This is a genomic window from Inquilinus sp. CA228, from assembly GCF_052078665.1.
In the GTDB taxonomy this organism is placed as follows: Bacteria; Pseudomonadota; Alphaproteobacteria; order DSM-16000; family Inquilinaceae; genus Inquilinus.
Window position 1 is genome coordinate 1 of record NZ_JBQJIK010000043.1, and the last position, 55,283, is coordinate 55,283.

A 55,283-nucleotide genomic window follows, 5' to 3' on the forward strand; every position below is an offset into this window, starting at 1 on the left:
GCATTGGCACCGGCATTGCCGGTCAGGCTGTCGCCGAACTGGCTGCCATTGACGTTCTCGACGCCGGCCAGGGTGTCGCCCTGGGCATCGCCGCCGGTCCCGGCCCCGGTGGCCAGGTTGACCGTCACGCCCACGCCGCTGTCGAAATAGGAGGCGGTGTCAATGCCGGTGCCGCCATCGAGCGCGTCCGCCCCGGCGCCGGCGCGGAGGAGGTCGTTGCCGCCCTTGCCGCTGAGCACGTCGTTGCCGGCTCCCCCCGCCAGGGTGTTGGCCAGGGCGTCGCCGTCGAGGATGTCGTTGCCGGCGCTGCCTTCGAGATTCTCGATGCCCTGCAGGATGTCGCCCTGCGCGTCGCCCCCGGCGGCCGCGACCACGGAGAGGTCGACCCGGACCGCGGCGGCACTGGCGGCATAGCTCGCCGTGTCGGTACCGGCGCCGCCATACAGCAGATCCATGCCGGCTCCGCCGATCAGCGTGTCCTGGCCATCCCCGCCATCGAGCACATCCGTCCCGCCGGCTCCGCCCAGGGTATCGTTGCCGCCATAGCCGAACAGCCAGTTGGCGGAGCCGTCCCCGGACAGGGTATCGCCGCCGACGGCCGACCCATAGACATTCTCGAAGCTGGCATCGACCGTGTCGCCGGCGACCGTGCCGGTGCCGGCCAGCGCGATCGCGGCCAGGTCGACCATCACGCCAGCGGCGAGGTCGATGAGGTTCAGTGTATCGATGCCGGCGCCGCCGCTCAGCGTGTCGGCCCCGGCACCACCCTGGATGACATCGTCGCCGCCGCTGCCACTCAGTGTGTCGGCCCCGGCACCGCCCTGGAGGACATCGTCGCCGCTGCCGCCGTTCAGGCTGTCGGCGCCGGCGAGCCCGACCAGGAGGTCGTTGCCGGCGAACCCGAACAGCCCGTTGTCGCCAGCCGAGCCGGTGAGGATGTCGTTGAAGCCGTTGCTGCCCTCGATGCTCTCGACATCCGTGCCGACCACGTCGCCCTGGGCCTCGCCGCCGAGCCCGACCCCGCCGATCGTCACGATCACGGCGGCCGAGCTGAAAGCATAGGTGACGGTGTCGAGGCCTTCACCGCCGTTCAGAATGTCATCCCCGGCGTCACCGAAGAGGTAGTCGTTGCCGTCGCCGCCGTTCAGAATGTCATCCCCGGCGTCACCGAAGAGACGGTCGATGCCGGCGCCGCCGTTCAGCGCGTCGTCCCCGTCGCCGCCACCCAGTTCATCGTTTCCGGCGTCGCCGTTCAGCGTGTCGGCCCCGCCATAGCCTTCCAGGCTGTTGTTGTCAGCCGAGCCGGTGAGGACGTCGTTGTGGCTGGAGCCGTAGAGGTTCTCGATGCTGGTCAGCGTGTCGCCCTGGGCGTCGCCGCCCGAGGCCGAGCCGGCCAGCAGGTTGACCGTCACCGCCTGCGTCGAGCCCTGGTAGTTGGCGAAGTCGGAGCCGCCACCGCCATCCAGCTCGTCGTCGCCCGCGCCGCCCTGAAGCGTGTCGTCGCCCTCGAGGCCGACGAGGGCATTGCTGCCGGCGTCGCCCGTCAGCCTGTCGGCGAAGCCCGACCCGACGACGTTCTCGAAGCTGGTGTAGGTGTCGCCCTGGGCGTCGCCGCCGCTTGCCGTGCCCGCCGCCAGGTCGACCGTCACACCGTCCGGCGACAGGTCGAAGCGCAGGAAATCGATGCCACCGCCGCCGTCCAGCTGGTCGGCCCCGGCGCCGCCGAGGAGGCTATTGCTGCCGGCGTCGCCCGTCAGCCTGTCGGCGAAGCCCGACCCGATGACGTTCTCGATGCTGGTGTAGGTATCGCCCTGGGCATCGCCGCCGCTGCCCGTGCCCGCCGCCAGGTCGACCGTCACGCCGCCCGGCGAGTAGTCGAAGCGCAGGAGATCGTCGCCGCCGCCGCCGTTGAGCTGGTCGGCGCCGGCCCCCTCCCCCACCAGGGTGTCGTCGCCCTGCCCGCCGGTGAGCACGTCGTTCCCGGCCGACACGGATCGCAGGTAGACCGCGCTGGCGGCGCCGAGCGCGCTGGCGTCCAGGGTGACGGTGGCGTCCGAGAGGGACTCACCTTGGACGTAGAGGTATCCGCCGGAGGCGTTGCTGTCGTAGAAATCCTGGCCGATCGCCAGGGTGATCAGCCCGTCGATCTCGGCCAAGATCCTCGAGAAGCCGCTGATGCCGTTATAGCCGGCGAGGTTCAGGACCATGTCCCCGGCGAAGACGAATTGGAGCTGCTGCCCCCCCGGCACGCCCGCCACGATGTCCTCCGTGTCGAAGAAGTCGAGGTTGTCGACAAAGGCTGCAACGCCGTCGCCGAAGACCGTGCCCGTCTCCTGGCCGTCGACACTAAACAGATAGCTGGTCATGACGTGACTCCCGGCATGTGAATTGACCCGCCGCCCGAGGAGGACGGGCAGGCCCGAAAGGCCGCTACAGCACGAAGTCGGCTGCGGTCAGCGGGTGGTCGGAGACGACGTTGATGGCGAAATCCGGCGCCTTGTCGCCGTTGACGTCGGCCATGAGGCACGACCGTTCCGCGCTAATATTTCCAAAGTCGACCGTCGGATGACAGCCGGTTCCCAGCCGTTACTACGTCGATGATCAACTATCCAACCATTGTCGCCAGCGCGGCCTTCTGACGAGTGGCCTGCCTGCGCCTGAACCCGCAAGCCTTGGATTTCGAAAATTTCGAGGATATTGGTCCCAGAAAACCGGATCTGAGTGTATAGAATTCTTTGTCTTTTCCTGGAAAACTTGTCCTGGAAAATCGCTGCCGCCGTGGAGGCAGGGCAACGAAGGAGGGGGTGTGGCGCGGGATATCGATCGGAAGCTGCGAGTGACGGCTGCTCTCGTCGGCGCCGTGACGCTCAAGGATCTCGCGGCAGCGTTCCGTCGCGTCAACCCGGCGACGTCGTTCGATATCGATCGCGCTCACAAATGGATCCAGGGGCGTGCCCGCCCCCGCGAATCCCGGCTTTACGAGGACTGGGCGAAAGTCGTGGATCTCGATCGCCCCGGAGCCTGGATCGCCGATTGCGAGCTCGACGACTTCATCGAGGTCATCTGCGCCCGGCACAGTTGCGACCGCGACATGCTGGAACGGCGGCTCGAATCGTCGCGGCCTTCGACGTCAAAGCAGCGGCAGGAGCGGAACCTGTCATTCGCAGGGACCTACGCCTGCTACTCGCATGCCTGGTCGCCCTATTTTCGCGGCCAGCTCATCCGGGGAGAATTTTCAATCGCGCAACAGCAGGGCTCGCAGGGGCTTCTCGCGCGCTATTCGGAGCGCCTGCCGACCAACCGATTGCATCTTGAAGGCCCGCTGGAGGTGACAGGACGGGCCATGCACCTCAACCTGCGCGAAATTGACGGCAATGCGCACATGCTGTTCTGCCTGTTCTCACCGACGCCGCCGGCGAGCGTGCTGGCCGGCTTCATGTGCGGCGCGACGATCATCGATCCCGACGCACAGCCATCGGTGACCCGAATGGTGATGGTCCGGCTTCCAGCACCGAGCATGCGGCTGCGCTCCGCCGATGCATATCTGCCACCTCGGACTTCGGTTGCCGGTGACCTGGCGTCACTGGGACTGCGGATTCCAGATCTGGCCGCGGTCGACCACGGCGTCGGCCGGTTTCTGGCGGGCAACCAGGGAGGCGGGCTCGACCAGGTCGACCCACCGTCCTACAGAGCGTTGGTCGACCTGTTCAATCCGATCTGGCTCGCCGGCGCGACGGCGATGCCGGAGCGTGTCAGAGAGGCTTAGGCTTCGCCCGAGAATTAATGCTCCAGAGAAGAAGATGTTATTTTTTTATTGTCATTGCCGGGCTTGACCCGGCAATCCAGAAGATGTCGACATTCTCTGGATGCCCGGGTCAAGCCCGGGCATGACAGTTGGGTGGGAGTCCGATCATCAATCGGCTCACTTATTCTCGGACGGGCTCTTAGTTGCCCTGCTTGACCCTGCCGAACGCCAACACTGGTGGAGGACGTTCGGGCGACGGGCCGCCTCAGCGCGTCAGCGGCTTGTACTTGATGCGGTGCGGCTGGTCCGCCTCGGTGCCCAGGCGGCGGTGGCGGTCCTTCTCGTAATCCTCGTAATTGCCCTCGAACCACACCACTTCGCTGTCGCCCTCGAAGGCCAGCATGTGGGTGGCCAGGCGGTCGAGGAAGAAGCGGTCGTGGCTGATCACGATGGCGCAGCCGGGGAAGGTCAGCAGCGATTCCTCCAGCGCCCGCAGCGTCTCGACGTCGAGGTCGTTGGTCGGCTCGTCGAGCAGCAGGACGTTGGCGCCGGATTTCAGCATCTTTGCCAGGTGGACGCGGTTGCGCTCGCCGCCCGACAGCTGGCCGACCTTCTTCTGCTGGTCGCCGCCCTTGAAGTTGAAGGCGCCGACATAGGCCCGGCTGGGCATCTTGCGCTTGCCGAGGTCGATCTCGTCGAGCCCGCCGGAGATCTCCTCCCACACCGTCTTGTTCGGGGAGAGATCGTCGCGGCTCTGGTCGACATAGCCGAGCTTGACCGTCTCGCCGACCTTCAGCGCGCCGCCATCCGGCGAATCCTGGCCGGTGATCATCCGGAACAGGGTCGACTTGCCGGCGCCGTTCGGCCCGATCACGCCGACGATGCCGCCGCGCGGCAGGCGGAAGCTGAGATTGTCGATCAGCAGCCGGTCGCCGAAGCCCTTGGACAGGCCCTGGGCGTCGATCACGTTGTCGCCGAGGCGCTCCGGAGTCGGGATCAGGATCTGGGCCTGGCCCGGAGCCTGGTCGCGGCTCTGCGCCATCAACTCCTCATAGGCGTGGATGCGCGCCTTCTGCTTGGCCTGGCGGCCGCGGGCGCCCTGCCGGATCCACTCCAGCTCGCTGGCGAGCGTCTTCTGCCGGCCCGACTCCTCCTTGGACTCCAGGGCCAGGCGCTTTTCCTTGGCCTCGAGATAGGCCGAGTAGTTGCCCTCGTAGGGGATGCCGCGGCCGCGGTCGAGCTCGAGGATCCAGCCGGTGACGTTGTCGAGGAAGTAGCGGTCATGGGTGACCATGACCACGGTGCCCTTGTAGTCCTCGAGATGATGCTCCAGCCAGGCCACGGATTCGGCGTCGAGATGGTTGGTGGGCTCATCGAGAAGCAAGAGGTCCGGCTTGGCCAGCAGCAGCTTGGCCAGCGCCACGCGGCGGCGCTCGCCGCCGGACAGGTTGGTCACCTCGCTGTCGCCGGGCGGGCAGCGCAGCGCGTCCATGGCGATCTCGACGGTGCGGTCGAGGTCCCAGGCATCGGCGGCGTCGATCTTCTCCTGCAGCTCGGACTGCTCGGCGATCAGCGCGTCGAAATCGGCATCGGGCTCGCCCATCGCCTCGCTGACGGCGTTGAAGCGGTCGACCAGCGCCTTGATCGGGGCCAGGCCCTCCATGACGTTCTCGGCGACGGTCTTGGTCGGATCGAGCTGCGGCTCCTGCGACAGGTGGCCGACGGTGGCGCCCTGGGCGACCCAGGCCTCGCCGGTGAACTCCTTGTCCATGCCGGCCATGATCCGCATCAGGGTCGACTTGCCGGAGCCGTTCGGGCCGAGCACGCCGATCTTCACCCCCGGCAGGAAGGACAGCCAGATCTTCTCCAGCACGACCTTGCCGCCCGGATAGGCCTTGGTCATGTCCTTCATCACGAAGACGTACTGGTAGGAGGCCATCGGAAGCCGCTCCGCGTATACCGGTCTGGGGAGGCCCGCGTTTTAGCCCATGGGAGCGCCGAAGGCCAGGGCTGCTTCGGCCGCAGGCCGAACGCCGCGATCGCCTGCTATGGTGCGCGCATGACTCGCACCCGCAAGACACCCGAGGCCGATGCGATCGTGGTCGGCGGCGGCCCGGCCGGGCTGCTGGCCGCGCTGCTGCTGGCCCAGGGCGGCGTCGCCACCGTGCTGGTCGCCCCGCCGGCGCCGGACGACCACCGCACCACCGGCCTTCTGGCCGGGTCGGTCGCGATCCTGGAGCGGGCCGGGATCTGGCCGGCCTTGCTGTCGGTGGCGGCGCCGATGCGGGCGATCCGGCTGATCGACGACGGCGGCCGCCGGATCAGCGGGCCGGAGGTGGTGTTCCGCGCCGCCGAGATCGGCCGGGAGACCTTCGGCCACAACATCGCCAACCGCGACCTGGTCGCCGCCCTGGCCAAGGCCGTCGCCACCATGCCGGGTCTGCGCCGGGTCACCGACACGGCGGCGGAGATCCGCATCGGGGTCGGCGGCGTGACGGTGCGGACCAGCGGCGGCGAGACGCTGCGCGCCCGGCTGGTTGTCGGCGCCGATGGCCGCAACTCCGCGGTGCGCGCGGCGGCCGGCATCGGGGTGCGGCGCTGGGGCTACGACCAGGCGGCGCTGGTGACCACGCTGCGCCATGCCCGCGGCCATGACGACATCTCGACCGAGATCCACACCGAAGCCGGCCCGTTCACTTTGGTGCCGCTGGGCGACCGGCGGTCGAGCTTGGTCTGGGTGACGCGGCCGGCCGAGGCCGCGGCGCTGGCGGCGCTCGACGACGACGCTCTGGCCCGGGCGATCGGGCGGCGGGCCGAGCCGATCCTGGGCGCGGTGACGCTGGACGGGCCGCGCCAGGACTTCGCGCTGTCCGGCCTGGCCGCCCGGCGCCTGGCGGTGCCGCGGGTCGCGCTGGTCGGCGAGGCGGCCCATGCCCTGCCGCCGATCGGGGCCCAGGGCCTCAATCTCGGCTTCCGCGACGCCGCGGCCATCGCCGAGGTCGCGGCTGGGGCCATTCGCGCCGGCATCGATCCGGGCGCCGTGATGGCGCGCTACGAGGCCAGGCGGCGCGGCGACGTCGCCAGCCGCAGTGCTGGGGTCGACCTGCTGAACCGGTCGCTGCTGACCGATGCGGCCCCTGCCCTCGCTTTGCGCGCTTTGGCGCTGCAGGCGGTGAAGCGGGTGGCGCCGCTGCGCCGGCTCTTGATGCGGGAGGGCATCGCCCCGGGCGGTCTCTAACGTCCTGTGGCGGCCGGCGGCGGGCACTGCTACCGTTCGGTGACGGGCCTGGCCCGTCCTGTCTCACAACCGACGACGCCCGATGCCCGCCAAGACGAACCCCCTCGGCCTCAACCCGCTGCAGCTGAAGACCCTGACCGTGCTGCAGCAGATGGCCCAGACGCCCCGCTTCGCCACGCAGCAGGAGGACGGCACCGTGCTGGTCTCCAGCTTCCCGCCGCCGCATGGCGACCACTATCATGTCGGCGACGCGGTGGTGATGGGCCGGGACATGACCGGGCTGCACAACATCGCGGTGTTCGCGGCGCTGGAGCGCAAGGGACTGATCCGCTCCGGCTTCCCCGGCGCCGCCATCGTCACCGCCGACGGCCTGGCCTACGACACCGGCCTGGCGGATTCGATCCTGCACCGCGCCGACCACTGACCGGCCGGTCCCTGATGGCGCCCCGCTTCACCATCCTGACGCCCGACGCGCAATATGCCGACGACGCCGTGATCGAACGGCAGGTCGGCGGCGCCGATGTCGAGTTCGTGATCCGGCGCGAGCGCGACCGGAAGAAGATCCCGGACGAGGTCTACGCGACCTGCGACGCGCTCCTGACCTGGCACGAGCTCAGGGTCGACCAGTCGGTGATCGACAAGATGCCGCGCTGCCGCATCATCGTGCGGGCCGGGGTCGGCTTCGACCATATCGACCTGGCGGCCGCCGGCGCCGCCGGCATTCCGGTGGCCAACACGCCGGATTACGGCACCAGCGAGGTGGCCGACCACGCCATCGGGCTGATGCTGGCGCTGCTGCGCGGCATCCCGGCCTATGACCGGGCGCTGCAGGCCGACCCGGCCGGCAACTACACGCTGGAGGCCGGGCGCCTGGCCCGGCGGATCCGCGGCACCCGCATCGGCATCGTCGGGCTGGGCCGGATCGGCACCGCCACGGCGATGCGGGCCAAGGCCTTCGGGCTGGAGGTCCTGGCCTACGACCCCTACATCCCGCGCGGGATGGAGATCGCGCTGGGCGTCACCCGGGTCGAGACCCTGTCGGACCTGCTCTCGGCCAGCGACATCGTCTCGATCCACGCGCCGCTGACGCCGGAGACCCACCGGCTGTTCGGCGACGCCGCCTTCTCGGTGATGCAGCCGCATGCGGTGCTGATCAACACCGCCCGCGGCGCCATCGTCGACCTCGAGGCGCTGCACGGCGCACTGCAGGCGGGGCGGATCGCCGGCGCCGCGCTGGACGTGCTGCCGGAGGAGCCGCCGCCCGAGCCGCTGCCGCCGCTGCTGGCCGCCTATCGCGAGCAGCCGGAGTGGCTGCACGGCCGGCTGATCCTGACCCCGCACGCGGCGTGGTCGAGCCCGGAGAGCCAAGCCGATGCCCGCCGCCTGTCGGCCGAGACCACGGTCGCCTATCTGCGCAGCGGCGCCCTGCGCAACTGCGTCAACGAGGCGGTCCTGGACCGCAAGAAGCTGCGCCGGTGAGTCCGATGGCCCAGGACCGACTCTACGACGACCCGGAGCTGGCCAGCGTCAACGACATCGAGAACGCCTGGTCCTCCGACCAGGACACTTGCCGGTCGCTGGCGGAAGGCTGCGCCTCGGTGCTCGACCTCGGCTGCGGCACCGGCTGGCTGGCGGCGGATCTGGCGGGCGGGCGCACGGTGTTCGGAGTCGACCCGGCGGACGCAATGCTCGACATCGCCCGCGCCCGGCCGGGCGGCGACCGGGTGAGCTGGGTCCGGGGCGACGGCCGCAGCGTCCGGCTGGGCCGGCGCTTCGACCTCATCGTCATGACAGGCCATGCCTTCCAGGTGTTCCTGACGGCGGAGGACCAACTGGCGGCGCTGCAAACCATCGCGGCGCATCTGGCGCCGGACGGTCGGTTCATCTTCGACAGCCGCAATCCGGCGCAGGAGGAATGGCGGGAGTGGACGCCGGCGGAGTCGGCCCGGCGGCTCGAGCATCCCCGCTTCGGCCCGGTCGACGCCTGGAACGATGGCGAGCACGACCCGGCCACCGGCATCGTCACCTACGGCACCTGCTACCGGATCGCCGCCGATGGCCGGGTCCTGTCCTCGCGCTCCCGCATCGCCTTCCCGCCGCGCGAGCAACTCGAGCGGCTGATCGGCGAGGCCGGCCTGGCGGTCGAGTCCTGGCTGGGCGACTGGACCGGCGCCCCCTGGACGCCGTCGTCACGCGATTTCATCCCGCTGGGCCGGCTGGCCTGAGAGCGGACATGCGAAAAGCCGGCCTCCCTTGCGGGGGCCGGCTCGCACACCAGCATCGGCAGGCGCCCCGCAGGGCGCCGCGCGATCAGGACTTCTTCAGGCCGAAAGCCTCGAAGCGCCGGTTGAACTTGGCGACCTGGCCGCCACGGTCCACGAGCTTCTGCACGCCGGTCCAGGCCGGGTGCGACTTCGGATCAATGTCGAGACGGAGGGTGTCGCCCTCCTTGCCGTAGGTGCTGCGAGTCTTGAACTCGGTCCCGTCGGTCATCACGACGTTGATTTCATGGTACTGGGGATGGATATCGGTCTTCATGGCCGCCGGCTCCGCACAAACGAGGGGGCCGTATACGCGACCCCGCCGCGGATTGCAAGGTCGCGCATGGCTCAGGTCGACTCCTCGAGCACCGTCCCCAGCCTGGCCAGCAGCGCCTCGGCCTCGCCGGGGCCGTAGGGCTCGGCGGTGCCGGCGCCCCAGACCGGTCCCGGCCAGGCGGCGTCGCCCGCCTGCCGCGCCAGGACATGGACATGCAGCTGCGGCACGACGTTGCCGAGCGCGCCGATGTTGATCTTCAGCGCCGGGAACACCGCGGCCAGGGCGCAGGCGGCCAGCATGGTCTCCTGGTGCAGCACCGCCTGGTCCTCCGGCGCCAGGGTATGCCACTCCACCGCCTGGGCCCGGCGCGGCACCAGCAGCAGCCAGGGGAAGCGGCGGTCGTTCATCAGCCGCACCTGCGACAGCGACCAGTCGCGCCACGGCAGGGTCGAGGCCGCGATCCGCGGGTCGAGGACGAAGCCCGAGTCCTTCGCGCTCATGACGGCAGCCCCCCCGTCGGCAAACCGGCCCGGCGCCGCAGCTCCGGGTCGCGGATGCTCAGCTCCTCGCCGAGCAGGTCCTGCGCCTCGGGCCCGCACAGCCAGGCGATGACGCGGGCCGGATGCTCCGGCGGGGCATGCGCCTCGCGCGGCATCTGGCTGACCGGGTTGATGCCGGAGGCGCGGATCTCGCCCTGCATCTCGGTGTCGACCGTGCCCGGGCGGAAGCCGAAGGCACGGATGCCCTGCCCGCCATATTCCAGGTGCAGCGACCGGGTCAGCATCGCCAGCCCGGCCTTGCCGGCGCAATACGCGCTCCAGCCCTCATAGACGTTCTCGGCGGCGCCGGAGCTGACATTGACCACCGTGCCGCCGCCGGCCTCGACCATGCCGGGCAGCACCGCCCGCAGCACGGCATAGGCGCCCAGCAGGTTGACCGTGACGTTGCGGGCCCAGTCGGCGGGATCGCAGTCGAGCAGGCGGCCGATCGGCCCGACCATTCCGGCGTTGTTGACCAGGATGGTCGGCGCGCCCAGCGCCTCGGTCGCCCCCTGCACCAGCAGATCGGCCCAGCCGACATCGCCGATGTCGCCGGGGATGGCGACGGCCTGGCCGCCGGCGTCGGTCAGCTCCCGCGCGATCTCCTCGATCGCCTCGGCCGAGCGCGCGGTCAGCGCCACCGCCGCGCCCCTGGCCGCCAGCACCCGCGCCGCCGCGGCGCCGATGCCGCGGCTGGCCCCGGTGACCAGGGCCACCTCGCCGTCCAGGCGGGGCCCATCGAGGCGGGCGTCAGGTTCGGTCATGGTCATGCCCCTTTTTCGTCTCGCACAGTCTATCCCAGGCGCTCAGCCGCGCCACGCCTGGCCCTCGCGCACCCTGACGGCCAGCACCCGCCGGACCCGGTCCGCCACCGTGGTGTCGCCCTCGATGCGCAGCACCGGGCAGGGCAGCCGGGACAGCCAGGCCTCGTGCGCCTGGCGATTGCGGCTGACCTGGGTGCCGGTGTCGTAGGCCTCGGCCCAGTCGAGAAAGGCCTGGTAGGCCACGTGCATCGGCCCGCCCGGGGCCAGCGCCGCGGCGCCGTAGCGCTCGACCTCGCGGGCCCGCAGCCGTTCCAGCCGCAGCCCCGGCGGGACAATGAGGAAGACCACCAGGTCGAATCGCGGGATCAGCGGGTCGCCCCAGCCGATCAGCGAGCCGGTCAGCAGCCAGCGATCCGCCCGGCTGAACGCGTCGTCGAGCAGCGTGAGGCGGTCGGGAACCGGCCGCTTCTCCTGGAACGGCGGGTCGGTCGGCAGCCAATAGACATCGTCGGTGTCCAGGTGCGGCGCGCCGGTCTCGGCCGCCAGCGCCCGGCCGAGCGTCGTGGTGCCGGAGCCGGATGCGCCGGTGATGTGGATGCGCCTGGGCCTCATGGTCATCCTGTAGCCGCGTCTGCGACTTGCACATAGCGCAGCGGCATGATGTTGTCGCCCCGCCATTCCCTGCGCCTCCCTGCCCCGGACCTGCGATGCTGGTGATCTTCGACTGCGACGGCGTGCTGATCGATTCGGAAGTGATCTTCTGCGCCATCGATTCCGAGGCGCTGGCCCGGCTGGGCCACACCGTGGCGCCGAGCGAGATCGCCCGGCGCTTCTGCGGCACGCCGCATCACGTGGCCTGGAGCACGCTGGCGGCGGAGCTGGGCTTCGCGGTCGAGGACAGCATCATCGAGGAGATCAGGGCGGAGAGCGCCCGGCGCTTCGTCACCGATCTGCGCGCCATCGCCGGCGCCGCCGAGGCGATCGCGGCCGCCGCGGCACTCGGCCACCCGCCCTGCGTCGCCTCCTCCACCGGCCTGCCCAATCTGCGCCGCAACCTGGAGACGGCCGGGCTGCTGCCGCTGGTCGACCCTTATGTGTTCTCGGCCAGCCAGGTGAAGCGCGGCAAGCCGGCCCCGGACGTCTTCCTCTACGCCGCCTCGCAGATGGGCGCCGACCCGGCGGACTGCCTGGTGATCGAGGATTCGGTCCATGGCGTCACCGCCGCCCGCCGGGCCGGGATGAAGGTGGTCGGCTTCACCGGCGGCGGCCATGCCGATGCCGAGTTGGCGCAGCGGCTGAAGGCCGCCGGCGCCGGCCGCAGCTTCGCGACCATGGCGGAGATCGCGGCCTGGCTGGCGGCGGGGACGCCGCCGCCGACCTACAGCCTGGGCGACGTGCTCAGACCAGCGCCCGGAGCTGGCGCGCCAGGTCCGCGACGCCCGGCGCCGCGGCGGTGACCGGGCCGCTCTGCGCCCCGCTCGCGATGAAATCGTCGGTCACGCCGCCCGCCTCCTGCACCAGCACCAGCCCGGCCATCACGTCCCAGGCATTGGTGTGGGCGGCGGCGTAGCCGTCGAAGCGGCCGTCGGCGACATAGGCCAGCGACATGGCGGAGGAGCCGAGCCGCCGGTACTCCCCGCCATGGGTCAGGATGTGGCCGATCTGCTCGACATGCTCCGGCACCTTGCGGCCCGGCGAGTAGCCGACGCCGATCACCGCCGACTCCGGCCGCGCCGCGGCGTTGACCGCGATCGGCGTGCCGTTGCGGGTGGCGCCCTGCCCCGCCGCGGCGCTGTACAGTTCGTCCCGCACCGGCTCGTAGATCACGCCGAGCGCCGGCTTGCCGTCGATGGTGGCGCCGATCGAGACGCACCAGACCGGCCGGTCGCGCAGGAAGTTCGCGGTGCCGTCGATCGGGTCCAGCCCCCAGACGATGCGGGCGCCCTGCCGGTCCAGCCCGAACTCCTCGCCCAGCACGGCGTGGTCGGGGAAGATCTCCTTGAGCCGGCCGCGGATCAGGGTCTCGACCGCCTTGTCGACCACGGTGACGAAGTCCTGCGGCCCCTTGGCCTCGATCTCCAGCGCCTTGTGCTCAGCCAGATGGGCCAGGGCCAGCCGGCCGCCGGCCCGGGCCAGCGCCTCGGCCACGATCCGCATCAGGGCGAGGGTCTGCTGATCGCTCACCGGAAACTCCTGTCCGCTCGGGAAAGCCGGGATCATCCGGGACCCGGCCCCCTCCGGCAACCGCGGAATGCAGGACCCTGCCAGGAACGGCCGGTCAGGCATCCTGCTCGAACAGCTCCGGCCGGCGCTCGGCGATCGGGCCGAGCGACGACAGGATCTCGCGCAAATGCCGGCGCATCGCCGCCTCGGCCGCATCCGGATCGTGCGCCCGCAGCCCGGCGACGATCTCCTCATGCTGGGCGATCAGCATCTCGAGCGGCGAGACGTCGGGCAGGCTGAGATAGCGCACCCGGTCCATCTGCGCCTTCATGTTCTCGATCGTGCTCCAGGCCGGCAGGCAGTCGATCGCCTCGATGATCAGGCGGTGGAAGCCCTCGTCAAGCGCCAGGAAGCCGGCATGGTCGTGCCGCCGGGCCGCGTCGTGCTGCGCCTCCAGGTTGCGGTCCAGCCGCTGCAGGCCCGCCGCGTCGATGCTCTCGGCCGCAAGCCGCACCACCGCCGCCTCCACCGCCTCGCGGATGAAGCGGCCCTGCTCGACCTGGCGGCGCGAGATCTTGCGCACCCGGGTGCCGCGCTGCGGCAGCACCTGCAGCAGCCCGGCCTCGACCAGCTTGATGAAGGCCTCGCGCACCGGCTGGCGCGACACGCCGAACATCTCCGACCCGTCCTTCTCGGACAGCGCGATGCCGGGCGGCAGCAGGCCGGTGATGATCGCCTGGCGCAGCCCCTCATAGACCTGCCGGCCGATCGGCCCGTCGCCGCCCAGGGGGATGCCGTCCGGCAATGTCCTGGGCTGGTCGGCCCTCCGTCGTCCGGCCATGCGTCCTCCCGTTCCGCCCCGTTGCGGCCCCCAGCATACAGGGGATCGCCCGGCTGGGTAGCTCACCGCCCTCTGTTCTCGCCATACTTGTATGGTGATTAAAGATAGGCTATGGATCAGCCGCTGCCCGCCGCCCCGAAGCGGCGCTGGAGAAGCCGGAACCGGGAGAGAACGCGCCATGAAGATCGTCCGCGCCGATGTCATCGTCACCTGCCCCGGGCGCAACTTCGTCACGCTGAAGCTGGTCACCGACGAGGGCGTGCACGGCGTCGGCGACGCCACGCTGAACGGGCGCGAGCTGGCGGTGGCCAGCTATCTCCGCGACCATGTCTGCCCGCTGCTGGTGGGGCGCGACCCGCACCGCATCGAGGACATCTGGCAGTACCTGTACAAGGGCGCCTATTGGCGCCGCGGCCCGGTGACGATGAGCGCGATCGCCGCCGTCGACATGGCGCTGTGGGACATCAAGGCCAAGGTCGCCGGGCTGCCGCTGTACCAGCTGCTGGGCGGCGCCTCGCGCGACGGCGTGATGGTCTACAGCCACGCCACCGGCCGCGACATCCCGGAGACGCTGGACCGCTACGCCGCCTATCAGGAGAAGGGCTACAAGGCGATCCGCGTGCAGTGCGGCGTGCCCGGCATGGACTCGGTCTACGGCGTCAGCAAGGGCGGCGATTCCTATGAGCCAGCGACCAAGGGCTGGCCCGAGGAGCAGGGCTGGTCGACCGAGAAGTACCTGAACTACGTACCCAAGCTGTTCGAGGCGGTGCGCGCGAAGTACGGCTTCGACGGCCATCTGCTGCACGACGTGCACCACCGGCTGACGCCGATCGAGGCGGCGCGGCTGGGCAAGGCGGTCGAGCCCTATGCCCTGTTCTGGCTGGAGGACCCGGTCGCGGCCGAGAACCAGGAGGCCTATCGCCTGATCCGGCAGCACACCACCACCCCGATCGCGGTCGGCGAGGTGTTCAACAGCATCTGGGACTGCAAGCTGCTGATCGAGGAGCAGCTGATCGACTACATCCGGGCGACGCTGACCCATGCCGGCGGCATCACCCATCTGCGCCGGATCGCAGATTTCGCCGCCCTGCACCATGTCCGCACCGGCTGCCACGGCCCGTCCGACCTGTCGCCGGTGTGCATGGGCGCGGCCCTGCATTTCGACCTGTGGGTGCCGAATTTCGGCGTCCAGGAATACATGGGCTATCCCGAGCCGGCGCTGGAGGTGTTCCCCCACGCCTGGTCCTTCGCCGACGGGTACATGCATCCCGGCGAGGCGCCCGGCCATGGCGTCGACATCGACGAGAAGCTGGCCGCCCGCTTCCCCTACGACCCCGCCTACCTGCCGGTGGCGCGGCTCGAGGACGGCACCCTGACCAGCTGGTAGCCCACAACCGATCGAAGAGGCCGCGGGACGGCCCGACGGGAGGACGACATGGAAGAGCAGAAGGCCACGGCGGCGACATCGCCTGCGATGATGCGGCGGATCGCGATCGCGTCCTGCATCGGCACCACGGTCGAGTGGTACGATTTCTTCATCTACGCCACCGCCTCGGCGCTGGTGTTCAACAAGCTGTTCTTCCCCGACCTCGACCCGTTGATCGGGTCGCTGACGGCGCTCGGCACCTACGCCGCCGGCTTCTTCGCCCGGCCGGTCGGCGGCCTGCTGTTCGGCTATATCGGCGATCGTTACGGCCGCAAGCAGGCGCTGGTCATCACCCTGCTGATCGTCGGCATCGCCACCTTCGTCATCGGCCTGATGCCGACCTACAACGAGATCGGCATCTGGGCGCCGCTGACCCTGCTGTTCATCCGCCTGCTGCACGGCTTCGGCATCGGCGGCGAGCAGGGCAACGCCATCCTGATCATGTGCGAGCACGCGCCGTCACGGCGCCGCGGCTTCTTTGGCTCCTGGGTGCAGATCGGCGCCCCGGCCGGCTTCGTGCTGCCGCTCGGCATCTTCGCGGTGCTGACCTCCACCCTGTCGGAGGAGGCGTTCCTGAGCTGGGGCTGGCGCATCCCGTTCCTGCTCAGCATCCTGCTGGTCGGCATCGGCCTCTACATCCGCCTGCAGCTGACCGAATCGCCGCTGTTCCTGGAGATGCGGAAACGCCGGGCGGAGGATGCGCATCCGCTGGTCGAGGTGGTGCGCAGCCACCGCCGGTCGTTGGTGCTGGGCTGCGGCAGCAAGCTGGCCGAGAGCATCGCCTTCACCAGCTTCGCCGTGCTGATCGCCGCCTACGCCACCAGCCGCGGCATCGACCGGCCGACCATGACCACGGCGATGCTGGTCGCCATCCTGCTGGAGCTGGTCACGTTGCCGCTGTTCGGCGCGCTGTCGGACCGGATCGGCCGCAAGCCGGTGTACCTGTTCGGCGCCGCCTGCGTGCTGATCGCGACGGTCCCGGTCTTCGGCTTGGTCTATGCCCGGATGGACGGGGTGATCTGGATCGGCCTGGCCGCGGCGCTCGCCCTGGGCCACAGCGCCATGTACGGGCCGCAGGCGGCGTTCTATTCCGAGCTGTTCCCGACCAAGGTGCGGGCCAGCGGCGTGTCCTTCGTGCAGCAGATCGGCGCCCTGATCGGGTCGGCCGGCACGCTGGCCGCCGGCTGGCTGCTGGAGGTCGGCGACGGCACGCCGTGGTATCTGTGCGCCTATATCGCGCTGGGCTGCGTCATCACCCTGCTCTGCGCCCGGGCGCTGCCGGAGACGGCGCCGCGCCTGTCGCGCCGCGCCGACCTGATCGGCGCGCCCGCCGCCGCCCATTCCTGACCCAGGAGATCGCCATGTTCGCCGCCGTGCTGCACCAAGCGAAGGATCTGCGGATCGAGGACCGCGAGCCGCCGACACTCGCCCCCGGCGAGGTCAAGGTGCGGTTCCGCGCCGGCGGCATCTGCGGCTCCGACCTGGCCTACTACTCCAAGGGCAAGACCGGCGACTTCCACCTGCGCGAGCCGCTGATCCTGGGCCATGAGATGGCCGGCGAGGTGGCGGAGGTCGCGCCCGACGTCGAGGGCCTCGCCATCGGCCAGCCGGTCGCGGTCAATCCCAGCCGGGCCTGCGGCCGCTGCGAGTACTGCATGGCGGGGCTGGAGAACCAGTGCCTGAACATGCGCTTCCTGGGCAGCGCCTCGATCTTCCCGCATATGCAGGGCGCCTTCCGCGAATACATCGCCGTGCCGGCGCGGCAATGCGTGCCGGTGCCGGAGCATGTCAGCTTCGCCGAGGCCTCGATGGCAGAGCCGCTGGCCGTGTCGCTGCACGCCGTCCGCCGCGCCGGGCCGCTGCTGGGCGAGGAGGTGCTGATCGTCGGCTGCGGCCCGATCGGCGCCCTGGTGCTGCTGGTGGCGCGCCAGGCCGGCGCCCGCCGCATCACCGTGGTCGACCTGGCCGAGAAGGCGCGCGAGATGGCGCTCGGCCTCGGCGCCGACGAGGCGGTCGACGGCCGGGACGAGGACCGGATCGCGGCGTGGAGCCGGAATCGCGGCCGCTTCGGCGTGGTGATCGAGGCGTCCGGCGCCCCGGCCGGGCTGGACACCGCCCTGCGCGCCGCCCGCGCCCGCGGCCGGGTGGTCCAGCTCGGCAACCTGCCCGCCGGCCAGCCGCCGGTCTCGGCGAACCTCGTCATGTCGAAGGAGCTGGAATACCGCGGCTCGTTCCGCTTCGCCGAGGAATACGCGCTGGCGGTCGAGATGATCGCCGGCCGGCGGATCGACCTGACCCCGCTGATGACCCACCGCTTCCCGGTGCGCGACGCCGACCAGGCCTTCCAGGTCGCGCTCGACCGCAACCAGTCCATGAAGGTCCATCTCTTCGACCTGTAGTGAGTAGGTTGGGTTCGCTTTGGCGAACCCAACATCCCGCCGCCGGCCTCCGATCCTGTTGGGTTCGCTGTCGCGAACCCAACCTACGAAGTCGACGAGGCCACCGCCCCGCAAGCGGAAGGAAAACCATGTTCAAAAGCGTTCGCTGGCTGATCGTCGGCCTGCTGTTCATCGCCGGCATGATCAACTATCTCGACCGCTCGGCGCTGTCGATCGCCGCCCCGCTGATCCAGCAGGATCTCGGCCTGGACCACGCCCAGATGGGTGTGATCTTCAGCAGCTTCTTCGCCGGCTACGCCATCTTCAACTTCATCGGCGGCTGGCTGTCGGACCGGATCGGGCCGAAGACGGTGTTCACCGGCGCCATGGGGATGTGGTCGCTGTTCTGCGGCCTCACGGCGGCGGCCACCGGGTTTGTCTCGATGATCGTGCTGCGCGTGCTGTTCGGCGTCGGCGAAGGGCCGCTGAGCTCGACCATGAGCAAGACGGTCAGCAACTGGTTCCCGCGGCGCGAGGCGGCCACGGCGATCGGCATCGTCAATTCCGGCACGCCCCTGGGCGGCGCCGTAGCGGGCCCGATCGTCGGCTACCTGGCCATCGCCTTCGGCTGGCGCCTGGCCTTCGTCATCATCATGCTGCTGGGCTTCGTCTGGCTGGTGTTCTGGGTGCGGCTGTCGACCGACCGCCCGGCCCAGCACCCGCGGATCAGCGACGCCGAGCGCCGGCTGATCGAGGAGGGCCAGGCCGACATCGACGACGCGGCCCGGCTGCCGGCGCAGGGCCTGGGCTTCTATCTGCGCCAGCCGATCGTGCTGGCCACCGCCTTCGCCTTCTTCACCTACAACTACGTGCTGTTCTTCTTCCTGACCTGGTTCCCGAGCTACCTGACCGAGGTGCACAAGCTCAGCATCAAGGATATGAGCCTGGCCACGGTGATCCCCTGGATGCTCGGCTTCCTCGGCCTGGCGCTGGGCGGCTTCGTCTCCGACCGCATCTTCCGGCTGACCGGCCGGGCGCTGCTGTCGCGCAAGCTGGTGCTGATCGGCGGGCTCGGGCTCGCCGCGGTCGGCGTCGCCCTGGCCGGCGACGTGGCCGATGTGAGCAGCGCGGTGGCGCTGATGTCGGTGTCGATCTTCGGCCTGTACCTCACCGGCTCGATCTACTGGGCGGTGATCCAGGACGCGGTGCGCGGCGAGAATGTCGGCGGCGTCGGCGGCTTCATCCATTTCCTGGCCAATCTCGCCGGCATCATCGGGCCGGCGGTGACCGGCTTCATCATCCAGGCCACCGGCGGCGTCTACACCAGCGCCTTCGTGCTGGCCGGCGGCCTGGCCGTGCTCGGCGCCGTGGCCTCGCTGGTCTTCATCCGCGAGCCGCGCGGCCGGGCCGGCGGGGTCGCGGTGCAGGGGGCGAAGTAGGTCCTTACCGCCATCCTTCGACGGAGGCCGAAGCGTCTCAGCAACGTCGGCTGGAGCCGGGCCGCTACAATGGCGGCCACTCCAGCCGAGGGGCCGATCATGCAGCCGCCGAACGATCCCGTCGCCGCCGTCACCCGTCCCGATCCCTATCCTTACTACGCGACGCTGCGGCAGCGGCCTTTCCACCGTGACGAGGCGCTCGGCCTCTGGGTCGCGGCCGGTGCCGAGGCGGCCATGGCAGTGCTGGCCAGCCCCGCCTGCCGGGTCCGGCCGCCGGCCGAGCCGGTGCCGCGACCGCTGCTCGGCGGCGCCGCCGGCGAGCTGTGCGGCCGGCAGGTGCGGATGACCGACGGTGACGCCCAGGCCCGCGCCAAGCGGGCGGTCGCGGCCGCGCTGGACGTCCCGGCCGAGCAGGTGGCGGCGGAGGCGCGGCGCTGGTCGGCCAGCCTGGCGGCCGATCGCACCGGGCTCGACGCCTTCCTCTTCGCCCTGCCGATGCATGTCGTCGGCGCGCTGCTGGGCTTCGACCGGCTGTCCGAGGTCGCCGGCCGGATGCGCGATGTCGTCGCCGCCATCACCCCCGGCGCCACGGCCGAGGCGATCGGGCGCGGCCACGAGGCGGCGGCCGTAATGGTCGGCCTGACCGAGGTGCTGATCGGTTCTCCCGGAAGCGGCCTGGCCCGGCGCCTGCGCGATGCGGCGGAGCGCGAGGACGGTGTCGATGCCGCCGTGGTCACCGCCAACGCCGTCGGCTTCCTGTTCCAGGCCCATGACGCCGGCGCCGGGCTGCTCGGCAACGCCGTCGCCACCCTCGGCGCCCGGCCGGAGCTGCGCCGCGCGGCAGCAGCCGACCGCGCATCCTTGCCCGGGCTGATGCAGGAGGTGCTGCGCTACGACCCGCCGGCCCAGAACACCCGCCGCTTCGTCGCCGAGGACACCATGATCGCCGGCCAGTCGCTGCGTGCGGGCGACGCGATCCTGGTCGTCATCGCCGCGGCCAACCGCGACCCGGCGCTGAACCCCGATCCGGAGCGCTTCGATCCCGCCCGGCCCGACCGGCGCCTGCTGACCTTCGGCCATGGCCGCCACGCCTGCCCGGGTGACACCATCGCCGCCGTGATCGCCGTGGCCGGGCTCGACGCCCTGCTCGACCGGCTCCCCGACTGGCCCGAGCGGCCGGCAGGCTACCGGCCGTCGCCAAACGTCCGGATTCCACGGTTTTCCTAGCCCTGGTCGCCGGATCCTTCCGGAATGTGCCGATCGATGTCTCGGTGCCCCTCGAGAATGTTCACCACCTCGAAGGCACTATCGAGGTAACGGAAGAAGATGACGTAATTTCCGAAGGGAAAGCTGCGGATGTCCGGGCGCAACTCCGGCCTGGCACGTCCAAGGGTTCCTGGCAGCTGCGCGAGATGCCGGCATTGCCGTCGCAGCCGCGCCACGAAATCCTGGGCGAGCACGAGGCTGCCGCTCTGCCGTGCAATGTAGGTCAGGATGTCGAGCAGATCGCGCCGCGCGGCCGGCAGGTATCGCAGGCGCCGCAATCAGTATCCCGCCTTGGCCAGCTCCGCCGCCTTCCCGGCCAGGGCCTCGTCCAACTCAGCCTCGCTGACCTCGCCCCCCTCGGCGATCGAGCGGTCGAGCGTCTCCTGCAGTGCCCGGAGCTTCGCCTCCCGCTCCTCGACCAGGCGCAGCCCTTCGCGCACCACTTCGCTTGCTGAGCCGTAGCGGCCGCCCTTGACCACGGATTCGACGAAGCGTTCCCAGCGGTCGCCGATGGATACGTTCATGAGCCATCTCCCGTAACACAGGAGAGAATAGCAGAAAACGCGCATAAATTGTCATCGCCTACCCGAACGCCTCGACCACCGCGTCGATGAAGCTGCGCAGCTTCGGGGTCGGGCGGCGGTCGGGGGCGAAGAGGATGTGCATCGGCCGCGACGGTGGGTCGTAGCCCGGCAGCACCCGCACCAGCCGGCCGGCGGCGATGTCGTCGCGCAGCAACCCTTCCGGCTGCAGGATGATGCCCAGCCCCTCCAGCGCCGCGCTGCGCAGCGCCTGGCCGTTGTTGACGGAGAACCGGCCGCGGACATGGACCGAATGCATGGCGCCGTCCGGGCCGGTGAACTGCAGCAGGTCGCGCGGCTCCCAATGGGCGAAGCCGAGGCATTCATGGCTCCCCAGATCCTCCGGCCGCGCCGGCGTGCCGCGTTCGGCGAGATAGGCGGGCGCGGCGCAGGCGACCAGGCGATACGGCCGCAGCCGGCGGGCGATCAGGCCGGAATCAGGCAGCGGCGCGACCCGGATCACCGCCTCGTACCCCTCCTCCACCAGGTCGACGATGCGGTCGCTCAGGGTCACCTCGATGCTGACCTCCGGATGGGCCCGCAGGTAGCGCGCCACCATCGGCATCAGCTGATGCGCGCCGAAGGTGACCGGCGCGTTGACCCGCAGCCGGCCGCGCGGCACGGCGCGCAGGTCCTGGGCCAGCGCCTCCGCCGCCTCGGCCTCGGCCAGCACGTTGCGGCAGCTGTCGTAGAAGGCGCGGCCGACTTCGGTCAGGCTCTGCCGCCGCGTGGTGCGGGCCAGCAGCCGGGCGCCGAGCCGGTCCTCCAGGAAACGGATGTGCTTGCCGACCATCGGCGCGGACAGGCCGAGCGCCTCGGCCGCCGCGGCGAAGGAGCCGGCGTCGACGGCCCGGACGAACACCGCCATGCTGGTGAGCCGATCCATGATTGAAAACCATTGGTTCCGACTGTCGCGATAGATCCGCTATTTATCGCATTTCAAGGAACAATCATATCGGAGGGCATCCCGTCCACAGGAGCCCGACATGGCCCGCATCGTCCGCATCCACGAACTCGGCGGCCCCGAGGTCCTTCGCATCGAGGAGGTCGAGGTGCCGCCGCCCGGCCCCGGCGAGATCCGCCTGCGTGTGAAGGCGTTGGGCCTGAACCGCGCCGAATCGATGTTCCGCACCGGCTACTACCCGGAGGCGCCGAACTTCCCGGCCCGGCTGGGCTATGAGGCCGCCGGCGTGGTCGAGGCCCTGGGCCCGGGCGTCGCCGACTTTGCCGTGGGCGATGCGGTCAGCATCGTGCCGCCGCTGTCGATCACCCGCTGGGGCACCTATGGCGAGGTCGCCAATGTCCCCGCCGAGGTGACGGTGAAGCATCCGGCCACCCTGTCCTGGACCGAGGCCGCCGCGGTCTGGATGCAGTACGTCACCGCCTATGGCGCGCTGGTCGAGGTCGCCGGGCTCGGCCGCGGCGATTCGGTGCTGATCAACGCCGCCTCCAGCAGCGTCGGGCTGGCCGCGATCCAGATCGCCAACCGGGTCGGCGCGACGTCGATCGCCGCCACCCGCACCGCCGCCAAGGCCGCGGCGCTGCGCGATGCCGGCGCCGCCCATGTCATCGTCACCGAGGAGGAGGACCTGGCCGCCCGGGCCAAGGCCATCACCGGCGGTGCCGGAATCCGCGCGGTGTTCGATCCGGTCGCCGGACCGGGCGTGAATGCGCTGGCCGAGGCGCTGGGCCAAGGCGGCATCCTGGTCGAATACGGCGCGCTGAGCCCCGAGCCGACGCCCTTTCCGCTGTTCCCGGCCCTGGTCAAGGGGCTGACCGTCCGCGGCTATCAGTACAAGGAGATCGTCGCCGACCCGGCCCGGCTGGACCGTGCCAAGCGCTTCATCGTGGAGGGGCTGGCCGACGGGTCGCTGAAGCCGGTGATCGACCGGGTGTTCCCTTTCGACCAGATCGTCGAGGCGACCCGTTACCTCGAATCCAACCAGCAGATCGGCAAGATCGTGGTCATAACCTGATAGGACCGTGATCGGCTCAATCACGATCCATTAACGCGCAAGGATCTACCGTCCCCGGGATATCGACCGAAACCTTCGATCAATTCGGGGATTGATCATGCGCACTATCGAACAACCTCCGCCTGCCCGGATGACCGCCGAATGGGCCCGTCGCTACCTGCAGCGTCTGGACCAGCCGCTCGATCCCTGGGAGACGGACTACTTCCGCAGCGGCTGCAACTTCCTGGCCCGCGATTCGGCCACCGGAGCGATCGCCTGCTGGAAGTCGATGAACCTGCCGATCGACCGGCGGCGCGAGACCTATACCGGGCCGATGGGCACCACGCCCCTGACCCGGCAGGAGATGGACCGCCTGTACGGCCTGCTGGAGAAGCTGGCCGACGGCGAGGACGCCTCGCACCAGGTGGCGGCGCTGCGGCGCTTCCGCTGACGCCGATAAATCCGGGGGGAGTGATCGCCGGGCGTGGAGCGTCTCCACGCCCGCTTTCATGTCCGCCCGGCGTTGCCTCGGCAGGCTTTGCTTCCTCATACTTCCATCGCCGGCGCAGGTCCGGCGGGCCGTCGAATCCATCGGCGGCCGCAGCGGGAGGAAAAGCCGAATGATCCGACGCAACGCAATCGGCCGGTCCTGGCTGGCCGCCGCCGTGCTGCTGGCAGGCTTGGCAGGGCCCGCCTCGGCGCAGGACTCCTGGATCGGCAGCTGGGGCGCCAGCCCGGCCTTCCCGGTCGGACGGGAGCTGAACAACAGCACCGTCCGCCAGCTGGTGCGGCTCAGCGCCGGCGGCAGCCATGTCCGGGTGCGCTTCACCAACGAGACCGGCACCGAGCCGCTGGTGATCGGCGCCGCCACCATCGCCCGGCCCGGCAACGCCCCCGGCTCGATCGACCCGGCCAGCAGCAAGGCGCTGACCTTCAGCGGCGCGACCTCGATCACCGTGCCGCCCGGCGCGCCGGCGATCTCTGACCCGATCGACCTCGCGGTCTCGCCGCTCGACAGCCTCTCGATCAGCCTGTTCGTGTCGCGCTGGACCGGCCCGTCGGTGGTGCATCCGCTCGGTGTCGAGACCACCTGGATCTCGACCGCCGGCGACAGCACTACGGCCCCGACCCTGCCCGACCCCACCGCAACATCCATGCGCTACCTGCTGTCGCGGGTCGAGGTGGCGGCGGAGGGCGACACGGTGGTGACCCTCGGCGATTCGATCACCGACGGCTACGGCTCCGGCACCGGCGCCAACCGGCGCTGGCCGGACATCCTGGCGGAGCGGCTGGTCAAGGCCGGGGGGTCTGCGGCCAGCGGGCCTGTGGTCGGCGTGGTCAATTCCGGCATCAGCGGCAACCGTATCCTGCATGATCTGCCGGAGCAGATGTTCGGCCCCAGCGCCCTGTCGCGCTTCGACCGCGACGTGCTGTCGGTGCCCGGCGTGCGCTGGGTGGTGATCATGGAGGGCATCAACGACATCGGCCATTCCGGCTCCGCCGGCCTGCCCGAGCAGGCGGTGTCGGCGGACGAGATCATCGGCGGCCTGCGCCAACTCGTCGCCCGTGCCCATGGCGTCGGGCTGAAGGCCTATTGCGCCACGCTGACGCCCTATGAGGGCACCGTCTTCGCCAACTACTACAGCGCCGAGGGCGAGACCAAGCGCCAGGCGGTGAACCAGTGGATCCGCACCGGCAAAGGCTGCGACGCGGTGATCGATTTCGATTCCGTGTTGCGCGACCCGGCCAAGCCATCGACGCTGAAGGCTGAGTTCGACGAAGGCGACCACCTGCACCCGAACGCCGCCGGTTACGAGGCGATGGCGAATTCGGTGGATCTGGGGCTGTTCAAGTAGAGAACGGACATCGGCGCGGAGGCATCCTCCTCCGCGCCAGCCACCGGCGCGCGAGGCTGGTCGTCAAGGCTCAGCGAGCCGGATCGCGGACCGTATGCTGTATCACCACGCCATCCCGGACGACGTTCATCTGATGGGCTGTCCGGCGTTGCCAATACCAGATCGCACCGGTGCAGACCCATCGGTCCGTCGCCAGTGCCGCGATCTCGTACTTGGCTCTGCTACCATCCGACTCGGCTCTGACGGTGGTCATTTCATAGCTGATCTCGACGATGGCGACGCCATCGTCGAGCTTGATGGCATCGAGAGTCGTCTTACGCGTGCTGTCGATATCGACAGGAGCGGTGAATATCTGTCGAAGCATCGCGGCAGCATCGAATACGTGCCCAAAAGTATCCTCGCTCTGATAGTCCGGCGCCATGAGAGCCTGCATTCCGCCGGGATCTCGGGCCACCGAGGCGGCCTTCACCGCCTCGTACCGGGCTTCCAGATCGTGGCGCAGCGCCGTTTCATCCGTCGCGCAGCCGCCCGCTTCCGCCCTGGCGGCACCGTTCACGACCAGCCCGATCAGAACGCCCGCAGCAAGCTGCATGGGACTTCTCATAAAATTGTTTTTCATCGAAGGATGCAACCTATATAAGAATTTGCGTCGTTGCGTAACGATCGTATCAACAAACACATCATGGGGAGAGACCGGAAGCCGCGCCGCCAAGGCCCCGCGCTTTACATCCGCCGGCCATCCTTCCGCGAACCTGCTATACCCTGCCCCATGTCGACCGACCGTCTTCCGACCGAGCTGTGGGTGCAGGCCCATCTGCGGCAGCTGGGGCAGCAGGCCATCCCCACCTATGTCGTCCGCAAGGGCGACCCGCGTGCCGGCCTGCTGATCCTCAAGCTCAACCTGGGCCCGCCGGGCTGTCGGGTGCTGAGCCAGTCGCGCGATCTCGACGGCGCCCTCGCATGGCTGCCGGCAAAGGGCGGCGAGGTCCTGGCAGAGGCCGAGGCCGATGCCTATATTGCCCGTGCAGTCCAGCGCGATCCCGACCTGTGGGTGGTCGAGATCGAGGACCGCGAGGGCCGGCACCCTTTCGAGGGCAAGGTCCTCTGACAGACCGGGCCCCCGCCGCCCTGCCCCGCCCGCTAGCCAATGGATCCCCCGGCCGCATGGACTCGCAATCTTCCGACAACCCGCTGATCGTGCCCTCGCCGCTGCAGGACCAGGCGGTGCCGTTCGACCGCATCGAGGTCGAGCACTACCTGCCGGCGCTGGACCATGCGATCGCCGAGGCCAAGGGGCGGATCGAGGCGATCCTGGCCAGCCCGGCGGCGGCGGATTTCGAGAACACCGTCGTGGCGCTGGAGCAGGCGGGCCAGGAGGTCGATCGCGTCTCTTCGGTGTTCTACAACCAGCTCTCGGCCCGGACCTCGGATGAGCTGCAGGCGCTGGCGGCCGATTTCGGCGCCAAGAGCGCCAACTTTTCCTCCGACGTCTCGCTCGACCCGCGCGTCTTCGCCCGGGTCAAGGCGGTGTGGGACGCGCGGGAGACGCTCGACCTCAAGGGCGAGAAGGCGCGGCTGCTGGACGACACCTATACCGGCTTCGTCCGCAACGGCGCCCTGCTGTCGGACAATGAGAAGGGCGAGCTGCGGTCGATCGACGAGCGGCTGGCCAAGCTGACCCCCGACTTCCAGCACAATGTGCTGAAGGCCACCAACGCCTTCACGCTCTGGATCGAGGACGAGGCCGACCTGGCCGGCCTGCCGGAGGGCGCGGTCAAGGCGGCCAAGCTGGCGGCGGAGGAGCGCGGCCGGGCCGAGGCCTGGGTGTTCACGCTCGACGCGCCCAGCTATGTCCCGTTCATGACCTATGCCGACCGCCGCGAGCTGCGTGAGCAGCTGTGGCGCGCCTTCAACGCCCGCGCCTTCGGCGGCGAGTTCGACAACCAGCCGCTGGTCAAGGAGATCGCGGCTTTGCGCTTCCAGCGGGCGAAGCTGCTGGGCTATCCGACCCATGCCGCCTTCGTGCTGGAGAAGCGGATGGCGGAGACGCCGGCCTCCGTGCACGCCTTCCTCGACCGGCTGCTGGCCGCCTCGAAGCCGGCGGCGGAGCGCGACCTGGCCGACATCCAGGCCCATGCCAAGAGCCTCGGCGGACCGGAGCCGCTGCAGCCCTGGGATGTCGGCTATTATTCCGAGAAGCTGAAGCAGCACCGCTTCGACTTCGACGAGGAAGCGCTGCGCCCCTATTTCCCGCTGAGCCGGGTGATCGACGGCGTGTTCGAGCACTGCCGGCGGCTGTACGGCCTGGTGTTCCGCCCGTCCGACGCCTATCCGGTCTGGCATCCGGACGTGAAGGCCTACGAGGTCTATGATGAGGCCGAGGACCGCTATGTCGGCCTGTTCTATGCCGATTTCTTCCCGCGCTCGTCCAAGCGCAACGGCGCCTGGATGACCACCTATCGCGACCAGGGCCTGTACCGCGACGGCATCAAGCGGCCGCATGTCGCCATCGTCTGCAACTTCACCAAGCCGACGGCGGACCGGCCCTCGCTGCTGTCCTACGACGAGGTGCGGACCTTCTTCCACGAGATGGGCCACGCCCTGCACGGCCTGCTGTCGCGCTGCACCTACCGGTCGCTCGGTGGCACCAACGTGTATTGGGACTTCGTCGAGCTGCCGTCGCAGATCTTCGAGAACTGGGTGCAGGAGAAGGACGGGCTCGACCTGTTCGCCCGGCACTACCGCACCGGCGAGGCGATGCCGGCCGATTTGGTGCAGAAGATCCGCGACAGCGCCCGCTTCATGGCCGGCTGGCAGTCGCTGCGCCAGACCGCCTTCGCCCTGCTCGACATGGCCTGGCACGACGGCGACCCGACCGTGATCGCCTCGGTGCCGGAGTTCGAGCGCAGCGCCATGGCCCGCACCCAGGTGCTGCCGCCGATCCCGGAGGCCAACACCTCCTCCGGCGTCAGCCACATCTTCGGCGGCGGCTATTCCGCCGGCTATTACAGCTACAAATGGGCCGAGGTGCTGGACGCCGACGCCTTCGAGCTGTTCCGCGAGAAGGGCCTGTTCGACCCGGAGACCGCCCGCAGCTTCAAGGAGAACGTGCTGGAGCGCGGCGGCACCGAGCACCCGATGGAGCTGTACAAGCGCTTCCGCGGCCGCGAGCCGGACCCGGATGCGCTGCTGCGGCGGGACGGGCTGATGTAGCGGCCGGGCCCTTCCGTCCGCCCGTTTTTGGCAGGCCGCTCCCCGCGGCCTGCTTTTGCATATATGACTGACTGCATCATGCCTTCGAACATCGACCCGATCGAGCGCCGCCGCACCTTCGCGATCATCGCCCACCCCGACGCCGGCAAGACCACCTTGACCGAGAAGCTGCTGCTGTTCGGCGGGGCCATCCAGATGGCGGGCGCGGTCAAGGCCCGCGGCGACCAGCGCCGGGCCCGGTCGGACTGGATGAAGGTGGAGCGCGAGCGCGGCATCTCGGTCACCGCCTCGGTGATGACCTATGACTACGACAACCACACCTTCAACCTGCTGGACACGCCGGGCCACGAGGATTTCTCGGAGGACACCTACCGCACCCTCACGGCGGTCGACAGCGCGGTGATGGTGATCGACGCGGCCAAGGGCATCGAGGAGCAGACCCGCAAGCTGTTCGAGGTCTGCCGCATGCGCAACGTGCCGATCACGACCTTCATCAACAAGATGGACCGTGAGAGCCGCGACCCGTTCGACCTGCTCGACCAGATCGAGCAGGAATTGCAGCTGCATGTCACCCCGGCGACCTGGCCGATCGGCAGCGGCCGCGGCTTCCTGGGCTGCTACGACCTGTTCCACGACCGGCTGGTGCTGATGGCCAAGGGCTCGAAGGGCGCCCTGCCGGAGCTGGGCGAGACCTGCAGCGGCCTGGACGATCCGAAGCTCGACGCGCTGCTGCCGGCCGATGCCGTGGCGACGCTGCGCGAGCAGGTCGAGATGGCCCGGGCACTGTGCCCGGAATTCGACCTGGAGATGTACCGCGAGGGCCATCTGACCCCGGTGTTCTTCGGTTCGGCGGTGAACAATTTCGGCGTGCGCGAGCTGCTGGACGGCATCGGCGCCCTCGCCCCCTCGCCCCGGCCGCAGCCGACCGCGGGCCGCACGGTGGACCCGACCGAGACCGACGTCTCGGCCTTCGTGTTCAAGATCCAGGCCAACATGGATCCGAAGCACCGCGACCGCATCGCCTTCGTCCGCCTCGCCTCCGGCCATTTCAAGCGCGGCATGAAGCTGAAGCATGTCCGCTCCGGCAAGCTGATGAACATGCACAACCCGGTGCTGTTCCTGGCCCAGGACCGCGAGCTGGCCGAGGAGGCCTGGGCCGGCGACATCGTCGGCATCCCGAACCACGGCAATCTGCGCATCGGCGACGCGCTGACCGAGGGCGAGGATCTGCGCTTCACCGGCATCCCCAGCTTCGCGCCGGAGCTGCTGCAGCGGGTGCGGCCGGACGACCCGATGAAGGCCAAGCATCTCGGCCGGGCGCTGGAGCAGCTGGCCGAGGAGGGCGCGGCCCGGGTGTTCAAGCCGCTGCTCGACGCCAACTGGATCGTCGGCGTGGTCGGCGCGCTGCAGTTCGAGGTGCTGGCCGACCGCATCCGCACCGAATACGGCATCCCGGTGCATTTCGAACCGGCGCCCTACTACACCGCGCGCTGGGTCGAGTCGGACGATGCGATCGCGCTGAAATCGTTCCAGGACGGGCTGCGCAGCGCCATGGCCGAAGACCATGACGGCGCCCCGGTCTTTCTGGCGCGCAATGCCTGGCACCTGGACACGGTGACCAAGGAGAACCCGGCGCTGCGCTTCCTGAAGACCAAGGAGCAGACGGCCTAGGCCTGCCACGGATGGCCGGGTTCGCTTTCACGAACCCGGCTGACGGGTCACCTCTCCAGCGGTATCCGGGTACGCAAAAAGTACAGACCGATCGATAAAATCGATCGATTCCAAAAATTGAATGCGTTGGATTGGTTGAAAGCCGCGGATCATCTTGGTGACAGTTCTGCAACGAGACTGTCATGACGATCGTCGACCCGCTCCGGCCTTCCCTTCCTGCCACGCAGCGTCTGACGGCCCTCGGGTCATTCCCCGGCGCCCGGCTGGTTCCCGGCCTGGTGCTGTGCATCGCGGTGACCCTGGCCGCGCTGGGGCTGGAGCGGATCGAGGCCGGGCTGTTCGGCCATGCTTGGCTGGAGGCGCTGGTGCTGGCGATCCTGGTCGGCGCCCTGGTGCGCACGCTGTGGAGCCCGAGCCAGCGTTGGACGCCGGGCATCGCCTTCGGCGCCAAGACCCTCCTGGAGATCGCCGTCGTCCTGCTCGGCGCCTCGGTCAGCGTCGGCGCGATCGTGGCCGCCGGCCCGCTGCTGCTGGTCGGCATCGCCGCCGTGGTCGTGATCGCCATCGCCGCCAGCTACGGCATGGGCCGCCTGCTCGGCCTGCCCCACCGCATGGCGGTGCTGGTCGCCTGCGGCAACTCGATCTGCGGCAACTCCGCCATCGCCGCCGTGGCCCCAGTGATCGGCGCCGACGGCAAGGAGGTGGCGGCCTCGATCGCCTTCACCGCCGTGCTCGGCGTGCTGGTGGTGCTGGGCCTGCCCTTCCTGCCGGCGCTGATGCATATCAGCGAGGTGCAGTACGGCGTGCTGGCGGGGCTGACCGTCTACGCCGTGCCGCAGGTGCTGGCGGCCACCGCGCCGATCGGGGCGATCGCGCTGCAGCTGGGCACCCTGGTCAAGCTGGTGCGCGTGCTGATGCTCGGGCCGATGATCCTGGTCCTGACCCTGGTCACGCGCCGCCGGACCGACGGTGCCGCCGCCACCGCGAACCGGATGCCGTGGCACAAGCTGGTGCCCTGGTTCATCGACGGCTTCCTGCTGCTGGCCGTGCTGCGCTCCTTCGGGCTGCTGCCGGAGGCGGTGCTGGCCCCGGCGGCCGCGACGGCGACCGGGCTGACCGTGCTGTCCATGGCCGCGCTGGGCCTCAGCACCGACCTCGGCAGCGTCGCCCGGGCCGGCGGCCGGGTCACGGCGGCCGTGACCCTGTCGCTGCTGGTGCTCGGCGCGATCAGCTTCGGATTGATCCGGCTGCTCGGGATCGTTTGACGTTCAGGTCCCGGCCGCTGGATCCGGCGAGATCAGAGTCACTGTCGGAAAGTAAGTTCGGTAGCGCTCTGTATCACGCGTGAGGATCGGCAGCCGGCCGACCTCCGCTAGGCCGCCGATGAAGAAATCGGGCAAAAGTCGATCCCGCTTTCCGCCGGCCCTGCGGTATTTCGCGAATGCCTTCCCGGCGCAAAACAGCGCCGGGCGCGTCATCGGAGACAACTCCAAGCCGGCCCCGTTTACAAAAGCGTCGAGTTCTTCGATCCGATGATAGCGGACGCTGAGCTCGGCATAGATGACATCGTTGATCAGAACCGGCCCGCGCAAGGCCGCCGCTTCAAGTCGCTTGAGCGACCAGTCGGCCCAATGCGGATCGTCGGTGACAAGGTCCAGCAGCACATTGGTATCGACCAGCGTCATTCGTCGCCGCGCGTGAGGGCCATGACCTCATCGGTCGTCAGGCCCGGCCCCGCATGCCCACGAAACTCGGCAAACCGACGTGTCGGTTGCCTCTCGTCGATCAACCGGATCACCTGACCATCGGCGTCTGTCAGCCGCACCGTCCAGCGTCCGTCGCGGGCTCGGAGGAACTCGATCTTCGTTCCCGGCCGGATATGGAGTTGATCCCGCACGGATTTGGGAATGGTGACGCGGCCTCCAGGCCCCACCGTTGCTTCAGCTGTGCTCATGTGACGTCCATCGAACGATCGGCCTGCAAGGCATTGCACTCCGATAGAAGATATCATGCGCATCCGCCGATGGCGCCAGGGGTTGCCTCAGAAGATCGACGCCCCCGTATCGGCGCGGCCGGCGGCGTGGCGGAAGGCGGCGAACAGCTCGCGGCCGACGCCGACATGCGACGGCGCCAAGTCGGCCGTCGCATCCTCTCGCGCGGCCCATTCCTCGGCGTCGATGTCGCGGATCTCGAGCCGGCCTGTCACCGCATCGATGCGCAGGATGTCGCCGTCGCGCAGCTTGGCGATCGGGCCGCCGACCGCCGCCTCCGGCGTCACATGGATCGCCGCCGGCACCTTGCCCGAGGCGCCGGACAGGCGGCCGTCGGTGACCAGCGCGACCTTGCGGCCGCGGTCCTGCAGCGCGCCCAGCGGCGGCATCAGCTTGTGCAGCTCGGGCATGCCGTTGGCCTTCGGGCCCTGGAACCGGACCACGGCGATGAAGTCATGGTCCAGCGCCCCGGCGCGGAACGCTGCCTGCAGCTCCTCCTGCGAATGGAAGATCTTGGCCGGCGCCTCGATCACGTGGCGCTCCGGCGCCACCGCCGAGGTCTTGATCACCGCCCGGCCGAGATCGCCGTCCAGCACGCGCAGGCCGCCGGTGGCCTGGAACGGCTCGGCCGCGCCGCGCAGCACCGCGGTGTCGCCGCTGGCCGTCGCCGCGTCGCGCCACACCACCTCGCCCTTGTCGTCCAGGCCGGGCTCGACCGTGTAGCGGTCCAGCCCGCCGCCCCAGATGGTGGCGACGTCGCCGTGCAGTAGGCCGGCGCCGATCAGCTCGCGGATCAGGAAGCCGGTGCCGCCGGCGGCGTGGAAATGGTTCACATCGGCCTTGCCGTTCGGATAGACCCGGCACAGCAGCGGCACGAGCTCGGCCAGGTCCGAGAAATCGTCCCAGGTCAGGGTGATGCCCGCCGCCGCGGCCATGGCGACCAGATGCATGGTGTGGTTGGTCGACCCGCCGGTGGCGTGCAGCCCGACCACGCCGTTGACCACGGCGCGTTCATCCATCAGCCGGCCGATCGGCACGAACTCGTTGCCCAGCGCCGTGATCGCCAGTGCCCGCTTCGCCGCCTCGACCGTCAGGGCGTCGCGCAGCGGCGTGTTCGGGTTGACGAAGGACGAGCCCGGCAGGTGCAGGCCCATGATCTCCATCAGCATCTGGTTGGTGTTGGCGGTGCCGTAGAAGGTGCAGGTGCCCGGCCCGTGATAGGACTGGGCCTCGGCCTCCAGGAGAGCGTCGCGGCCGACCTTGCCCTCGGCGTAGAGCTGGCGGGCCTTGGCCTTGTCGTCGTTCGCCAGGCCCGAGGGCATCGGCCCGGCCGGGATGAACACCGCCGGCAGGTGGCCGAAGGACAGGGCGCCGATCACCAGGCCCGGCACGATCTTGTCGCAGACGCCGAGGAACACGGCGGCGTCGAACATCTGGTGCGACAGGGCGACCGCGGTCGACAGGGCGATGACGTCGCGCGAGAACAACGACAGCTCCATCCCCGCCTCGCCCTGGGTGACGCCGTCGCACATCGCCGGCACGCCGCCCGCCACCTGGGCGGTGCCGCCGACCGCACGCGCCGCCTGCCGGATCAGGTCCGGATAGCGCTCGAAGGGCTGATGCGCCGACAGCATGTCGTTGTAGGAGGTGACGATGGCCAGGTTCGGCCCCTCGCCCTCGCGCAGCGCGCCCTTGTCGATGCCGCAGGCGGCGAAGCCATGGGCGAAGTTGGCGCAGCCCAGGCGACGGCGGGCCGGTCCGGCCTCAGCGGCCTTGGCGATGCGGTCGAGATAGGCAGACCGGGCGTCGTGGCTGCGCCGGGCGATCCGCTCGGTCACCTCGGCTATGCGGGCTTGCACCATCGGGCTGGCTCCTTGGCTCACGGTCTCGCCGCCGATCAGGCCAGACAGCACCCTCCGACCCGATCATGCTCCATGATCAATATGTTAACACACTATGTTGAAGTTTTTTCTTAGCCTTCCGGCGGTGCCTCTACGGGCACCAGAAGATCTCGACCGGCCGCTCGGACCGCGTCAGCACCGCGCGGATCGGCATCGCCTCGGCCGGGCCGCACACCAGGGCCGCCTCCAGGACGCGCTGCTTGCCCGCCCCTTCGATATGAAGACACAGAGTGTCCGCCGCGAGCAAGACCGGCAGCGTCAGGGTGATACGCGGCTCGCCGGCCGCCGGCGCCCGCATGGTCTCCAGCAGCTGCCCGGCGGCCGGGTCCAGCGCCTGCGCCAGCCGGTCGCCGCCGGGGAAGAAGGAGGCGGTGTGGCCGTCATCGCCCATGCCCAGCACCACGGCGGCGAAGGGCAGCGGCAGGGCGGCGATCCGCGCCGTCACCTGCGCCATCCCGTCCTCGGGCGTCGGCGTGTCGATGTGCAGCGGCACGAAGCTCGCCGCCGCGGCCGGGCCCTGCAGCAGGTGCTGCCGGACCAGCGCGGCGTTGGACCGGTCGGAGTCCTCGCCCACCCAGCGCTCGTCGACCAAAGTCACGTCGACCCGCGACCACTCGACCGGCTTCTTCGACAGCGCCTCGAAGAACCGGGTCGGGGTGCGCCCGCCGGAGACGGCAAGCGCGGCCCGGTCGGTGCGGGAGAGCCGCGCCGTCAGTGCCGCGGCGACATGGTCGGCCAGAGCGTTCACCAGCGCCTCGGGGGTCGAGAGATCGTGGCGGGCGATCGGCATCAGTCCTCGTCCTCGTGCCAGGTGCGGCCGTCGCGCTCGATCAGGGCGATCGCGGCGGACGGGCCCCAGGTGCCGGCGGTGTAGGGCTTCGGCGGTTCCTTCGACGCGCGCCACGCCTCGATGATCGGGTCGACCCAGGTCCAGGCCTGCTCGACCTCGTCGCGGCGCATGAACAGGCTCTGGTTGCCGCGGACCACGTCCATCACCAGCCGCTCATAGGCGTCCGGATTGCGCACGTTGAAGGCCTCGGCGAAGCTCATGTCCAGCGGCACGTGCTGCAGGCGCATGCCGCCGGGGCCCGGATCCTTGATCATCAGCCACAGCTTCACGCCCTCGTCCGGCTGCAGCCGGATGACGAGATGGTTCTGCGAGATGGTGCCGGCCGAGCTGTCGAACACCGAGTGCGGGATGGCGCGGAAGGTGACCACGATCTCCGACATCCGCCCCGCCAGGCGCTTGCCGGTGCGCAGGTAGAACGGGACGTTGGCCCAGCGCCAGTTCTCGATCTCGGCCTTCAGCGCGACGAAGGTCTCGGTGTGGCTGGACGGGTTGCCGAGCTCGTCGAGATAGCCCGGCACCGCGCCGCCGGCCGAGGCGCCGGCGCGGTACTGGCCGCGCACGGTGATGTTGTTGACGGTGCTGTCGGAGATCGGCTTCAGCGCCTTCAGCACCTTCAGCTTCTCGTCACGGAGCGAATCCGCGTCCATCGAGGTCGGCGGCTCCATGGCGACGAGGCAGAGCAGCTGCAGCATGTGGTTCTGCACCATGTCGCGCAGCGCGCCGGCGCCGTCATAGTAGCCGGCGCGGCCCTCGACCCCGAGGCTCTCGGCCACGGTGATCTGGACATGGTCGATGTGCGAGGCGTTCCACAGCGGCTCGAACAGGGCGTTGGCGAAGCGCAGCGCCATCAGGTTCTGCACCGTCTCCTTCCCGAGATAATGGTCGATCCGGTAGATCGACTCCTCGAGGAAGACGCTGCCGATGGCGTCGTTCAGGGCACGGGCCGAGTCCAGGTCCTTGCCGATCGGCTTCTCGACCACCACCCGGGCCCGCGGGGTCACCATCCCGTGCTGGCCGAGCTGGCTGCAGATCTCCTCGAACAGGTCGGGCGAGGTGGCGAGATAGAAGATGCGGATGCGGTCGGTGTTGTACTGCAGCGCCTCGGCCAGGTCCGGCCAGCCCTTCCGGGCCGTCGCATCGACCGCGACATAGGACAGCCGCGCCAGGAAGTCGTCCAGCACCGTGCCGGCCTGTTCAGCCGACGGCACGTGCTCCAGGATCGCCTTGCGGGCGAAGTCGCGGAACTCGGCATCCGACATCGGCCGCCGCGAGGTGCCGATGATCTTCGCCCCCGGCGGCACCTGCCCGGCCTTGTCGCGCTCATAGAGCGCCGGCAGCAGCTTGCGCTGGGACAGGTCTCCCGTCGCGCCGAACACGACGATGTCGAACGGCTCCACGGCGATGACGCGCGCGATCATGTATCCAATCCTCGGACCAAATCGAGCCGCTGTTATCGGCGGGTGGGCGGCCAAGTGCCAGCGGGAAATGCGGGCTGAGGGCCGGTCCGGCGCATGCGTCGGTTGAGTCAGGCGCGGGCTCGCCCCGTTGCCGGGCCCGCACCTGCCCAAACGCTGGGCAACTGCCCGGAAATCAGCCCCGGGCGCGGGGCGACGGGCCGCCCTTGGCCGATCCCCTGCCCTTGCCGGTTGCCGCCTTGCCCTTGGCCGGCGCGGCGCGCTTTGCCGGCGCGGCCTTGCCGTTGCCGCTCTTGGCGGCGGCCCGGGCCGGCTTGGCGACCTTCGCCTTGGCCGGTTTCGCAGGTTTGGCCGGCTTCTTGGCCTCGACCTTGTAGGTCACCTCCCCCTGGTCGTAGCGGAAGACGACGCGGTCGCCCTCCTTCACCTCGCCCTTCAGCATGCCCTTGGCCAGCCGGGTCTCGACCAACTGGCGGATCTGGCGCCGCAGCTCGCGGGCGCCGTATTCGGGCTGGTAGCCCTCGGCGGCCAGGTGATCGACCAGCGACTCGTCGGCCACCAGGTCGATGTCCTGGCCGCGCGCCGTGCCGATCACCCCATCCAGCTGCAGCCGGACGATCTGCTTGATCTGGTCGTTCGTCAGGGCGTGGAAGATGATGATCTCGTCGATCCGGTTCAGGAATTCCGGTCGGAAGTGCTGGCGCAGCACGCCCATGACGTCACCCCGGACGCCGCCGGCGGTGGCGTTGAAGCCGATCCGGCTCTGCCGCCCCATGATGATGTCGGAGGCGAGGTTCGAGGTGGCGATGATCAGCGTGTTGCTGAAATCCACCACCCGCCCCTTGCCGTCGGTCAGGCGGCCGTCGTCGAACACCTGCAGCAGCACGTTGGTGACGTCGGGATGGGCCTTCTCGATCTCGTCGAGCAGGATCACGCTGTAGGGCCGGCGGCGCACCCGCTCGGTCAGCTGGCCGCCCTCGTCATAGCCGACATAACCGGGCGGGGCGCCGATCAGCCGGGACACGGCGTGGCGCTCCATATACTCGCTCATGTCGACGCGGATGATGGCGTCCTCGTCGCCGAACACCACCTCGGCCAGGGCCTTGGCCAGCTCGGTCTTGCCGACGCCGGTCGGGCCCAGGAACAGGAAGTTGGCGATCGGCCGGTGGCCGTGCTGCAGCCCGGCCCGGGACAGGCGGACGGCGTCGCTGACCGCCTGGATCGCCTCCTCCTGCCCGATCACCCGGCGGTGCAGCCGCTCCTCCATCTGCAGCAGCTTGGCCTTCTCCTCGGCCGTCAGCTCGGTGACCGGGATACCGGTCAGCTTCGACACGATCTCGGCGACGTGCTCGACCGTGACCTCGGCGGTGCTGGACCCGATGCGGTGCTTCCACTCGTCGGTCAGCTCGGCCAGCGTCTTCTCCTTCTCGGCGACCTGCTCCTCGAAGGCCTTGGCCCGGTCGAAGCGCTTGCGCGAATTGGCGTAGGCGTGCTCGCGCTTCAGCGTGGCGACCTCCGATTCCAGCTCCTGGATGTCGGCCGGGCGCGAGGTGATCGACAGATGCACCCGGGCCGCCGCCTGGTCGATCAGGTCGATCGCCTTGTCCGGCAGGAAGCGGCCGGAGATGTAGCGGTCCGACAGCTCCGCGGCCGCGACGAAGGCCTGGTCCTGGATCGTCACCTTGTGGTGGCCCTCCAGCCGGTCGCGCAGGCCGCGCAGGATGTTGACCGTCTGCTCCACCGTCGGCTCGGCGACGAAGACCGGCTGGAAGCGCCGCTCCAGCGCCGCGTCCTTCTCGATGTGCTTCTGGTACTCGTTCAGGGTGGTGGCGCCGATCAGGTTCAGCTCGCCGCGCGCCATTGCCGGCTTGAAGGTGTTGGCGACGTCCAGCCCGCCCTCGCCGCCGCCCTGGCCGGCGCCGACGATGGTGTGGACCTCGTCGATGAACAGCAGCAGCTCGTCGCGGTGCTCGGCGATCTCGTCCATCACCTGCTTGACCCGCTCCTCGAACTCGCCGCGGAACTTGGAGCCGGCGACCAGGCTGTTGATGCTGAGCTCGACCAGCCGCTTGTCACGCAGCGTGTCCGGCACCTCGTTGTTGACGATGCGCTGCGCCAGCCCCTCGACGATCGCGGTCTTGCCGACGCCGGGCTCGCCGATCAGCACCGGGTTGTTCTTCTTGCGCCGGGCCAGGATCTCGATCGTGGTCTCGACCTCCTTCGACCGGCCGATCACGGGGTCCAGCTTGCCCTCGCGCGCCAGGGCGGTCAGGTCGCGGCTGTACTTGTCGAGCTGCGGCGTGTTGGACGGGCCCTCGACCCGCCCCTCCTCGGCGCCGGTGCCGACGGTGCGCACCGTCTGCTGCCGCAGCGCCTGCGGCGTCAGCCCGTATTTGCGCAGCAGGTTGCCGGCGAAGCTCTCCGGCACCTGGGCCAGGCCCAGCAGCATATGCTCCGGCCCGACATAGGAGTGGCCGAGCTGGCGCGAGATCAGGAAGGCCTGGTCCAGCGCCGCCTTCATCCGCGGCGACACGCCGATCTCGGTGCGAGCCCCGGCCTCCTCCTTGCCGCGCATGGCGTTCTGGTCGATGTAGGCGCGCAGCTCCTCCGGCGAAATCTTGAAGCGCCGCAGGATCGCCTGGATCACCTCGCTCTCCGCCAGCTCGTACAGCAGATGCTCGGTGTCGACCTCGCGCTTGCCGAACTGGATCGCGCGTGCGGCGGCGCGCTGCAGCAGCTCCTTCGCCTGCTGGCTGAAATGGCTCTGCAGGTTCAGGGCCGCCTGCTCCGGCCCGGGCGGGCCGCGCCGCGGCGTGCCGCCGGCCGGCACGGTCTGGCCGAAGAAATCCTCCAGCCCGGAGCCGCGGACCAGCGCCTCCAGCGGCGAGACAGGGCGCTGGTGCCGGGTGAGCTGCTGGTAGTGGAAGTCGCAGACATCGAGCTGCCGGCGCTGGCCGTTCTGCAGCACGGTGACGCGCACGGTGGCGGGCCGCTCCTTGCAGATGTCGCAGAGCTTCTGGGGCATGGTGACGTCTCCGGCCTTCGGACGAGGCCTGTTGCAGGACGGCCCGGGCACGAATCCGGGTCGGAAGATGGGCGGCTCCCCTTTCCCGCCAACGTTTGGCGGCGGCGGCGGTTCCGGCGCGGCGCCATCATGCACCCGCCAAAACGCGAATTTAAGCATCGCTTCGGCAGCATCCTTCCGATCAAGACGGATCGGACGCCATGGCAGTCGGCGGCCTGGCGCTTCTTGCGAGCCATGGCCCGCGCTATGCTGCCTTCGATGCGGGCGACAAGAGAATCTCGACCACTATCAATACTTCAGGGAACGAAATCATGCCGGATGTCTCGCCGGAACTGCTGATGGACACGGTGCTCGGATACTTCCGCACTTCCGCGATCAAGGCCGCGATCGAGCTCGATGTCTTCACCGCCATCGCCGAGGGGGCCGAGACCGTCGCGGCGATCGGCCAGCGCTCGGGCGCCGCGGAGCCTGGCATCCAGGCGCTCGCCGACTACCTGACCGTCCTGGGGTTTCTCGAAAAATCCGGTGACCACTATCGGCTGACGGCGAGTTCCGCCGTGTTTCTCGATCGCCGCTCACCGGCCTTTCTCGGCGATATCCACCGCTTTCTGGCGGCGCCGCAGCTCCTTGGGCTGGCGTTGTCCGATCCGGCGGCCTTTGTCCGCAATGGCGGCAGCGTCGGCCTGGCCAACACGGCGCCGGAGGATCCCGTCTGGGTCGGCTTCGCCCGCCACATGGCGCCCTTCTTCGGGCCGGTTGCCGAGGCGACCGCGGCCCACTTCGCCAAGCTGACGCCGGCGCCCGGCCGCGTCCTCGATATCGCCGCGGGCCACGGGCTGTTCGGCATTGCGTTCGCGCGCCAGTTCCCGGCCGCCGAGGTGGTGGCGCTCGACTGGGACAATGTGCTGGACGTGGCCCGCGAGAATGCCGCCGCCGCCGGGCTGGGCGCCCGCTTCAAGACCCTGCCGGGGAGCGCCTTCGATGTCGCCTTCGGCGGGCCTTACGACCTCATCCTGATGCCCAATTTCCTGCACCATTTCGACGAGGCGACCTGCATCGGCCTGCTCGGCAAGGCGCGTGCGGCCCTGGCGCCGGGCGGGCGTGTGGCCATCGTCGAATTCGTGCCCAACGAGGACCGGGTCTCGCCGCCGATGCCGGCCACGTTCGCCTACGTCATGCTGGCGACGACACCTGCGGGGACGTCCTTCCCGCCCAGCGCCCTCACACGGATGCTGACCCAGGCCGGGTTCCGCCAACCGGAGTTTGCGCCCCTGGCGCCTTCGCCGCAGACCCTGGTGGTGGCGGAGGCAGCCTGAACGCCGCCCTTTGACCGGAGCGCGCGGAGGGGATCGGACCCATGCTTGGCGGCTGAGGCCGTGAGGACTACCCCGCGGCCAGCCGGCGGAACGCCGTGGGCGGGGCTGGGTCATCGAGGCGCCGGCGGATTGCCGCGGCGCAGTCCTCCGGGCTCAGCACCGAGGTGTCGAGCTCGAGGTCGTAGATGCCGGGCAGATGCACCTCGCGCTGCCAGCGCAGCACCGCCTCCGGCACCGGCTCATCGGCCGAGGCAGTGGCATATTCGCCCTCCCGCCCCGGCTGGCCGGCCCGGCGCCGGCGCATGATCTCCCCGACCGGGCAGCGCACCCCGACCAGCAGCGCCGGCAGGCCGGTCAGCCGGCGGGCGCAGTCGGGCAGGATGCCGAGCGGGGCCGAATGGGCGTCGTGATGGCCGAGATCGGCCACCACATTCAAACCGAGCCGACTATGCGCGGCGATCGAGTCGTAGAGCGCGGCGTAGAACACCGGCACCCAGGCCTCGAGTTCCGGCCGCTCGCCGCCGGGCCGCAGCCCGATCCCGGGCCGCCAGCGCGGCGGCGTCACATGCCGGGCATGGACTTCGACGCCGAGATTCATCCAGGGACCGTCGTCCCAGTCCTGGATCGCCGCGGCGATGCTCGACTTGCCCGCCCGCGGCGCGCCGTTGAGGACGACGATCCGTCCGGATTCCTGGGTCATCCGCCTGCCCTCGCTTCGATGTCACAGCCCCGCCCAGTCCAGCCCGCCCGGCAGATCGCCGGCCGCGAAATCCACCTGCAGCACCCGGCGGCGGGCCGGCTGCCGAGCCGCCGCCGAGGCGTGCAAAATCGGCGTCGCATAGAGCCAGATGTCGCCGGCCTCGGCGACGCAGGCGGCGATGCCGCAGCTCCGGACGGCCTCCGCGATCCCGTCCTCCGCGATCCGTCCGAGGCGGTGCGATCCCGGCGCCACCAGCAGCGGCGCGTTGGCCATCGGTACCGGGTCGAGATGGACGCGCAGAGTCACCATGCCGGCCAGCACCGCGAAGGGCGGGGCGACATGCAACAGGCCGTCCTTGACCGTCCAGGGCCCGAAACCCTCGACCTCGACGCGCTGCGTCACCGAGATGGTGCGGTCCTGATGCCAGGCGAGCGACCAGTTGGCGGTATGGGTCTTGTCGAACAGGATCGCCCGGACCGGACGGGCCGCGTGGCGCAGGATCGTGGCCGCTGCGGTGCCGACCGGCCCATCCGCCGCCAGGAAGGGCCGCAAGCCAGCGATCCCGCGTAGCCTGATGCCGGCACGGCCCGGCGGCAGGCCGGCGAGCGCAGTCTCGAGGCCGTGCAGCCCGGCGTTCGTCATCGCCGATCGGAGGCGTTGCGCACCATGCGGAGCGAAACGCAGCATGTTCGGATCGGGCCAGGCGGATGAAGGCATGCCCCAGCTAAAGCAACGGGGGCTTGCGGCGCAACTCCCGCGACGCCTCTCGGGATGGCGGCGCTGACCGGACAGTTGCGGCCGCCTGGCCAGATCGGTCAGGCTGTCGGCAACAGCCCGGAGTCGCGGATGAGCGGTTCGATCCAGACCTTTCTGCTCACCCTCTCCGCCCTGTTCTCGATCGTCAACCCGATTGCGGCCGCCCTGATCTTCAGCCAGATCACCGCCAGCCGGTCGCATGGCGAACGCCTGCAGCTGGCGCGGAAGATCGGGGTCTATTCGGCCCTGGTGATGCTCGGCGCGCTGTGGGGCGGCGCCTATGTCCTCAGCTTCTTCGGCATCAGCCTGTCGGCGCTGCGCATCGCCGGCGGGCTGATCGTCGCCGCCAGCGCCTGGCGGCTGCTGCAATCGCCCGAGCAGCAGGAGGAGCGCAAGCAGGAGCAGGCGTCGGAGGCGGAGGGCATCGACGCGGTCGCCTTCTATCCGCTGACCATGCCCTTCACCACCGGCCCCGGCACCATCTCCGTCGCCATCGCCATCGGCTCGAACCTGCCGGTCGGGCAGCCGGATTTCCTGCCCTTCGTGCTCGGCGCCTCGGCGGCGGCGCTGGTGCTGGCGATCGGCGTCTGGGTCGCCTATTCCTCGGCCGACCGGCTGGTCGCCTTCCTCGGCCAGTCCCAGGTGCGCGTGCTGTCCCGGCTGATGGCCTTCCTGCTGCTGTGCGTCGGCACCCAGATCACGCTGGGCGGCATCAGCGATTTCGTCCATTCGCTGACGCCGCCGTAGCGCTGCGAGTTTTACAAGCCGTAGCGGGCGGCCGGGGTGGCGCGGGACAAGTTGGGAAACAGCGCCTGGCGGGCGGTTTCGAAGGCGTTCCAGTCCGCCGCCTCCGGCAGCGCCGGGATGGTCACGAACTCGCCCTGATCGAACCCGGCCAGCGCGGCGTCGACCATATCCTCGGCCCGCATCACCCGCTGCTGCAGCTCCTGCGGCAACGTCGCGATCGGCGCGCCGGCGATGTCCCAGAACTCGGTCGCGGTGGCGCCGGGCAGCACGGCCTGGACGCGGATGCCCTTGGCGCCGAGCTCATGGCGCAGTTGCTGGCTGAAGACCAGGACGTAAGCCTTGCTGCCGCCGTAGACGCCGTTCAGGTACTCCGGCGCCACGGCGGCGATCGAGGAGATGTTGATCACCGACCCGCCGCCGCGGGCGACGAAGCCGGGCACCGCCGCATAGGTCAGGCGGGTCAGCGCCGTGACGTTCAGGTCGATCATCGACTCCATCGCGTCGACATCGGCCTGCAGCAGCGGGATGGCGGAGCCGAGGCCGGCATTGTTGACCAGCATGGTGATGCGGGAATCGGCGCGCAGCACCTCCTCCACCTCGCGCAGATCGTCCTTGTCGGCGAGGTCGGCGACCAGCGGCGTCACCGTCCGGCCGGTCTCGGCGGACAGGCGCTGGGCCAGGGCGCCGAGGCGCTCGGCGTTGCGGGCGACCAGGATCAGGTCGTAGCCGCGCCTGGCGAGGCGGTCGGCATAGATCGCGCCGATGCCCGAAGAGGCGCCGGTGATCAAGGCGGTGCCTGGGGTCTTGTCGGTGGTGGTCATGGAACTCTCCGTTGAAATGGGCACATGCCCATATTTGAACCGATAAAGGGTTGCTGCCTGCTGCTGTCCGGAATGCTCAGTCCTTCAGCGCGCCGAGCCGGTCGTCATAGGCGATGTCGAGCAAGGCGCTGCGCAGTGTCTCCGCCTCGGAACGGCCGAACACCGCATGGAACCGGTCCTGCGCGGCCGACCAGAGGACCAAGGCCTGCTGCAACTTTGCCTGCCCCTGCTCCGTCATCACGATGTGGCGGCGGCGCCGGTCCTTCGAGCTTTCCTGCAGGGCGATCAGCCCGTCCCGCTCCAGCGGCCGCAGGTTGTGGCCCAGCCCGGACCGGTCGATCACCAGCGCCGCGGCCAGCTCCGCCAGGGTCGGCGGCCGGTCCGCATGCTCGTGCAGCTCGGCCAGAATGGCGAACTGGGTCGAGCGCAGCCCGGTCGGCGCCAGCGCGTCGTCGTAGAGCTGCGTCACCCGCCGCGACGCCTTGCGCATCGCGGTGGCGTTGCAGGCCAGGACGCCTTCCTTGGTGTTGCGCTCGATCTTCATGGACGTCGATGTAGGCATATGCCCGCATCTCATCAATAGGCATATGCCCATTTCTTTTGCCTGCCCCGCCCGGCCGATCCGGCTTGCCTGTCGCCCCCCGCTTGGATAGGTAATTAGCAATCAGGCGAAGTGCTCGGCCAAGCGCCGATCCGGGAGGGGAGAACGGGAATGGCCGAAGTGGACCGGGACGGCATCGCGCGGATCGAGCCCGTGATCCGGCCGCATATCCGCCGGACGCCGGTGGTCGAGGCGGCCGGGCGCGATTTCGGCGTCGACGCCGGCGCGATCACCCTGAAGCTCGAGCAGCTGCAGCATGCCGGGTCGTTCAAGACCCGCGGCGCCTTCGCCAACCTGCTGACCCGCGACGTGCCGGCAGCCGGCGTCGCCGCGGCGTCGGGCGGCAATCACGGCGCGGCGGTGGCCCATGCCGCGGCGACGCTGGGCCTGCCGGCGCGGATCTTCGTGCCGAGCATCTCCTCCCCCGCCAAGATCGAGCGGATCCGCCGCACCGGGGCCGACCTGGTGGTCGGCGGCGACCGCTATGCCGATGCGCTGGCCGCCTGCGACGCCTGGGTCGCCGCCACCGGCGCGTTGCCGGTGCATGCCTTCGACCAGGCCGAGACCATGCTGGGCCAGGGCACGCTGGCGCTGGAGCTGGAGAGCCAGGCGCCGGATCTCGACACGGTGCTGGTCGGGGTCGGCGGCGGCGGGCTGATCGGCGGCATCGCCGCCTGGTATGGCGGGCGGATCAAGGTCGTCGGCGTCGAGCCGGAGGCCTCGCCCACCCTGCACCGGGCCTTCGCGGCCGGCCGTCCGATGGATGCCGAAACCGGCGGCATCGCCGCCGACAGCCTGGCGCCGAAGCGGATCGGCGAACTGGTCTTCCCGGTGCTGCGGCAGCACGGGACCGCCGCGGTGCTGGTCACCGACGACGCGATCCGCGAGGGCCAGCGGGCCCTGTGGCAGGGTCTGCGCATCGTCGCCGAGCCCGGCGGGGCCGCCGCCTTCGCGGCGCTGCTGTCCGGCCGCTACCGCCCGGCCCCGGGCGAGCGGGTCGGCGTCGTGGTCAGCGGCGGCAACACCACGGCGGTCGACTTCGACCGGTGAGAGCACGCGACGGCGGCGACAGCAGAGTTGCAGCACGATATCGTCTCCGGGCGCGGCGCATGCGATGCGTCGATGCCGGGGGGACAGCATGAGTCGAAAAATCGCAGCGCTTGCTCGTGGCGGGACGATGTTCGCCGTTCTTGCTCTCGCGTCCTGTCAGGGCAGTGAGAGCGCCACGAAGGTGCCAGTCGCCACCACGCAGCCGGTCACCGCCCAGACAGCGGCAGCCCAAAGCGCCAAGATCCCGGAGTCCTGTCTTTCTCCGATGCAGGCGCTGACGAGCCGGTCCCAGGAGACCTGGGACAAGATGATCGGCGATCGTTCCTATCGATACGATACAAAAGCGGAATCCGACTTCACGAAGCCCCTCATCTCGTCCTATCTCAAGGCCGGGTGCAAGGAGAAGCCTGGCGCCGATCTCGGCAATTGCATCGCCGACGGGACTGAGAGCGACTTGCCGAGCATGGCGGCAAACCACGCCCTCCATGACCGCTGCTTTGCCGCCTTCCTGGCCAATTATTGAGCCTTTCGGATCGCAGGTCCGCCTGCCCCGGCTCACCTTCAGCGCATCGGCCGAGCGCACCTTCACGGCGGCGTCGAGGACTCGTGGAATTCCCGGGCAAGGACTCCATCGCGCGCAAACAGAGGGTGCCGAATTGATTCAGTCGCCGCGGTGTCGGACCGGCAGGGCCGGCGCACCCTAACCATACCACGGACCAGACTCCTGCTGTTCTCTGAATGGAAGGACAGCAGCCAAGCAACAATCATGCGGTGAGTGGATTACATTCCGATCCCCAACCGATTTCGAGAGGAAACCGGACAGGATCGAAAGCTTCTTTTCTGAATCCCCCGGAACCCTATGGCTGTTCTTGGCTTGTGGCATTGATCGCAAGCAGAGCAGTCTCGCAGCGGTAGGGACCGCCGCAGCACTCGACGGACGGGAACTGCGCTGCGGGACCGGAGGGAGCGTGATGTCGACGTTGAACGACGAGATTCTGAAGTTCACCAAGGAGATCATCGTTGCCCATGTCTCCCACAACGCGGTGGACAGCGAGAACCTGCCGACTCTCATCCGGAACGTGCATCTGTCGCTGATCGAAGCCCGCGGCGTGGCGATCCGGCATGATCCGGTTTCGGACGCCGAGCCGGCGACCAACGCCAAGGAGGGCGGCAGGACGCAGGACGATCCCGCGGCCGCTTTGCCCCACGCCGTTCCTGCCGTGCCGGTGTCCGAATCGGTGACGCCGAACTACATCATCTGCCTGGAGGACGGCCGGCCCTTCAAGATGATGAAGCGCTGGCTGCGCGCCACCTACGGCATGACGCCGGAACAGTACCGGGCCAAGTGGAACCTGCCGCCCGATTACCCGATGGTGGCGGAACTACGCCCGCTCGAAGTCGGTCTATGCCAAGGCCCAGGGCCTGGGCACGGAGAGGCTGCGCCGGCGCGCCGGCAAGCAGCGGTCCCGCCGCACCGCCTGAATTCGGTCTCAGCCGGCGGCCCCGCCCGAGCAGGGCCGGAGCCTTCCCGCAGGAAGGCTCCGGCGAGGACTCAGGCGGCCTCGTAGCCGATCACACCCTTGATCTCGAGGAACTCCTCGAGGCCGAACTCGGCGTATTCCCGGCCGTTGCCCGACTGCTTGTAGCCGCCGAAGGGTGCTCCGGTGTCCCAGGCCGGGTAGTTGATGTGGACATTGCCGACCCGCAGCTGCGACGCCACCTTCCGCGCCCGCTCCAGGCTGCCCGACTGGACATAGGCGGCGAGGCCGTAGGGGGTGTCGTTGGCCAGCTCGATCGCCTGCGCCTCGGACTCATAGGTCAGGATCGACAGCACTGGGCCGAAGATCTCCTCGCGCGCGATCGTCATGTCCGGGGTCACCCGGGCGAAGACGGTCGGGCGGATGAAGTAGCCGCGGTTCAGCCCCTCCGGCCGGCCGGGGCCGCCGGCCACCAGCTCCGCCCCCTCGGCGATGCCGGCCTCGATCAGCTTCTGGATCTTGTCGTATTGCAGCTGGCTGACCACCGGGCCGAGCTGGGTGTCCGCCGCGTCGGCCGGGCCGACCTTGTAGCCCTCGGCCGCCGCGCGGGCATAGCCGATCGCCTCGTCCTCGCGCTCGAGCGGCACGAACATCCGGGTCGGGGCATTGCAGGACTGGCCGCTGTTGCCGAAGCAGCCGGCGACGCCCTTGGTCACCGCCCGCTTCAGGTCGGCATCGGCCAGGATGATGTTGGCCGACTTGCCGCCCAGCTCCTGGTGCACCCGCTTGACCGTGTCGGCGGCGGCCTTGGCCACCAGGATGCCGGCGCGGGTCGAGCCGGTGAAGGACACCATGTCGACGTCGGGGTGGCTGGAGATGGCGGCGCCGACCGTCGGCCCGTCGCCGTTCACCAGGTTGAACACGCCCTTCGGCACGCCGGCCTCATGCAGGATCTCGGCGAAGATGACGGCGTCGAGCGGCGCGATCTCGCTGGGCTTCAGCACCATGGTGCAGCCGGCGGCCAGGGCCGGGCCGACCTTGCAGGTGATCTGGTTCAGCGGCCAGTTCCACGGGGTGATCATGCCGACCACGCCGACCGGCTCCTTCACCACCATCGACGAGCCCTTGGGCCGCTCGAACTGGAAGGTCTCCAGCGCCTCGATGATCCGGGTCAGATGCGCGCCGCCGGCCCAGGCCTGGGAGTCGAGCGCGAACTGCCGCGGCGCGCCCATCTCGCGCGACACGGCCAGGGCGATGTCGGGGGCGCGGCGCTGGTAGATCTCGAGGATCCGGCGCAGGAGGGCCAGGCGCTCCTCGCGGCTGGTGCGGGCGAAGGCCGGGAAGGCCCGCTTCGCCGCCGCCACGGCCCGGTCGACATCCGCGGCCGAGCCGAGCGAGATCTTGGCGAAGGCCTCCTCGGTCGAGGGGTCGATCACGTCGAGCGTCTTCGGCGTGACCGGGTCGACCCATGCGCCGTCGATGTAGAATTGCGTTTCGTGCGCCATCTGAACCTCGTTCGGTCGTGGGGCGGAGGGGAGCCGAAGGCCCAGCCCTCCGTCGCATCGTCGCCTGCGGCGACGGGTTGATCGAGGTTAGACCACGCCCCGGGGAGCGGGGAAGCGCCGGCAGGTGGGGACCGGCCATGCGCGGCCCCTGCCCCTTCGTCAGCCCGCCGCAGCCTGCTTAGGCCGGACGCGGCGTTCCGACCGCACCGCGTATCCGACGCCGAAGGCCAGCAGCGCCGCCAGGCCGAACCAGGTGACGGCGTAGACCAGGTGGCTGTTCGGGAAGGCGATCACCGTCAACCCGCCGATCGGCAGGCCGCCCGGGTTGGGCGTGGCGTCGGCGTCGATGAAATAGGGGGCAACGTCGGTCAGCCCGCGGGCGGCGGCGATGGCGGCGACGTCGCGCGAATACCAGCGCTCCGCCGCCGGCTCGTTCGAGCGCAGGAACCCACCCTTCGGCTCGGTGATGCGCAGCAGGCCGGTGACCGTGACCGGCCCCTCGACCTGCCCCGCCGCCCTTGTCGCCGGGTCGCGGTTCTCGGTCGGCACGAAGCCGCGATTGACCAGGATCACCGACCCGTCCGCCGCCTGCAGCGGGGTCATCACCCAATAGCCGCCGCCCTTCACGGTCGACGCCACGACCTGCGCCTCGCGGTCGTTCAGGAAGCGGCCGGAGAGTCGGACATGGCGGTATTCGTCCCGGTCCGCATCGACCCGGGCCCAGTCGGACGGGGGCGCGACGGCCTCGGCCGCGACCCGCTGGTCGACCCGGGCGATCAGGTCGAGCTTCCAGGCCCGCCGCTCGACCTGCCAGATGCCGAGCGCGATCAGGCCGAGGAACACCGCCAGCGCCGCCACCCCGAGCAGGACCAGGGCGGCGGTGGACCGAGGCCGGGACGCCTCGGCCTCGGTCACGGCATGTTGCGCATGTCGTGGGCGGAGACCGGCATCATGTTGTGGTTGAGGTGGTACATCACCCACAGCGAGCCGGAGAGCGTGATCACCACCAGCACCACGGTGAAGATCAGGGCCAGCATGGTCCAGCCGCCCTCCGACTTCGTGTTCATGTGCAGGAAGTAGACCATGTGCACGATGATCTGGACCACCGCGAGCGCCATGATCGCCAGCGCCGTGGCCGTGGAGTCGCCCAGCACGTCGCCCATGACCAGCCAGAACGGGATCGCGGTCAGGATCACCGCCAGCACGAAGCCGGTGACGTAGCCCCTCAGCGTGCCGTGGCCGCTGGCGTCGCCATGGTGGTGGTCGTCGTGATGGGCGTGGGAGTCGGCGCTCATGGGAGGGTCCCCATCAGGTAGACGAAGGTGAAGACGCCGATCCAGACGACGTCCAGGAAGTGCCAGAACAGGCTGAGGCACATCAGCCGGCGCTTGTTGTCCGGGATCAGCCCGTGCTGGCCGACCTGGACCATCAGCGTGATCATCCAGACGATGCCGACGGTGACGTGCAGCCCGTGCGTCCCCACCAGGGTGAAGAAGGACGACAGGAAGGCGCTGCGCTGCGGCCCCACCCCCTCATGGATGAGGTGGGCGAACTCGTAGAGCTCGAGGCTGAAGAAGGCGACGCCGAACAGCGCCGTGACCACCAGCCAGGCCAGGGTGGCGCCCTTGCGGTTGCGCTCCATCTCCAGCATGGCGAAGCCGCAGGTGATGGAGGAGAGCAGCAGCATCGAGGTGTTGAGCGCCACCAGCGGCAGGTCGAACAGGTCGGCGCCGGACGGGCCGGCCGCGTAGCTGCGCCCGAGCACGCCGTAGCAGGCGAAGAGGACTGCGAAGATCAGGCAGTCGCTCATCAGGTAGATCCAGAAGCCGAGCATCGTGCTGCCGCCCGAATGCTCGTGCTCCTCGTCGACGTGGAAACGGGCCTCGTCGTTCGCGGTGGGGCCGTTCGCGGTAAGATCGATCGCGGTCATCAGGAAGCGGCTCCCGCCCGGGCCAGCACGCGGCTGCGCTCATCCTCGACCTTGGTCACCACGTCAGCCGGGATGTGATAGTCGCGCTTGTAGTTGAAGGTGTGCCCGATCGCCACGACCAGCATGGCGACGAAGCCGAGGGCTGCCAGCCACCAGATGTGCCAGACCATGGCGAAGGCGAAGGCCACGGCGATCCCGGCCAGGATGATTCCGGTGCCGGTGTTCTTCGGCATGTGGATCGGCTTGAACCCCGCCAGCGGCCGGACATAGCCGCGCTGCTTCATGTCCCACCAGGCGTCCTGGTCGTGCACCAGCGGGGTGAAGGCGAAATTGTAGTCCGGCGGCGGCGACGAGGTGGACCATTCCAGGGTGCGGGCGTTCCACGGGTCGCCGGTCAGGTCGCGCAGCTCCTCGCGCCGCCTGAAGCTGACCACCAGCTGGATCAGGAAGGACAGGATGCCAAGGGCGACCAGGAACGCGCCGAAGGCGGCGATGATGAACCAGATCTGCAGCGACGAATCGTCGAAATGGTTCATCCGCCGGGTCACGCCCATCAGGCCGAGCACATAGAGCGGCATGAAGGCGAAGTAGAAGCCGGTCAGCCAGAACCAGAACGACATCTTGCCCCAGAACGGGTCGAGCTTGAAGCCGAAGGCCTTGGGGAACCAGTAGGTCAGGCCGGCGAAGGCCCCGAACACCACGCCGCCGATGATGACGTTGTGGAAATGGGCGATCAGGAACAGGCTGTTGTGCAGCACGAAATCGGCCGGCGGCACCGCCAGCAGCACGCCGGTCATGCCGCCGATGACGAAGGTGACCATGAAGCCCATGGTCCACAGCATCGGCACCTCGAACCGGATGCGGCCGCGATACATGGTGAACAGCCAGTTGAACATCTTCGCACCCGTAGGGATCGAGATGATCATCGTGGTGATGCCGAAGAACGAGTTCACGCTGGCGCCGGAGCCCATCGTGAAGAAGTGATGCAGCCACACCAGGTACGACAGGATGGTGATCACCACCGTGGCGTAGACCATCGAGGTGTAGCCGAACAGGCGCTTGCCGCAGAAGGTGGACACGACCTCGGAGAAGATGCCGAAGGCCGGCAGGATGAGGATGTAGACCTCCGGATGCCCCCAGATCCAGATCAGGTTCACATACATCATCGGGTTGCCGCCGAAGTCGTTGGTGAAGAAGTTCGTCCCGACGTAGCGGTCGAGCGACAACAGGGCCAGGACGGCGGTCAGCACCGGGAAGGCGGCGACGATCAGGACGTTGGTGCACAGCGCGGTCCAGGTGAAGACCGGCATCTGCATCATCTTCATGCCTGGCGCCCGCATCTTGACGATGGTGGCCACCAGGTTGACGCCGGATAACAATGTTCCGATGCCCGCGACCTGCAATCCCCAGATGTAGTAGTCGACGCCGACCTCCGGGCTGTAGGCGATGCCCGACAGCGGCGGATAGGCCAGCCAGCCGGTCTTGGCGAACTCGCCGATGAACAGCGAGATCATCACCACCACGGCGCCGGCGGTGGTCATCCAGAAGCTGAAATTGTTCAGGAACGGGAAGGCCACGTCGCGGGCGCCGATCTGCAGCGGCACCACGAAGTTCATCAGCCCGGTGACGAAGGGCATGGCCATGAAGAAGATCATGATCACGCCATGGGCGGTGAAGATCTGGTCGTAATGGTGCGGCGGCAGGTAGCCCTCATTGGCGCCGAAGGCGATCGCCTGCTGCGCCCGCATCATGATCGCGTCGGAGAAGCCGCGCAGCAGCATCACCAGGGCCAGGATCACATACATGATCCCGATCTTCTTGTGGTCGATGCTGGTGAACCACTCGTGCCAGAGATAGCCCCACAGGCGGAAATAGGTGATGGCGCCGAGCACCGCGATGCCGCCGAGCGCCACCGCGATGAAGGTGACGACCAGGATCGGCTCGTGGAACGGCAGCGAATCGAGCGTCAGCTTGCCGAAGACGAGCGTCTGGAGATCTAGGTTTGAGAACATCGGGCTACTCTGTCGTTCCGGAGGCCGCCGCACCGGGCGGCTGCCTCCGCAAAAGGATCGGTTGCGCGGCCGCGGACGGGCCAGCGGCGGGCATCACTCGACGCGGCGGGGCGCCATCCAGCGGCTGAACAGGATCCCCTCCGGCGGCCGGCTCTCCGCCATGTCGCCGTCGATGGTGCAGATCGCCGCGACATAGCTGCGGACCGGGCCGGCGCCGCGGCGGACATCCTTGTCGTGGTTCAGGGCGATGACGTTGTCGATGCCGGCCATGCCGCCGCCGCCGCGGGCGTCGATGCTCATCATCTCGTTCATGCACATCTTCGAGCGGTCGACGCACATGTTGAGGATGGCGGTGTAGAGGTCCGGGGCGACGGTGCCGTAGTGGCGCACCGGCTCGCGCTCGCTCGGGCGCTCCAGCGTCAGGTACTCCTCGCGGCTCAGGCTGCCGCCCTCCGACTTGACCTTCTGCACCCAGGCGTCGAAATCGCCGGCGGCGAGGCCGTGGAAGGTGAAGCGCATGCCGGAGAAGCCGGCGCCGCTGTAGTTGGCGGAAAAGCCCTCATACTCGCCGGGCGCGTTGATCACGGCGTGCAGCTTCGTCTCCATCCCGGCCATGGCGTAGATCTGCCCCGCCAGCGCCGGCACGTAGAAGGAGTTCATCACGGTGGCCGAGGTGATCTTGAACTGGATCGGCACGTCGACCGGCGCCGCCAGCTCGTTCACCGTGGCGATGCCCTGCTCCGGGTAGAGGAACAGCCACTTCCAGTCGAGCGCCACGACCTCGACGGTCAGCGGCTTCACATCGGCGGCCACCGGACGCCCCGAGTCGATCCGCTCCAGCGGCCGGTACGGATCGAGCGTGTGGGTGCTGATCCAGGTCAGGGCGCCGAGCGCGATGATGATCACCAGCGGCGCCGACCAGATCACCACCTCGAGCTGAGTCGAATGGTGCCAATCGGGGTCGTAGGCGGCGTCCTTGTTCGACTGCCGGTACTTCCAGGCGAAGAACAGCGTCAGGGCGATCACCGGCACGATGATCAGCAGCATCAGGATCGTGGAGATCACGATCAGGTCGCGCTGCTGCACCGCAACATCGCCGGAGGGGTGCATGACCACCATGTTGCACCCGCCCAGGAGGACCAGGGTCGGAAGTGCAGCGAGGCGGCCTAAAGCTTTGATGGGCATGCCGTTGCCTGGAAAGAGAGAACGATAGGGCGGGGCTGCATTACCGAAGCGCAACGCGATGCAACAGTGGACAGTTTGTCCTACCAGATGCCCGATGCGTGCAGTGCAACATCGCCGCACCCGGGTTGACGGCAGGGTCCCTGGCGATTCCGTCATCGCTCCGCCTCGCTTGCCACGATTTGACGCACCGAAATCCTGAGCCATACTCAAAAAAAAGAAAGCGGCATCTCGGCCCGGCCCAGCCCCCAGGAGGAACCTTTATGGCCATCGTCAGTCGAGAACTCGGGTCCCCGACCGCCGCGCCACGGCACCGCGCAGGTGTCCCCCCCGGCGAGATCGCGATCGGCGTCGTGATCGGCCGGACCGCGGAATTCTTCGACTTCTTCGTCTACGCCATCGCCTCGGTGCTCGTGTTCCCGCGGTTCTTCTTCCCGCAGGCGACGCCGCTGGACGCGATGCTCTACTCCTTCGCCGTCTTCGCCCTGGCCTTCGTCGCCCGCCCGTTCGGGTCGGTCCTGTTCATGGAGATCGACCGGCGCCACGGCCGCAGCGTCAAGCTGACCGTGGCGATGTTCCTGCTCGGCGGCTCGACCGCGGCGATGGCCTTCCTGCCCGGCACCGCCGATATCGGCCCCGCCGCGATCGCCCTGCTGGCGCTGTGCCGCATCGGCCAGGGGCTGGCGCTGGGCGGCGCCTGGGACGGCCTGGCCTCGCTGCTGGCGCTCAACGCGCCGGAGAACCGGCGCGGCTGGTACGCGATGATGCCGCAGCTCGGCGCCCCGCTCGGCTTCATGCTGGCCAGCGCGCTGTTCGCCTTCTTCCTGGTCAACCTCTCGACCCCGGACTTCGTCGACTGGGGCTGGCGCTACCCGTTCTTCGTCGCCTTCGCGATCAACGTGGTGGCCCTGTTCGCCCGGCTGCGCCTGGTGGTGACCGAGCAGTTCGAGCGGCTGTACGAGAGCAAGGATCTCGAGGCGCTGAGCGTGACCGAGACGCTGAAGCACCAGGGCCACAACATCCTGGTCGGGGCCTTCGTGCCGCTGGCCACCTTCGCCCTGTTCCACCTGGTGACGGTGTTCCCGCTGAGCTGGGTGACGCTGTACACCGACCACAACCCCGGCAATTTCCTGATGACCGAGTTCGTCGGCGCGGTCCTCGGCGCGGTGATGATCGTCGTCTCGGGGCTGATCGCCGACCGCACCGGCCGGCGCACGCTGCTGGCGGCCTGCGCGGTGCTGATCGCGATCTTCAGCTTCGTCACGCCGCTGCTGCTGGGCGGCGGGCCGACGGCGCGATCGGCCTTCGTCATCCTCGGCTTCGGCCTGCTCGGCCTGTCCTTCGGCCAGGCGGCCGGCGCGGTGGCGTCGAACTTCCCGAACCATCAGCGCTACACCGCCTCGGCCCTGACCTCGGACCTGGCCTGGATGGTCGGCGCCGGCTTCGCCCCGCTGGTGGCGCTGGCCCTGGCCAGCCAGTTCGGCCTGGCCCTGGTCGGCGCCTACCTGCTGTCCGGCGCCGTCTGCACCCTGGCGGCGCTGCGGGTCAGCAAGGAGCTGGAGCTGCGCGGGAACTGACGCGCCGTCGCGCCGTCCGCGGGGCGCCATCGCTCCCGCGGATCGGCGCGGCGGAGGCGCGTTGACTCTCCACTTGGTGGAGACCGCAGAACGCCCGCCATCGGTCATCAGTGAGGGCTCACGGAGTTCGATCATCGGAACTATTGCGCCTGCCCGTTCCTCGGCATCGCGATAACATCGTCAACACCGACACAGCCGGCGCTATCTGTCGGTAGCAAGTCAAGTTGTCCGGTGTTCGTAACAGGTCAATTGTCCGCTTCGTTGTGGCTCTGATCCCGGGGGCATGCCCCCGGGATCAGAGCGGCCGTCGTGGAAGCGTGTCAGGCGGCCTTGGTCAGAATGCCGAGCGGCGCACCGTCCGAGCGGTAGCGTCCGATGCAGCGCGGGCCATAGAAGAGGCCGATCGATCCGTCGGCATAGCGGCGCACCTCGACCGTCGCCCTGACGAAGTGCTGGCGCAAGGGGCTCGGCTCGATCTGGAGCTTCAGGCGGCCGAAGGCGACAGTGTTGTCGTTGCCGACGACCCGCTCCTCCTGCAGGCAGAGGATCTCGCCGAGTTCGCCGCCGGCCCATGGGATGAGCGCCGTGCCCGGCTCGGCCGGTTCGATCGTGAAGCGCCGGTTGTGGGCAGGCAGATAGATCTCGGCGAGGAAGCGATTGGCCGCCTCGACCGTGGTGATGTCCGCGTCGGCCAGTTCCTTGACCAGGCGATCCTGCAGCGTCCCGAACATCCGCTCCGAACGCCCCCTCGCCTCCGGCGAGTAGGCGCCGATATGACGGATGCCGAGCTGCTTCAGCGCCCGGCCGACCTGG

The 55,283-nt window shown here is 69.3% G+C and carries 53 protein-coding genes (1 of these 53 running past the window's edge); 24 read left to right on the forward strand and 29 right to left on the reverse strand.

What is annotated here, in order from left to right; genetic code table 11:
- Nucleotides 1-2,366: beta strand repeat-containing protein (locus ACTOWL_RS21205; RefSeq protein WP_441323265.1), on the reverse strand; the 2,366-nt coding region annotated here is incomplete at its 3' end.
- Between the two features lie 440 nt (nt 2,367-2,806).
- Here ACTOWL_RS21205 and ACTOWL_RS21210 point away from each other — a divergent pair.
- Nucleotides 2,807-3,766 (forward strand): hypothetical protein, encoded by a 960-nt coding sequence (locus ACTOWL_RS21210; RefSeq protein WP_441323266.1) that lies wholly within the window; start codon nt 2,807-2,809, stop codon nt 3,764-3,766.
- 244 nt (nt 3,767-4,010) lie between these two features.
- Here the strand turns inward: ACTOWL_RS21210 and ettA are convergent, their stop codons facing one another.
- Nucleotides 4,011-5,684: an energy-dependent translational throttle protein EttA gene (gene ettA, locus ACTOWL_RS21215; protein WP_441323267.1), complete on the reverse strand. Its 1,674-nt coding sequence runs from the start codon at nt 5,682-5,684 to the stop codon at nt 4,011-4,013.
- Nucleotides 5,685-5,804: 120 nt separating this feature from the next.
- Here ettA and ACTOWL_RS21220 point away from each other — a divergent pair, with 120 nt between their 5' ends.
- The 4 genes from ACTOWL_RS21220 to ACTOWL_RS21235 all read left to right on the forward strand — a co-directional run bounded on the left by ACTOWL_RS21220 (nt 5,805) and on the right by ACTOWL_RS21235 (nt 9,208).
- Nucleotides 5,805-6,983, forward strand: a complete 1,179-nt coding sequence (locus tag ACTOWL_RS21220; protein WP_441323268.1) for a UbiH/UbiF family hydroxylase — start codon at nt 5,805-5,807, stop codon at nt 6,981-6,983.
- An 82-nt stretch (nt 6,984-7,065) separates the two neighbouring features.
- Nucleotides 7,066-7,407 (forward strand): hypothetical protein, encoded by a 342-nt coding sequence (locus ACTOWL_RS21225; protein ID WP_441323269.1) that lies wholly within the window; start codon nt 7,066-7,068, stop codon nt 7,405-7,407.
- A 14-nt stretch (nt 7,408-7,421) separates the two neighbouring features.
- Nucleotides 7,422-8,462, forward strand: coding sequence for a C-terminal binding protein (locus tag ACTOWL_RS21230; RefSeq protein WP_441323270.1), 1,041 nt, complete (start codon nt 7,422-7,424; stop codon nt 8,460-8,462).
- Between the two features lie 5 nt (nt 8,463-8,467).
- Nucleotides 8,468-9,208 (forward strand): class I SAM-dependent methyltransferase, encoded by a 741-nt coding sequence (locus ACTOWL_RS21235; protein ID WP_441323271.1) that lies wholly within the window; start codon nt 8,468-8,470, stop codon nt 9,206-9,208.
- An 85-nt stretch (nt 9,209-9,293) separates the two neighbouring features.
- On the opposite strand, the gene rpmE is transcribed toward ACTOWL_RS21235, so the two are convergent.
- The 4 genes from rpmE to ACTOWL_RS21255 form a co-directional block, all read right to left on the reverse strand.
- The gene (rpmE, locus tag ACTOWL_RS21240; protein WP_429229227.1) at nt 9,294-9,521 is read right to left on the reverse strand and encodes a 50S ribosomal protein L31; all 228 of its coding nucleotides are present in this window, start codon (nt 9,519-9,521) and stop codon (nt 9,294-9,296) included.
- 71 nt (nt 9,522-9,592) lie between these two features.
- Nucleotides 9,593-10,021: an HIT domain-containing protein gene (locus ACTOWL_RS21245; RefSeq protein ID WP_441323272.1), complete on the reverse strand. Its 429-nt coding sequence runs from the start codon at nt 10,019-10,021 to the stop codon at nt 9,593-9,595.
- Nucleotides 10,018-10,824 (reverse strand): SDR family NAD(P)-dependent oxidoreductase, encoded by an 807-nt coding sequence (locus ACTOWL_RS21250; RefSeq protein ID WP_441323273.1) that lies wholly within the window; start codon nt 10,822-10,824, stop codon nt 10,018-10,020. The genes ACTOWL_RS21245 and ACTOWL_RS21250 overlap by 4 nt, the downstream gene beginning before the upstream one ends.
- A gap of 42 nt (nt 10,825-10,866) precedes the next feature.
- Nucleotides 10,867-11,436, reverse strand: a complete 570-nt coding sequence (locus ACTOWL_RS21255) for an AAA family ATPase (RefSeq protein WP_441323274.1) — start codon at nt 11,434-11,436, stop codon at nt 10,867-10,869.
- Nucleotides 11,437-11,531: 95 nt separating this feature from the next.
- Between ACTOWL_RS21255 and ACTOWL_RS21260 the strand changes: the two genes are divergently transcribed.
- Nucleotides 11,532-12,281 carry an HAD family hydrolase gene (locus ACTOWL_RS21260; protein ID WP_441323275.1) on the forward strand — a complete coding sequence of 250 codons (750 nt, stop codon included), beginning with the start codon at nt 11,532-11,534 and terminating at the stop codon, nt 12,279-12,281.
- Here the strand turns inward: ACTOWL_RS21260 and ACTOWL_RS21265 are convergent.
- Both ACTOWL_RS21265 and ACTOWL_RS21270 read right to left on the reverse strand, forming a co-directional pair.
- A complete protein-coding gene (locus ACTOWL_RS21265; protein ID WP_441323276.1) occupies nt 12,223-13,008 on the reverse strand; it encodes an inositol monophosphatase family protein in 786 nt (261 codons plus the stop codon). The genes ACTOWL_RS21260 and ACTOWL_RS21265 overlap by 59 nt on opposite strands.
- A gap of 94 nt (nt 13,009-13,102) precedes the next feature.
- Complete coding sequence (locus ACTOWL_RS21270) at nt 13,103-13,828, reverse strand: GntR family transcriptional regulator (RefSeq protein WP_441323277.1); 726 nt, start codon at nt 13,826-13,828, stop codon at nt 13,103-13,105.
- 178 nt (nt 13,829-14,006) lie between these two features.
- Between ACTOWL_RS21270 and manD the strand changes: the two genes are divergently transcribed.
- The 5 genes from manD to ACTOWL_RS21295 all read left to right on the forward strand — a co-directional run bounded on the left by manD (nt 14,007) and on the right by ACTOWL_RS21295 (nt 20,298).
- Nucleotides 14,007-15,215, forward strand: coding sequence for a D-mannonate dehydratase ManD (gene manD / locus ACTOWL_RS21275; RefSeq protein WP_441323278.1), 1,209 nt, complete (start codon nt 14,007-14,009; stop codon nt 15,213-15,215).
- 48 nt (nt 15,216-15,263) lie between these two features.
- On the forward strand, nt 15,264-16,601 hold the full coding sequence (locus ACTOWL_RS21280) for an MFS transporter (protein WP_441323279.1): 1,338 nt from the start codon (nt 15,264-15,266) through the stop codon (nt 16,599-16,601).
- A gap of 14 nt (nt 16,602-16,615) precedes the next feature.
- The gene (locus ACTOWL_RS21285) at nt 16,616-17,653 is read left to right on the forward strand and encodes an L-idonate 5-dehydrogenase (protein WP_441323280.1); all 1,038 of its coding nucleotides are present in this window, start codon (nt 16,616-16,618) and stop codon (nt 17,651-17,653) included.
- Nucleotides 17,654-17,781: 128 nt separating this feature from the next.
- Nucleotides 17,782-19,071: an MFS transporter gene (locus ACTOWL_RS21290; RefSeq protein WP_441323281.1), complete on the forward strand. Its 1,290-nt coding sequence runs from the start codon at nt 17,782-17,784 to the stop codon at nt 19,069-19,071.
- Nucleotides 19,072-19,170: 99 nt separating this feature from the next.
- Nucleotides 19,171-20,298, forward strand: a complete 1,128-nt coding sequence (locus ACTOWL_RS21295) for a cytochrome P450 (protein WP_441323282.1) — start codon at nt 19,171-19,173, stop codon at nt 20,296-20,298.
- Here the strand turns inward: ACTOWL_RS21295 and ACTOWL_RS21300 are convergent.
- Genes ACTOWL_RS21300 through ACTOWL_RS21310 form a run of 3 tightly spaced genes read right to left on the reverse strand, consistent with a single transcriptional unit; the run spans nt 20,295 to nt 21,804 of the window.
- Nucleotides 20,295-20,615 carry a type II toxin-antitoxin system RelE/ParE family toxin gene (locus ACTOWL_RS21300; RefSeq protein WP_441323283.1) on the reverse strand — a complete coding sequence of 107 codons (321 nt, stop codon included), beginning with the start codon at nt 20,613-20,615 and terminating at the stop codon, nt 20,295-20,297. The two genes, ACTOWL_RS21295 and ACTOWL_RS21300, sit on opposite strands and share 4 nt — an antisense overlap.
- Nucleotides 20,616-20,861: a type II toxin-antitoxin system ParD family antitoxin gene (locus ACTOWL_RS21305; RefSeq protein ID WP_441323284.1), complete on the reverse strand. Its 246-nt coding sequence runs from the start codon at nt 20,859-20,861 to the stop codon at nt 20,616-20,618.
- 58 nt (nt 20,862-20,919) lie between these two features.
- The gene (locus ACTOWL_RS21310; RefSeq protein WP_441323285.1) at nt 20,920-21,804 is read right to left on the reverse strand and encodes a LysR substrate-binding domain-containing protein; all 885 of its coding nucleotides are present in this window, start codon (nt 21,802-21,804) and stop codon (nt 20,920-20,922) included.
- A 100-nt stretch (nt 21,805-21,904) separates the two neighbouring features.
- Between ACTOWL_RS21310 and ACTOWL_RS21315 the strand changes: the two genes are divergently transcribed.
- The 3 genes from ACTOWL_RS21315 (at nt 21,905) to ACTOWL_RS21325 (ending at nt 24,729) form a co-directional block, all read left to right on the forward strand.
- Complete coding sequence (locus ACTOWL_RS21315) at nt 21,905-22,894, forward strand: zinc-dependent alcohol dehydrogenase family protein (RefSeq protein WP_441323286.1); 990 nt, start codon at nt 21,905-21,907, stop codon at nt 22,892-22,894.
- A gap of 97 nt (nt 22,895-22,991) precedes the next feature.
- Nucleotides 22,992-23,324, forward strand: coding sequence for a hypothetical protein (locus tag ACTOWL_RS21320; RefSeq protein ID WP_441323287.1), 333 nt, complete (start codon nt 22,992-22,994; stop codon nt 23,322-23,324).
- 169 nt (nt 23,325-23,493) lie between these two features.
- Nucleotides 23,494-24,729, forward strand: a complete 1,236-nt coding sequence (locus tag ACTOWL_RS21325) for an SGNH/GDSL hydrolase family protein (RefSeq protein WP_441323288.1) — start codon at nt 23,494-23,496, stop codon at nt 24,727-24,729.
- A gap of 70 nt (nt 24,730-24,799) precedes the next feature.
- On the opposite strand, the gene ACTOWL_RS21330 is transcribed toward ACTOWL_RS21325, so the two are convergent.
- A complete protein-coding gene (locus ACTOWL_RS21330) occupies nt 24,800-25,321 on the reverse strand; it encodes a nuclear transport factor 2 family protein (protein ID WP_441323289.1) in 522 nt (173 codons plus the stop codon).
- 177 nt (nt 25,322-25,498) lie between these two features.
- Between ACTOWL_RS21330 and ACTOWL_RS21335 the strand changes: the two genes are divergently transcribed.
- The 4 genes from ACTOWL_RS21335 (at nt 25,499) to ACTOWL_RS21350 (ending at nt 30,878) form a co-directional block, all read left to right on the forward strand.
- Nucleotides 25,499-25,837, forward strand: a complete 339-nt coding sequence (locus ACTOWL_RS21335; protein WP_441323290.1) for a DUF1491 family protein — start codon at nt 25,499-25,501, stop codon at nt 25,835-25,837.
- A 56-nt stretch (nt 25,838-25,893) separates the two neighbouring features.
- Entirely contained in the window at nt 25,894-27,942 is a 2,049-nt protein-coding gene (locus tag ACTOWL_RS21340; protein WP_441323291.1) for a M3 family metallopeptidase, read from the forward strand.
- A gap of 78 nt (nt 27,943-28,020) precedes the next feature.
- Entirely contained in the window at nt 28,021-29,613 is a 1,593-nt protein-coding gene (locus ACTOWL_RS21345; protein WP_441323292.1) for a peptide chain release factor 3, read from the forward strand.
- 182 nt (nt 29,614-29,795) lie between these two features.
- The gene (locus ACTOWL_RS21350; RefSeq protein WP_441323293.1) at nt 29,796-30,878 is read left to right on the forward strand and encodes a YeiH family protein; all 1,083 of its coding nucleotides are present in this window, start codon (nt 29,796-29,798) and stop codon (nt 30,876-30,878) included.
- 3 nt (nt 30,879-30,881) lie between these two features.
- Here the strand turns inward: ACTOWL_RS21350 and ACTOWL_RS21355 are convergent, their stop codons facing one another.
- The 6 genes from ACTOWL_RS21355 to ACTOWL_RS21380 form a co-directional block, all read right to left on the reverse strand.
- Entirely contained in the window at nt 30,882-31,298 is a 417-nt protein-coding gene (locus ACTOWL_RS21355) for a type II toxin-antitoxin system VapC family toxin (RefSeq protein ID WP_441323294.1), read from the reverse strand.
- Nucleotides 31,295-31,567 (reverse strand): AbrB/MazE/SpoVT family DNA-binding domain-containing protein, encoded by a 273-nt coding sequence (locus tag ACTOWL_RS21360; protein ID WP_441323295.1) that lies wholly within the window; start codon nt 31,565-31,567, stop codon nt 31,295-31,297. The genes ACTOWL_RS21355 and ACTOWL_RS21360 overlap by 4 nt, the downstream gene beginning before the upstream one ends.
- 87 nt (nt 31,568-31,654) lie before the next feature.
- Complete coding sequence (edd, locus tag ACTOWL_RS21365; RefSeq protein WP_441323296.1) at nt 31,655-33,466, reverse strand: phosphogluconate dehydratase; 1,812 nt, start codon at nt 33,464-33,466, stop codon at nt 31,655-31,657.
- 130 nt (nt 33,467-33,596) lie between these two features.
- Entirely contained in the window at nt 33,597-34,295 is a 699-nt protein-coding gene (pgl, locus tag ACTOWL_RS21370) for a 6-phosphogluconolactonase (protein ID WP_441323297.1), read from the reverse strand.
- A complete protein-coding gene (gene zwf / locus ACTOWL_RS21375) occupies nt 34,295-35,773 on the reverse strand; it encodes a glucose-6-phosphate dehydrogenase (RefSeq protein ID WP_441323298.1) in 1,479 nt (492 codons plus the stop codon). The genes pgl and zwf overlap by 1 nt, the downstream gene beginning before the upstream one ends.
- A gap of 172 nt (nt 35,774-35,945) precedes the next feature.
- On the reverse strand, nt 35,946-38,795 hold the full coding sequence (locus tag ACTOWL_RS21380; RefSeq protein ID WP_441323299.1) for an AAA family ATPase: 2,850 nt from the start codon (nt 38,793-38,795) through the stop codon (nt 35,946-35,948).
- A 200-nt stretch (nt 38,796-38,995) separates the two neighbouring features.
- On the opposite strand from ACTOWL_RS21380, the gene ACTOWL_RS21385 reads away from it, so the two are divergent.
- A complete protein-coding gene (locus tag ACTOWL_RS21385) occupies nt 38,996-40,111 on the forward strand; it encodes a methyltransferase (RefSeq protein ID WP_441323300.1) in 1,116 nt (371 codons plus the stop codon).
- Nucleotides 40,112-40,178: 67 nt separating this feature from the next.
- Here the strand turns inward: ACTOWL_RS21385 and ACTOWL_RS21390 are convergent, their stop codons facing one another.
- Both ACTOWL_RS21390 and ACTOWL_RS21395 read right to left on the reverse strand, forming a co-directional pair.
- A complete protein-coding gene (locus ACTOWL_RS21390) occupies nt 40,179-40,811 on the reverse strand; it encodes a chloramphenicol phosphotransferase CPT family protein (RefSeq protein ID WP_441323301.1) in 633 nt (210 codons plus the stop codon).
- Between the two features lie 21 nt (nt 40,812-40,832).
- Entirely contained in the window at nt 40,833-41,453 is a 621-nt protein-coding gene (locus ACTOWL_RS21395) for a phytanoyl-CoA dioxygenase family protein (protein ID WP_441323302.1), read from the reverse strand.
- Between the two features lie 204 nt (nt 41,454-41,657).
- Here ACTOWL_RS21395 and ACTOWL_RS21400 point away from each other — a divergent pair, with 204 nt between their 5' ends.
- A complete protein-coding gene (locus ACTOWL_RS21400; protein ID WP_441323303.1) occupies nt 41,658-42,314 on the forward strand; it encodes a MarC family protein in 657 nt (218 codons plus the stop codon).
- Between the two features lie 11 nt (nt 42,315-42,325).
- Here the strand turns inward: ACTOWL_RS21400 and ACTOWL_RS21405 are convergent, their stop codons facing one another.
- Together ACTOWL_RS21405 and ACTOWL_RS21410 are read right to left on the reverse strand one after the other, a co-directional pair.
- On the reverse strand, nt 42,326-43,135 hold the full coding sequence (locus ACTOWL_RS21405) for an SDR family NAD(P)-dependent oxidoreductase (protein ID WP_441323304.1): 810 nt from the start codon (nt 43,133-43,135) through the stop codon (nt 42,326-42,328).
- 76 nt (nt 43,136-43,211) lie between these two features.
- Nucleotides 43,212-43,697: a MarR family winged helix-turn-helix transcriptional regulator gene (locus ACTOWL_RS21410; RefSeq protein WP_441323305.1), complete on the reverse strand. Its 486-nt coding sequence runs from the start codon at nt 43,695-43,697 to the stop codon at nt 43,212-43,214.
- Nucleotides 43,698-43,847: 150 nt separating this feature from the next.
- On the opposite strand from ACTOWL_RS21410, the gene ACTOWL_RS21415 reads away from it, so the two are divergent.
- From ACTOWL_RS21415 to ACTOWL_RS21425, 3 genes are all read left to right on the forward strand, one after another.
- Complete coding sequence (locus ACTOWL_RS21415) at nt 43,848-44,786, forward strand: threonine/serine dehydratase (RefSeq protein ID WP_441323306.1); 939 nt, start codon at nt 43,848-43,850, stop codon at nt 44,784-44,786.
- Nucleotides 44,787-44,874: 88 nt separating this feature from the next.
- On the forward strand, nt 44,875-45,309 hold the full coding sequence (locus ACTOWL_RS21420) for a hypothetical protein (RefSeq protein ID WP_441323307.1): 435 nt from the start codon (nt 44,875-44,877) through the stop codon (nt 45,307-45,309).
- A 448-nt stretch (nt 45,310-45,757) separates the two neighbouring features.
- The gene (locus ACTOWL_RS21425) at nt 45,758-46,354 is read left to right on the forward strand and encodes a MucR family transcriptional regulator (RefSeq protein ID WP_441323308.1); all 597 of its coding nucleotides are present in this window, start codon (nt 45,758-45,760) and stop codon (nt 46,352-46,354) included.
- Here the strand turns inward: ACTOWL_RS21425 and ACTOWL_RS21430 are convergent.
- From ACTOWL_RS21430 to cyoA, 6 genes are all read right to left on the reverse strand, one after another.
- Entirely contained in the window at nt 46,339-47,769 is a 1,431-nt protein-coding gene (locus tag ACTOWL_RS21430; RefSeq protein WP_441323309.1) for an aldehyde dehydrogenase family protein, read from the reverse strand. The two genes, ACTOWL_RS21425 and ACTOWL_RS21430, sit on opposite strands and share 16 nt — an antisense overlap.
- Nucleotides 47,770-47,928: 159 nt before the next feature.
- The gene (locus ACTOWL_RS21435; protein ID WP_441323310.1) at nt 47,929-48,684 is read right to left on the reverse strand and encodes an SURF1 family protein; all 756 of its coding nucleotides are present in this window, start codon (nt 48,682-48,684) and stop codon (nt 47,929-47,931) included.
- Nucleotides 48,681-49,064, reverse strand: a complete 384-nt coding sequence (cyoD, locus tag ACTOWL_RS21440; protein WP_441323311.1) for a cytochrome o ubiquinol oxidase subunit IV — start codon at nt 49,062-49,064, stop codon at nt 48,681-48,683. Before cyoD ends, ACTOWL_RS21435 begins: the two co-directional genes overlap by 4 nt.
- Nucleotides 49,061-49,699, reverse strand: coding sequence for a cytochrome o ubiquinol oxidase subunit III (gene cyoC / locus ACTOWL_RS21445; RefSeq protein WP_441323312.1), 639 nt, complete (start codon nt 49,697-49,699; stop codon nt 49,061-49,063). The genes cyoD and cyoC overlap by 4 nt, the downstream gene beginning before the upstream one ends.
- Nucleotides 49,699-51,711: a cytochrome o ubiquinol oxidase subunit I gene (gene cyoB, locus ACTOWL_RS21450; protein ID WP_441323313.1), complete on the reverse strand. Its 2,013-nt coding sequence runs from the start codon at nt 51,709-51,711 to the stop codon at nt 49,699-49,701. Before cyoB ends, cyoC begins: the two co-directional genes overlap by 1 nt.
- A 93-nt stretch (nt 51,712-51,804) precedes the next feature.
- A complete protein-coding gene (cyoA, locus tag ACTOWL_RS21455; protein WP_441323314.1) occupies nt 51,805-52,830 on the reverse strand; it encodes a ubiquinol oxidase subunit II in 1,026 nt (341 codons plus the stop codon).
- A 416-nt stretch (nt 52,831-53,246) separates the two neighbouring features.
- On the opposite strand from cyoA, the gene ACTOWL_RS21460 reads away from it, so the two are divergent.
- A complete protein-coding gene (locus tag ACTOWL_RS21460) occupies nt 53,247-54,470 on the forward strand; it encodes an MFS transporter (RefSeq protein WP_441323315.1) in 1,224 nt (407 codons plus the stop codon).
- 320 nt (nt 54,471-54,790) lie between these two features.
- On the opposite strand, the gene ACTOWL_RS21465 is transcribed toward ACTOWL_RS21460, so the two are convergent.
- On the reverse strand, nt 54,791-55,283 hold the 3' portion of the coding sequence (locus tag ACTOWL_RS21465) for an ISNCY family transposase (protein WP_441323316.1). The gene runs 689 nt beyond the window's last position; 493 of the gene's 1,182 nt are visible here — the last part of the coding sequence; its start codon lies beyond the right edge, outside the window; its stop codon occupies nt 54,791-54,793.

Excerpts from the sequence above, each read along its gene's own strand:
- ettA (WP_441323267.1), bottom strand. The coding sequence starts at position 5,684 with ATGGCCTCCTACCAGTACGTCTTCGTGATGAAGGACATGACCAAGGCC.
- ACTOWL_RS21220 (WP_441323268.1), top strand. The coding sequence starts at position 5,805 with ATGACTCGCACCCGCAAGACACCCGAGGCCGATGCGATCGTGGTCGGC.
- ACTOWL_RS21225 (WP_441323269.1), top strand. The coding sequence starts at position 7,066 with ATGCCCGCCAAGACGAACCCCCTCGGCCTCAACCCGCTGCAGCTGAAG.
- ACTOWL_RS21230 (WP_441323270.1), top strand. The coding sequence starts at position 7,422 with ATGGCGCCCCGCTTCACCATCCTGACGCCCGACGCGCAATATGCCGAC.
- ACTOWL_RS21235 (WP_441323271.1), top strand. The coding sequence starts at position 8,468 with ATGGCCCAGGACCGACTCTACGACGACCCGGAGCTGGCCAGCGTCAAC.
- rpmE (WP_429229227.1), bottom strand. The coding sequence starts at position 9,521 with ATGAAGACCGATATCCATCCCCAGTACCATGAAATCAACGTCGTGATG.
- ACTOWL_RS21245 (WP_441323272.1), bottom strand. The coding sequence starts at position 10,021 with ATGAGCGCGAAGGACTCGGGCTTCGTCCTCGACCCGCGGATCGCGGCC.
- ACTOWL_RS21250 (WP_441323273.1), bottom strand. The coding sequence starts at position 10,824 with ATGACCGAACCTGACGCCCGCCTCGATGGGCCCCGCCTGGACGGCGAG.
- ACTOWL_RS21255 (WP_441323274.1), bottom strand. The coding sequence starts at position 11,436 with ATGAGGCCCAGGCGCATCCACATCACCGGCGCATCCGGCTCCGGCACC.
- ACTOWL_RS21260 (WP_441323275.1), top strand. The coding sequence starts at position 11,532 with ATGCTGGTGATCTTCGACTGCGACGGCGTGCTGATCGATTCGGAAGTG.
- ACTOWL_RS21270 (WP_441323277.1), bottom strand. The coding sequence starts at position 13,828 with ATGGCCGGACGACGGAGGGCCGACCAGCCCAGGACATTGCCGGACGGC.
- manD (WP_441323278.1), top strand. The coding sequence starts at position 14,007 with ATGAAGATCGTCCGCGCCGATGTCATCGTCACCTGCCCCGGGCGCAAC.
- ACTOWL_RS21280 (WP_441323279.1), top strand. The coding sequence starts at position 15,264 with ATGGAAGAGCAGAAGGCCACGGCGGCGACATCGCCTGCGATGATGCGG.
- ACTOWL_RS21285 (WP_441323280.1), top strand. The coding sequence starts at position 16,616 with ATGTTCGCCGCCGTGCTGCACCAAGCGAAGGATCTGCGGATCGAGGAC.
- ACTOWL_RS21290 (WP_441323281.1), top strand. The coding sequence starts at position 17,782 with ATGTTCAAAAGCGTTCGCTGGCTGATCGTCGGCCTGCTGTTCATCGCC.
- ACTOWL_RS21295 (WP_441323282.1), top strand. The coding sequence starts at position 19,171 with ATGCAGCCGCCGAACGATCCCGTCGCCGCCGTCACCCGTCCCGATCCC.
- ACTOWL_RS21305 (WP_441323284.1), bottom strand. The coding sequence starts at position 20,861 with ATGAACGTATCCATCGGCGACCGCTGGGAACGCTTCGTCGAATCCGTG.
- ACTOWL_RS21310 (WP_441323285.1), bottom strand. The coding sequence starts at position 21,804 with ATGGATCGGCTCACCAGCATGGCGGTGTTCGTCCGGGCCGTCGACGCC.
- ACTOWL_RS21315 (WP_441323286.1), top strand. The coding sequence starts at position 21,905 with ATGGCCCGCATCGTCCGCATCCACGAACTCGGCGGCCCCGAGGTCCTT.
- ACTOWL_RS21320 (WP_441323287.1), top strand. The coding sequence starts at position 22,992 with ATGCGCACTATCGAACAACCTCCGCCTGCCCGGATGACCGCCGAATGG.
- ACTOWL_RS21325 (WP_441323288.1), top strand. The coding sequence starts at position 23,494 with ATGATCCGACGCAACGCAATCGGCCGGTCCTGGCTGGCCGCCGCCGTG.
- ACTOWL_RS21330 (WP_441323289.1), bottom strand. The coding sequence starts at position 25,321 with ATGCAGCTTGCTGCGGGCGTTCTGATCGGGCTGGTCGTGAACGGTGCC.
- ACTOWL_RS21335 (WP_441323290.1), top strand. The coding sequence starts at position 25,499 with ATGTCGACCGACCGTCTTCCGACCGAGCTGTGGGTGCAGGCCCATCTG.
- ACTOWL_RS21340 (WP_441323291.1), top strand. The coding sequence starts at position 25,894 with ATGGACTCGCAATCTTCCGACAACCCGCTGATCGTGCCCTCGCCGCTG.
- ACTOWL_RS21345 (WP_441323292.1), top strand. The coding sequence starts at position 28,021 with ATGCCTTCGAACATCGACCCGATCGAGCGCCGCCGCACCTTCGCGATC.
- ACTOWL_RS21350 (WP_441323293.1), top strand. The coding sequence starts at position 29,796 with ATGACGATCGTCGACCCGCTCCGGCCTTCCCTTCCTGCCACGCAGCGT.
- ACTOWL_RS21355 (WP_441323294.1), bottom strand. The coding sequence starts at position 31,298 with ATGACGCTGGTCGATACCAATGTGCTGCTGGACCTTGTCACCGACGAT.
- ACTOWL_RS21360 (WP_441323295.1), bottom strand. The coding sequence starts at position 31,567 with ATGAGCACAGCTGAAGCAACGGTGGGGCCTGGAGGCCGCGTCACCATT.
- edd (WP_441323296.1), bottom strand. The coding sequence starts at position 33,466 with ATGGTGCAAGCCCGCATAGCCGAGGTGACCGAGCGGATCGCCCGGCGC.
- pgl (WP_441323297.1), bottom strand. The coding sequence starts at position 34,295 with ATGCCGATCGCCCGCCACGATCTCTCGACCCCCGAGGCGCTGGTGAAC.
- zwf (WP_441323298.1), bottom strand. The coding sequence starts at position 35,773 with ATGATCGCGCGCGTCATCGCCGTGGAGCCGTTCGACATCGTCGTGTTC.
- ACTOWL_RS21380 (WP_441323299.1), bottom strand. The coding sequence starts at position 38,795 with ATGCCCCAGAAGCTCTGCGACATCTGCAAGGAGCGGCCCGCCACCGTG.
- ACTOWL_RS21385 (WP_441323300.1), top strand. The coding sequence starts at position 38,996 with ATGGCAGTCGGCGGCCTGGCGCTTCTTGCGAGCCATGGCCCGCGCTAT.
- ACTOWL_RS21390 (WP_441323301.1), bottom strand. The coding sequence starts at position 40,811 with ATGACCCAGGAATCCGGACGGATCGTCGTCCTCAACGGCGCGCCGCGG.
- ACTOWL_RS21395 (WP_441323302.1), bottom strand. The coding sequence starts at position 41,453 with ATGACGAACGCCGGGCTGCACGGCCTCGAGACTGCGCTCGCCGGCCTG.
- ACTOWL_RS21400 (WP_441323303.1), top strand. The coding sequence starts at position 41,658 with ATGAGCGGTTCGATCCAGACCTTTCTGCTCACCCTCTCCGCCCTGTTC.
- ACTOWL_RS21405 (WP_441323304.1), bottom strand. The coding sequence starts at position 43,135 with ATGACCACCACCGACAAGACCCCAGGCACCGCCTTGATCACCGGCGCC.
- ACTOWL_RS21410 (WP_441323305.1), bottom strand. The coding sequence starts at position 43,697 with ATGCCTACATCGACGTCCATGAAGATCGAGCGCAACACCAAGGAAGGC.
- ACTOWL_RS21415 (WP_441323306.1), top strand. The coding sequence starts at position 43,848 with ATGGCCGAAGTGGACCGGGACGGCATCGCGCGGATCGAGCCCGTGATC.
- ACTOWL_RS21420 (WP_441323307.1), top strand. The coding sequence starts at position 44,875 with ATGAGTCGAAAAATCGCAGCGCTTGCTCGTGGCGGGACGATGTTCGCC.
- ACTOWL_RS21425 (WP_441323308.1), top strand. The coding sequence starts at position 45,758 with ATGTCGACGTTGAACGACGAGATTCTGAAGTTCACCAAGGAGATCATC.
- ACTOWL_RS21430 (WP_441323309.1), bottom strand. The coding sequence starts at position 47,769 with ATGGCGCACGAAACGCAATTCTACATCGACGGCGCATGGGTCGACCCG.
- cyoD (WP_441323311.1), bottom strand. The coding sequence starts at position 49,064 with ATGAGCGCCGACTCCCACGCCCATCACGACGACCACCACCATGGCGAC.
- cyoC (WP_441323312.1), bottom strand. The coding sequence starts at position 49,699 with ATGACCGCGATCGATCTTACCGCGAACGGCCCCACCGCGAACGACGAG.
- cyoB (WP_441323313.1), bottom strand. The coding sequence starts at position 51,711 with ATGTTCTCAAACCTAGATCTCCAGACGCTCGTCTTCGGCAAGCTGACG.
- cyoA (WP_441323314.1), bottom strand. The coding sequence starts at position 52,830 with ATGGTGGTCATGCACCCCTCCGGCGATGTTGCGGTGCAGCAGCGCGAC.